Source organism: Streptomyces sp. NPDC005576 (assembly GCF_042871745.1).
Lineage (GTDB): Bacteria > Actinomycetota > Actinomycetes > Streptomycetales > Streptomycetaceae > Streptomyces.
This window is the reverse complement of sequence record NZ_JBIAJC010000006.1, coordinates 80,200-137,870: the sequence shown is the minus strand read 5'-3', so window position 1 is coordinate 137,870 and position 57,671 is coordinate 80,200. Positions and strand designations below refer to the sequence as shown.

At 71.2% G+C, this 57,671-nt stretch carries 41 protein-coding genes and 2 pseudogenes (2 of these 43 only partly in view); 23 read left to right on the top strand and 20 right to left on the bottom strand.

What is annotated here, in order from left to right:
- Window positions 1–372, bottom strand: the 5' portion of a protein-coding gene (locus ACFYPN_RS12560; protein WP_358756392.1) for a helix-turn-helix domain-containing protein. It extends 87 nt beyond the left edge of the window; 372 of the gene's 459 nt are visible here — the first part of the coding sequence; the start codon lies at window positions 370–372; the stop codon falls past the left edge of the window.
- An 83-nt stretch (window positions 373–455) separates the two neighbouring features.
- Here ACFYPN_RS12560 and ACFYPN_RS12555 point away from each other — a divergent pair, with 83 nt between their 5' ends.
- Window positions 456–1,805 (top strand): MFS transporter, encoded by a 1,350-nt coding sequence (locus tag ACFYPN_RS12555; RefSeq protein ID WP_389298009.1) that lies wholly within the window; start codon window positions 456–458, stop codon window positions 1,803–1,805.
- Between the two features lie 664 nt (window positions 1,806–2,469).
- Entirely contained in the window at window positions 2,470–4,854 is a 2,385-nt protein-coding gene (locus tag ACFYPN_RS12550) for a ricin-type beta-trefoil lectin domain protein (RefSeq protein ID WP_389298007.1), read from the top strand.
- Window positions 4,855–5,199: 345 nt separating this feature from the next.
- Here ACFYPN_RS12550 and htpG read toward each other — a convergent pair whose 3' ends face one another.
- The 3 genes and pseudogenes from htpG to ACFYPN_RS12535 all read right to left on the bottom strand — a co-directional run bounded on the left by htpG (window position 5,200) and on the right by ACFYPN_RS12535 (window position 8,579).
- On the bottom strand, window positions 5,200–7,119 hold the full coding sequence (gene htpG, locus ACFYPN_RS12545; RefSeq protein WP_358756396.1) for a molecular chaperone HtpG: 1,920 nt from the start codon (window positions 7,117–7,119) through the stop codon (window positions 5,200–5,202).
- A gap of 162 nt (window positions 7,120–7,281) precedes the next feature.
- A pseudogene (locus ACFYPN_RS12540) lies at window positions 7,282–7,885 on the bottom strand (type III effector protein); the annotation flags it as partial.
- Between the two features lie 88 nt (window positions 7,886–7,973).
- Window positions 7,974–8,579, bottom strand: coding sequence for an N-acetylmuramoyl-L-alanine amidase (locus ACFYPN_RS12535; protein WP_358756398.1), 606 nt, complete (start codon window positions 8,577–8,579; stop codon window positions 7,974–7,976).
- 278 nt (window positions 8,580–8,857) lie between these two features.
- Between ACFYPN_RS12535 and ACFYPN_RS12530 the strand changes: the two are divergent.
- Window positions 8,858–9,364 (top strand): annotated as a pseudogene (locus ACFYPN_RS12530) (isocitrate lyase/phosphoenolpyruvate mutase family protein); the annotation flags it as partial.
- 24 nt (window positions 9,365–9,388) lie between these two features.
- Here the strand turns inward: ACFYPN_RS12530 and ACFYPN_RS12525 are convergent.
- The 3 genes from ACFYPN_RS12525 to ACFYPN_RS12515 all read right to left on the bottom strand — a co-directional run bounded on the left by ACFYPN_RS12525 (window position 9,389) and on the right by ACFYPN_RS12515 (window position 11,316).
- Window positions 9,389–9,814, bottom strand: coding sequence for a hypothetical protein (locus ACFYPN_RS12525; RefSeq protein ID WP_358756400.1), 426 nt, complete (start codon window positions 9,812–9,814; stop codon window positions 9,389–9,391).
- 366 nt (window positions 9,815–10,180) lie between these two features.
- On the bottom strand, window positions 10,181–10,930 hold the full coding sequence (locus tag ACFYPN_RS12520) for a transposase (RefSeq protein ID WP_389298006.1): 750 nt from the start codon (window positions 10,928–10,930) through the stop codon (window positions 10,181–10,183).
- 44 nt (window positions 10,931–10,974) lie between these two features.
- Entirely contained in the window at window positions 10,975–11,316 is a 342-nt protein-coding gene (locus ACFYPN_RS12515) for a hypothetical protein (protein ID WP_358756404.1), read from the bottom strand.
- On the opposite strand from ACFYPN_RS12515, the gene ACFYPN_RS12510 reads away from it, so the two are divergent.
- The 5 genes from ACFYPN_RS12510 (at window position 11,315) to ACFYPN_RS12490 (ending at window position 15,528) form a co-directional block, all read left to right on the top strand.
- The gene (locus ACFYPN_RS12510; protein WP_358756406.1) at window positions 11,315–11,809 is read left to right on the top strand and encodes a hypothetical protein; all 495 of its coding nucleotides are present in this window, start codon (window positions 11,315–11,317) and stop codon (window positions 11,807–11,809) included. The genes ACFYPN_RS12515 and ACFYPN_RS12510 overlap by 2 nt on opposite strands.
- Before the next feature lie 138 nt (window positions 11,810–11,947).
- Complete coding sequence (locus ACFYPN_RS12505; protein WP_358756408.1) at window positions 11,948–13,234, top strand: alpha/beta fold hydrolase; 1,287 nt, start codon at window positions 11,948–11,950, stop codon at window positions 13,232–13,234.
- Window positions 13,235–13,247: 13 nt separating this feature from the next.
- Complete coding sequence (locus ACFYPN_RS12500; RefSeq protein ID WP_389298005.1) at window positions 13,248–13,895, top strand: MBL fold metallo-hydrolase; 648 nt, start codon at window positions 13,248–13,250, stop codon at window positions 13,893–13,895.
- A 44-nt stretch (window positions 13,896–13,939) separates the two neighbouring features.
- Complete coding sequence (locus ACFYPN_RS12495) at window positions 13,940–14,719, top strand: exodeoxyribonuclease III (protein ID WP_389298004.1); 780 nt, start codon at window positions 13,940–13,942, stop codon at window positions 14,717–14,719.
- A 59-nt stretch (window positions 14,720–14,778) separates the two neighbouring features.
- Window positions 14,779–15,528: a Clp protease N-terminal domain-containing protein gene (locus ACFYPN_RS12490; RefSeq protein ID WP_358756414.1), complete on the top strand. Its 750-nt coding sequence runs from the start codon at window positions 14,779–14,781 to the stop codon at window positions 15,526–15,528.
- 64 nt (window positions 15,529–15,592) lie between these two features.
- Here ACFYPN_RS12490 and ACFYPN_RS12485 read toward each other — a convergent pair whose 3' ends face one another.
- Window positions 15,593–16,372: an SDR family oxidoreductase gene (locus tag ACFYPN_RS12485; RefSeq protein ID WP_358756416.1), complete on the bottom strand. Its 780-nt coding sequence runs from the start codon at window positions 16,370–16,372 to the stop codon at window positions 15,593–15,595.
- A gap of 172 nt (window positions 16,373–16,544) precedes the next feature.
- Here ACFYPN_RS12485 and ACFYPN_RS12480 point away from each other — a divergent pair, with 172 nt between their 5' ends.
- From ACFYPN_RS12480 to ACFYPN_RS12460, 5 genes are all read left to right on the top strand, one after another.
- Window positions 16,545–16,985 (top strand): DUF6278 family protein, encoded by a 441-nt coding sequence (locus tag ACFYPN_RS12480; RefSeq protein ID WP_358756417.1) that lies wholly within the window; start codon window positions 16,545–16,547, stop codon window positions 16,983–16,985.
- A 193-nt stretch (window positions 16,986–17,178) separates the two neighbouring features.
- Window positions 17,179–17,922 (top strand): amino acid ABC transporter ATP-binding protein, encoded by a 744-nt coding sequence (locus ACFYPN_RS12475; protein ID WP_358756419.1) that lies wholly within the window; start codon window positions 17,179–17,181, stop codon window positions 17,920–17,922.
- Window positions 17,923–18,038: 116 nt separating this feature from the next.
- The gene (locus tag ACFYPN_RS12470) at window positions 18,039–18,923 is read left to right on the top strand and encodes a glutamate ABC transporter substrate-binding protein (RefSeq protein WP_389298218.1); all 885 of its coding nucleotides are present in this window, start codon (window positions 18,039–18,041) and stop codon (window positions 18,921–18,923) included.
- Window positions 18,924–18,936: 13 nt separating this feature from the next.
- A complete protein-coding gene (locus ACFYPN_RS12465; protein ID WP_327178886.1) occupies window positions 18,937–19,581 on the top strand; it encodes an amino acid ABC transporter permease in 645 nt (214 codons plus the stop codon).
- The gene (locus ACFYPN_RS12460; protein ID WP_389298003.1) at window positions 19,578–20,438 is read left to right on the top strand and encodes an amino acid ABC transporter permease; all 861 of its coding nucleotides are present in this window, start codon (window positions 19,578–19,580) and stop codon (window positions 20,436–20,438) included. The genes ACFYPN_RS12465 and ACFYPN_RS12460 overlap by 4 nt, the downstream gene beginning before the upstream one ends.
- 492 nt (window positions 20,439–20,930) lie before the next feature.
- Here the strand turns inward: ACFYPN_RS12460 and ACFYPN_RS12455 are convergent, their stop codons facing one another.
- Both ACFYPN_RS12455 and ACFYPN_RS12450 read right to left on the bottom strand, forming a co-directional pair.
- The gene (locus ACFYPN_RS12455; RefSeq protein WP_358756423.1) at window positions 20,931–21,437 is read right to left on the bottom strand and encodes a DUF4232 domain-containing protein; all 507 of its coding nucleotides are present in this window, start codon (window positions 21,435–21,437) and stop codon (window positions 20,931–20,933) included.
- A gap of 195 nt (window positions 21,438–21,632) precedes the next feature.
- On the bottom strand, window positions 21,633–22,379 hold the full coding sequence (locus ACFYPN_RS12450) for a hypothetical protein (RefSeq protein WP_358756425.1): 747 nt from the start codon (window positions 22,377–22,379) through the stop codon (window positions 21,633–21,635).
- Window positions 22,380–22,483: 104 nt separating this feature from the next.
- On the opposite strand from ACFYPN_RS12450, the gene ggt reads away from it, so the two are divergent.
- Window positions 22,484–24,295 (top strand): gamma-glutamyltransferase, encoded by a 1,812-nt coding sequence (gene ggt / locus ACFYPN_RS12445; RefSeq protein WP_389298002.1) that lies wholly within the window; start codon window positions 22,484–22,486, stop codon window positions 24,293–24,295.
- A 103-nt stretch (window positions 24,296–24,398) separates the two neighbouring features.
- Here ggt and map read toward each other — a convergent pair whose 3' ends face one another.
- Window positions 24,399–25,166 (bottom strand): type I methionyl aminopeptidase, encoded by a 768-nt coding sequence (gene map / locus ACFYPN_RS12440; RefSeq protein ID WP_358756428.1) that lies wholly within the window; start codon window positions 25,164–25,166, stop codon window positions 24,399–24,401.
- Between the two features lie 41 nt (window positions 25,167–25,207).
- Between map and ACFYPN_RS12435 the strand changes: the two genes are divergently transcribed.
- The 6 genes from ACFYPN_RS12435 to hydA all read left to right on the top strand — a co-directional run bounded on the left by ACFYPN_RS12435 (window position 25,208) and on the right by hydA (window position 31,379).
- Window positions 25,208–25,519 (top strand): helix-turn-helix domain-containing protein, encoded by a 312-nt coding sequence (locus ACFYPN_RS12435; RefSeq protein ID WP_389298001.1) that lies wholly within the window; start codon window positions 25,208–25,210, stop codon window positions 25,517–25,519.
- Window positions 25,520–25,562: 43 nt separating this feature from the next.
- The gene (locus ACFYPN_RS12430) at window positions 25,563–25,943 is read left to right on the top strand and encodes a PPOX class F420-dependent oxidoreductase (protein ID WP_358756432.1); all 381 of its coding nucleotides are present in this window, start codon (window positions 25,563–25,565) and stop codon (window positions 25,941–25,943) included.
- A 153-nt stretch (window positions 25,944–26,096) separates the two neighbouring features.
- Window positions 26,097–27,539 (top strand): hypothetical protein, encoded by a 1,443-nt coding sequence (locus ACFYPN_RS12425; protein ID WP_389298000.1) that lies wholly within the window; start codon window positions 26,097–26,099, stop codon window positions 27,537–27,539.
- A gap of 219 nt (window positions 27,540–27,758) precedes the next feature.
- Window positions 27,759–28,601, top strand: coding sequence for a nitrilase-related carbon-nitrogen hydrolase (locus tag ACFYPN_RS12420; RefSeq protein WP_358756436.1), 843 nt, complete (start codon window positions 27,759–27,761; stop codon window positions 28,599–28,601).
- Window positions 28,598–29,881: an aspartate aminotransferase family protein gene (locus ACFYPN_RS12415; RefSeq protein ID WP_358756438.1), complete on the top strand. Its 1,284-nt coding sequence runs from the start codon at window positions 28,598–28,600 to the stop codon at window positions 29,879–29,881. The genes ACFYPN_RS12420 and ACFYPN_RS12415 overlap by 4 nt, the downstream gene beginning before the upstream one ends.
- 100 nt (window positions 29,882–29,981) lie before the next feature.
- Window positions 29,982–31,379 (top strand): dihydropyrimidinase, encoded by a 1,398-nt coding sequence (hydA, locus tag ACFYPN_RS12410; RefSeq protein ID WP_358756440.1) that lies wholly within the window; start codon window positions 29,982–29,984, stop codon window positions 31,377–31,379.
- A gap of 36 nt (window positions 31,380–31,415) precedes the next feature.
- Here the strand turns inward: hydA and ACFYPN_RS12405 are convergent, their stop codons facing one another.
- The 4 genes from ACFYPN_RS12405 to nadE form a co-directional block, all read right to left on the bottom strand.
- On the bottom strand, window positions 31,416–33,482 hold the full coding sequence (locus tag ACFYPN_RS12405; protein WP_358756442.1) for an iron ABC transporter permease: 2,067 nt from the start codon (window positions 33,480–33,482) through the stop codon (window positions 31,416–31,418).
- Between the two features lie 6 nt (window positions 33,483–33,488).
- Window positions 33,489–34,478, bottom strand: a complete 990-nt coding sequence (locus tag ACFYPN_RS12400; RefSeq protein ID WP_358756444.1) for an iron-siderophore ABC transporter substrate-binding protein — start codon at window positions 34,476–34,478, stop codon at window positions 33,489–33,491.
- Complete coding sequence (locus ACFYPN_RS12395; RefSeq protein WP_358756445.1) at window positions 34,475–35,374, bottom strand: ABC transporter ATP-binding protein; 900 nt, start codon at window positions 35,372–35,374, stop codon at window positions 34,475–34,477. The genes ACFYPN_RS12400 and ACFYPN_RS12395 overlap by 4 nt, the downstream gene beginning before the upstream one ends.
- Before the next feature lie 390 nt (window positions 35,375–35,764).
- Window positions 35,765–36,607, bottom strand: a complete 843-nt coding sequence (nadE, locus tag ACFYPN_RS12390) for an ammonia-dependent NAD(+) synthetase (protein ID WP_358756447.1) — start codon at window positions 36,605–36,607, stop codon at window positions 35,765–35,767.
- 124 nt (window positions 36,608–36,731) lie between these two features.
- On the opposite strand from nadE, the gene ACFYPN_RS12385 reads away from it, so the two are divergent.
- The gene (locus tag ACFYPN_RS12385) at window positions 36,732–37,052 is read left to right on the top strand and encodes a hypothetical protein (RefSeq protein ID WP_358756449.1); all 321 of its coding nucleotides are present in this window, start codon (window positions 36,732–36,734) and stop codon (window positions 37,050–37,052) included.
- A 90-nt stretch (window positions 37,053–37,142) separates the two neighbouring features.
- Here the strand turns inward: ACFYPN_RS12385 and ACFYPN_RS12380 are convergent, their stop codons facing one another.
- From ACFYPN_RS12380 to ACFYPN_RS12360, 5 genes are all read right to left on the bottom strand, one after another.
- A complete protein-coding gene (locus ACFYPN_RS12380) occupies window positions 37,143–38,372 on the bottom strand; it encodes a helix-turn-helix domain-containing protein (protein ID WP_358756451.1) in 1,230 nt (409 codons plus the stop codon).
- A gap of 321 nt (window positions 38,373–38,693) precedes the next feature.
- Window positions 38,694–40,019, bottom strand: coding sequence for an MFS transporter (locus ACFYPN_RS12375; RefSeq protein WP_358756453.1), 1,326 nt, complete (start codon window positions 40,017–40,019; stop codon window positions 38,694–38,696).
- Between the two features lie 97 nt (window positions 40,020–40,116).
- Window positions 40,117–40,788, bottom strand: a complete 672-nt coding sequence (locus ACFYPN_RS12370) for an alanyl-tRNA synthetase (RefSeq protein ID WP_358756455.1) — start codon at window positions 40,786–40,788, stop codon at window positions 40,117–40,119.
- A gap of 229 nt (window positions 40,789–41,017) precedes the next feature.
- Entirely contained in the window at window positions 41,018–41,827 is an 810-nt protein-coding gene (locus ACFYPN_RS12365; RefSeq protein WP_358756457.1) for a hypothetical protein, read from the bottom strand.
- A gap of 21 nt (window positions 41,828–41,848) precedes the next feature.
- Window positions 41,849–42,058, bottom strand: coding sequence for an MbtH family protein (locus ACFYPN_RS12360; protein WP_389298217.1), 210 nt, complete (start codon window positions 42,056–42,058; stop codon window positions 41,849–41,851).
- A gap of 368 nt (window positions 42,059–42,426) precedes the next feature.
- Here ACFYPN_RS12360 and ACFYPN_RS12355 point away from each other — a divergent pair, with 368 nt between their 5' ends.
- Together ACFYPN_RS12355 and ACFYPN_RS12350 are read left to right on the top strand one after the other, a co-directional pair.
- Complete coding sequence (locus tag ACFYPN_RS12355; protein WP_389297999.1) at window positions 42,427–50,691, top strand: amino acid adenylation domain-containing protein; 8,265 nt, start codon at window positions 42,427–42,429, stop codon at window positions 50,689–50,691.
- A gap of 35 nt (window positions 50,692–50,726) precedes the next feature.
- A protein-coding gene (locus tag ACFYPN_RS12350) for an amino acid adenylation domain-containing protein (protein ID WP_358756463.1) crosses the window boundary here: on the top strand, window positions 50,727–57,671 show its 5' portion. 342 nt of this gene lie beyond the right edge of the window; only the first 6,945 of its 7,287 coding nucleotides appear in the window; the start codon lies at window positions 50,727–50,729; the stop codon falls past the right edge of the window.

The window sequence follows — 57,671 nt, the reverse complement described above, 5'->3', positions numbered from 1 at the left end:
GTGCCGGTCGACGAGGGTGGAGTGCGCTTCGCCCGGCGCGAAAGCGTGCCGTTCCCCCCACTGCCGGAGCGTGAGGACGGCGGGGAAGAGATCGCGGCCGGCGTCGGTCAGGACGTACTCCTGGCGCCGGCCCGACGCCGCGGTGGTCTGGGCGAGGAGCCCGTGCGCGACCAGCTTGCGGAGACGGTCGCTGAGGATGTTGCGCGCGATCCCGGTGCGCCGCTGGAACTCGGTGAACGAGCGCGCGCCGTCCATCGCGTCGCGGACGACCAGCAGGCTCCACTTGTCCCCGACCAGGTCGAGGGTGCGGGCGACGGGGCAGTCGGGATCGGTCCACCGGGGTTTGGGGGAGCGCGCGGTGCTGCCGGGCATGACACCTCCCGTTGAGTTGCGGATTGAAACCATCATGCCGTACCGTCGAATAGGTTTCAATTTGCTACTGATTGGACTCGGTGATGACTGTGTGGCGGCGCTGGCTGCTCGCGATGGTGTGCGGTGTCGCTGTGGCGAGCATCTACGCCGCACAGACGGTCCTGGAGCCGATGGGCCACGACCTCGGAGTGTCGCCCGGGCTCACCGGCTGGATCGTCTCCAGCGGCCAGTTCGGATACCTGGTGGGACTTGTGCTGCTGGTGCCCCTCGGGGACGTGGTGGACCGACGCCGGCTGATCGCCGTACACCTGGCCGTCACGGCGGCCGGCATGGTCCTGACGGCGTCGGCGACGGCCTCCTGGGTGGCGTTCGCCGGACTCGCCGCGGCCGGGATGTTCGCGGTGGTGGTGCAGACCACGGTGGCCTACGCCGCGTCGATGTCGTCGCCCGAAGAACGCGGACGGAACATCGGGGTGGTGACCTCGGGCGTGGTCGTGGGCATTCTGGGTGCGCGGGCCGTCACCGGCGCGCTCACCGAGCTGTGGGACTGGCGGAGCGTCTACGTCGTCCTCGCGGTGCTGTCCCTGGGACTCGCGGCCCTCGTCCTCGCCGTCCTGCCGACGGAGGAGCGGTCCGGCCGCCCCACGGGATACGTACGCGCCGTGACCTCGATCGGCGGGCTCTTCCGGCAACGTCTCTTCCTGTCCCGGGGGCTCATCGCCTTCTTCCTCTTCGCGTCCTTCGGGACGCTGTGGAGCGGGCTGTCCCTGCCGCTGTCGGACGCACCCTGGCACCTGAGCGAGGGGCAGATCGGCCTCTTCGGCTTCGTCGGCCTCGCGGGCGCCCTGGGCGCGGCACGTGCGGGGCGATGGGCGGATGCGGGGCGGGCCGTGCCGGTCACCGGTCTCGCGCTGGGCCTGCTCATCCTCTCCTGGGCGGCGATCGGGCAACTGACGTGGACCCTGTGGATCCCGCTCGTCGGGATCGTGCTGCTGGACTTCGCCGTCCAGGCCGTGCACGTGAGCAACCAGCATCTGCTCACCACCGCCCACCCCGAGCGCATCAGTGGCGTCATCGGCAGCTACATGGTCTTCTACTCGCTCGGTTCCGCTCTTGGCGCGGCCTCCACCACCGCGCTCTACGCAGCCCACGGCTGGGCGGGGTCCAGCTTCCTCGGGGCCGGCTTCGCCGCGTGCGCGCTGGTCGTCCGGGCGGTCAGCCGACGGCTCTCCGTCGACGGTGCGATGCAGTCCGGCGAGGGCACGGATGCCACCCCGTCGGCAACGGGAAAGCCGTGGAGCGGGTCGGGCACGGCGGCCGTCACCGCCACCGACTGTTCGCCTGCCACCACGACCGGGGGAACGTCCCCTTCTCCGCGAGGCTCTGCCAGAACCTCGCCCGCCGTTCCACGGGTGATCACGAACCGCTCCTAGTCAGCAGTTCGACGTGCCGGCCGAGCGGGACGGCGCAGTCGATGTGCTCAGCACTCGGCTTACGGCGCTCCGCGCACAGGTCCAGAGCTCGGGCTCGTTCTCGACGGGATGGGGCTGCCCTCGTCGGCGTCCTGCGCCCCGGCCTCGGCGCCGAACGCGTCGGCTCGGCGGCCTCCGACGCTTACCACGGAGCCGCCGTCCGCCATTCCGTGAGCGCCCATGACGGCTCGACGGACGACGCGCCTGTCAGGGCTGAGCGCCGGTTTTCGTTCCGACCCTCGCCACCGGTCACTGTGCGGACAGTTGTGCGACCGCGTGGGGGGATTGCGTGCGTCGGAGCGTCAAGACGTATACGGGAAAACGAACTCGACGCATGGCCGGTTCCGTTCGTGGCCGGGCTGCGTCGGTGTGGCGCCGCGTGCGGGGAATCACTGGGCCGATGAACCCCGGAGCGCCGGCCTGGCGGTCGTGGTTGCGCCATGGACGGCGCATGCAGCTGTGACCTGCGCGTCATCGAGATTGTTAAATGTGCGAACTTGTTTCTTTGTCGCAAGGGTTGACCTCAAAAGAAACGAGAACTCACACTGTGCCCCATCCTCCCGGCGACACACGCTGTGCTCGGTCGAGCCAGCGCTGATCGCCGCCCCACGGCGAAGGATGGGTCATGCACCGATTATTACGGCTTGCTCCACTCTGGATACTGGCCCTGGTGGCCTCGGTGCTCGGGGTCTCGGTCGGTCCGGCCCGGGCAGCGACCACGCTCATTACGGTGGACGGCACCCAGAGCGGCCGGACCTTCGACGGCATCGGGGCGATCAGTGGCGGCGGGGGCAACTCCCGCCTGCTGATTGACTATCCGGCCGCCCAGCGGTCGCAGATCCTGGACTATCTGTTCAAGCCCGGATACGGCGCGGCGGTGCAACTGCTGAAACTGGAGATCGGCGGTGACGCCAACTCCACCGACGGCAGCGAGCCGAGCATCGAACACGTCCGCGGTGACGTCAACTGCAACGTGGGCTACGAGTTCTGGTTGGGAGAGCAGGCCGTCACCCGCAACCCGAACATCAAGATCGTCGCACTCCCCTGGGCCGCGCCCGGCTGGATCGGAAGCGGCAACTTCTGGTCGCAGGACATGATCGACTACGACATCCAGTGGCTGGACTGTGCCAAGCAGCACGGCCTGCCGATCAGCTACATAGGCGGGTGGAACGAGCGCGGGCACAACAAGACCTGGTACGAGAACCTGCGCACGGCCCTCAACTCCCACGGCTACAGCGGTGTCCAGATCGTCGCGGACGACAGCTTCGGCTGGGGTGCGGCGGACGACGCGCAGAGCGACTCGGCGTTCAAGGCCGCGGTCGGCGTGGTCGGCGCCCACTACCCGTGCGGCTACCTGGGCGAGGCCACCTCCTGCTCGTCGAGTTCCAACGCGGTCGCCAGCGGCAAGCAGCTCTGGGCAAGCGAGTTCGGCTCGCAGGACTACATGACCGGCTCGGGCCCGTACATCCGCAGCATCACCCGCGGTTACCTCGACGGCCAGATGACCGGCTTCATCAACTGGCCGCTGATCGCCGCGCTCACCCCGAACCTTCCTTTCGCCACCGATGCGCTGGCCGTGGCCTCCTCGCCGTGGTCCGGCGCCTACCAGCTCGGCAAAAGCCTGTGGGCCAACGCCCAGGTCGCCCAGTTCACCCAGCCCGGCTGGCACTTCCTCGCCGGCTCCGCATCCGGCTACCTCGACGGCAACCGCAGCAACGGCAGTTACATCTCACTGAAGTCCACCAACGGCACCGACTACTCGACGATCTATGAGACCACCACCGCCTCCACGGCTCAGACGGTGAACATCAACGTGAAGGGCGGACTGAACACCGGAACCGTCCACGTGTGGTCCACTGACCTGGGCTCGTCCAGCTCGGCCAACTGGTTCGTCAAGCAGTCCGACGTCACGCCGAGTGGCGGCAGTTACTCGCTCACCCTCCAGCCCAACCGCATCTACTCGGTGACCACCACCACCGGCCAGGGCAAGGGCACGGCGGCCGGCCCCGCGGTCGCACCGCTCGCACTTCCCTACGGCGACACCTACGACGCCAACGCCTCCCGTACCGAGGCGAAGTACTTCTCCGACATGCAGGGCTCCTTCGAGGTACGGCCCTGCGCCGGAGACCGGACCGGTCAGTGCCTCCAGCAGGTCACTCCCAGCAGGCCGATCGAGTGGCAGGACGATAGCGACGCGTTCGGCCTGCTCGGTGACCCCTCCTGGAGCAACTACACGGTCAGCACCGATGTGAACTTCCAGCAGTCCGGCACCGTCACCCTGCTCGGCCGGGCCAACACCCAGCAGCGGCCGCAGTCGCACCAGGCCGCCTACCAGTTGCGGCTCAGCAACACTGGGGCCTGGTCGATCGCCAAGAACACCACCTCCGGCACGCTCACCACCCTCGCCTCGGGGATCCACGCCTCGCTGGGGCTCAACACCTGGCACACCGCCGCGCTCAGCTTCACCGGCAGCCAGATCAGCGCCACCCTCGACGGCACCGCACTCGGCTCCGTCACGGACGGCTCCTACTCCACCGGCCAGGTGGGACTGGGAGTCGTCGGCTACCAGACCGACATGTTCGACAATCTTTCGGTGACCGCGACCAGTGGCGGGAACGGCGGCAGCGTCGGCCAGATCCGGGGCGCGGACTCCGGCCGCTGCGTCGACGTCCCCAACGCGACGCAGGCCAACGGCACCGTGACCGAGCTGTGGGACTGCAACAGCGGCGCGAACCAGATCTGGACCGCCACCTCCGCCAAGCAGCTCACGGTCTACGGCACCAAGTGCCTCGACGTGTACGGCGAGGGCACCGCCGACGGCACGCCTGTCGACGTCTACGACTGCAACGGCGGCACCCATCAGCAGTGGACCCTGAACTCCGACGGCACGATCGTCGGTGTCGGTTCGGGCAAGTGTCTGGATGCCACCGGCGGCTCCACCGCCAACGGCACCCTGCTGGAGATCTGGACCTGTCATGGAGGCGCCAACCAGAAGTGGACCCGCACCTGACCCCCCACTGACGCGGTGCGGCACCCGGCATCGTCGCTCCGATCTTCCGTCCCGCACCATCGCCCTGATCCAGCTCGCCTACGAAGCCGCACCTGCGCTGTGTTGCGGACAGAGGAGGTGGTGGTCACCGCTCGCTCCGTGATCGTCGGTGACCTGGCGGCACGTGAGGCGATCTCCTCAGTCGCTCCCTGCCTTCACGTCGTGTGTCGTCGGGCAGTCCGCATGCGTCTGTCTGCTCTGGAGCCCTTCCCCGGGGCGCCAGAGCAGACAGATCGACGAGGGGTGCGTCAGGGGGAAGTCAGGTGGTAAGGGCTGGGATCTTCCGCTCTGCCGGGCTGCCCCCGGTCACAAGGTGCCGGTCAGGCGGTCGGTGAGTAGCCGCGTGAAGCGGGCCGGGTCGGGCAGTTCGCCGCCTTCTGCGAGCAACGCGCTACCGTAAATCAGCTCGGCAGTCTCCGCCAGTGCGGGGTTTTCGGCATTCGCGTCGTGCGCCGTGCGCAGGGCCGTGACGAGCGGGTGTGCGGGGTTGAGTTCCAGGATCCGCTTGAGCGGGGGGATTTGCTGGCCCATGGCCCGGTACATCTTTTCCAGAGTCGGGGTCACGTCGTGTGCGTCCCCGACGATGCAGGCCGCTGAGGTGGTCAGGCGTGAGGACAGCCGGACCTGCTTGACCTGTTCGGACAGAGTTGTGGTCAGCCAGGACAGCAAGGGGGCGAAGTCCTGCTCGCGCTGGGCCTTTTCGGCGTCGTTTTCCTTCTGGCCGTCGGCGGGGTCGTCGAGGTCGACCTGCCCCTTGGCGATGGACTGCAGACGATGCCCGCCGAAGGCGGGGACCTGGTCCACCCAGACCTCGTCGATCGGGTCAGTGAGGATCAGGACTTCGTAGCCCTTGGCGGCGAAGGCTTCCATGTGCGGGGAATTCTCCACCATCGGGCGGCTCTCACCGGTCAGGTAGTAGATGCTGTCCTGGCCGTCCTTCATGCGCTCCACGTACTCACGCAGCGTGGTGGTCTTCTCCGGGTCGTGAGTAGAGGCGGCCGACACCAGCTCCAGCAGAGCCTCGGCGTTGTCCGGGTCCTCGACCAGACCTTCCTTGAGCGCCCGGCCGAACTGCGACCAGACCTTCGTGTAGCGCTCGGCGTCCTTGGACCGCATTTCCTTGAGGGCACCGAGGACCTTCTTGACCAGGCGTCGGCGTACACCGCGGATCTGGCGGTCGTGCTGGAGGATCTCGCGGGAGACGTTCAGCGACAGGTCGTGGGCGTCCACGACGCCCTTGACGAAGCGCAGGTAGTTGGGCATGAGCGCTTCGCAGTCGTCCATGATGAACACCCGCTTGACGTACAGCTGCACGCCGCGCTTGGTCTCTCGGGAAAACAGGTCGAAAGGTGCCTGCGAGGGGATGAACAACAGCGCCTCGTACTCGAAGGTGCCCTCGGCGCGCATGTGAATCGTCTCGGCCGGAGGCAGCCAGTCGTGGCTGATCTGCTGGTAGAACTCGTTGTACTCGTCCTCGTTCACCTCGCTGCGCGGACGGGCCCACAGCGCCTTCATCGAGTTGAGCGTGCTGACTTCGCGGACGGTGTTGCCCTCGGCGTCGGTGCGCTCGGTGGCCATCCGGATCGGCCAGCGGATGAAGTCCGAGTACTGCTTGACGATTTGTCGGATCTTCGAGTCGGAAAGGTAGTCGGCAAGCCCGTCCTCGCTGTCGGCGGGCTTGAGGTGCAGGGTGACCGAGGTGCCTACGGGAAGCCCCTCGACGGCCTGGATGCCGTAGGTGCCCTCGCCGTCGGACTCCCACTGGGTGCCGGAGGCGGTGCCGGCCCGCCGGGTGCGCAGGGTGACCCTGTCGGCGACCATGAACGCAGAGTAGAAGCCCACACCGAACTGGCCGATCAGACTCTCGGCGCTAGCAGGGTCCTTGGACTCCTTGATTTTCTCCAGCAGACCAGCGGTGCCGGACTTGGCGATGGTGCCGATCAGCTCCACAAGATCGTCCCGGGTCATGCCGATCCCGTTGTCACGGACGGTCAGCGTGCGGGCGTCCTTGTCGACCTCGAGCGAGATGTGCAAGTCGGTGGCGCCGGTCTCGGCGAGGCCGGAGTCGGTCAGCGATTCCAGCCGCAGCTTGTCCAAGGCGTCGGAGGCATTCGAAATCAACTCACGCAGAAAGATGTCTTTGTTCGAGTAGATCGAGTGAATCACCAGTCGGAGCAACTGGCGGGTCTCGGCCTGAAATTCCAGCGTCTCGACACTGCTGGTCATGTAGGGGCCTTTCTGTGGGTACGTCATGAACGTATTCGGACTCGTTCCGGGGGTCGGACCGCTGTCCGCTGTCGGCGTGGGTCGGGATGGACCGGAGCGCAGCCACGTGTGTGACTCTGCGTGGTGGGCGTCAGCCATCGTCAGCGGCTGTCGTCCCCTACCGGGTTTGACGGCCTTCAGGGACGGGAGGAGGCCGGTGTGGCGGGCATCGAGGTAAGGACGCATGCCGGCCACGGGCGCAAGGGGTTCGGCCGCGTCGGTGCCGAGGGCGGCATGAAAGGCGACCTGAGCTGAGCGCGCTTCGGCGACGAAGTGGGCGAGCGCGGTGATCTGTCCGGCAGGGCGACCCTGGTCGGCGGCGTTGGCGCGGGCCCGGCAGGCGGCGGCGCATTCGGCAGCCCTGGCCTTGCGGGTGCCGGTCACGCGCTGCTCGCCGGGGGTGCCGACGACACCGGGGCGGCCGCTGCGGGCCGACGGCGTTCAGCGGCCTGGCGCTGGCGACGCTGAGGGGGCCGGCGAGGTCGGCCCAGCTGATGCCCGCGTCGTGGGCCGTCTCGATTAGCCCGATCTCCCAGCCGAGCTGCCCGCGCACCTGCCGCAGCCGCCGCAGGGAGTCCAGCGTCTGCTTGGGTCCGGAACCAGCGGCGTCGGGGGTTTCGTGCAGGGCTTGGCGCAGCGCGTCGTCCACGGCGGCTGCGGCGGCGAGGAAGGACACGGGGCTGTGGGCGTCGGCTCCCGTGGTGCGCAGATGGACCGTTACGGTCACGGATACCTCCCCGGAGTGCCCTCAGCGCGACGCCATCGAGTTGTCGTCCATTGGATGACATTCTACATCCGTGTCAGTGCATGGAGGGTCAGGCCGCGTTGACCAGCTTCATGTACTTCGTCCAGTCCCAGTTCGGACCCGGATCCGTGTGGTCCGTGCCCGGAACCTCGACGTGGCCGATGATGTGCGTACGGGTCTTCGGGATGCCGTAGCGGTCGCAGAGAGCCGCGGTGAGCTTCGCCGACTGCTGGTACATCACGTCGGTGAACCACTGCGGCTGGTCGACCCAGCCTTCGTGCTCGATGCCGAGGGAGCGCGTGTTGTAGTCCCAGTTGCCGGCGTGCCAGGCGATGTCCTTCTCCCGTACGAACTGCCCGATGTAGCCGTCGCCGGAGGCGACCATGTAGTGCGCGGACACCTGACGGGCCGGATCTTTGAAGATCCGCATCGAGTCCTGGAAGGTCTCTTGGGTGACATGGATGACCACGTAGTTCAGGGGGTAGCTGCTAGGGCGGCTGGAGACCGTGTAGTTGGAGGTGCTCGCCGGTATCCAGTGCGTCACGGGATAGGGAGCCGCGGCGGCGGTACGGGCGGCGGCCAGTGGCCCCAGCGCGGCAGCAGCGGCGGTGACGGCGGCGCCCTGCAGCAGGCGTCGACGCGAGGGTCTGGGGGCGTGAGGGCTGGGCTGATCCATGGGGGGTTCCCTCGGGGAGAGGAGTGGGGCACTTAAGCGTGAGTCGCGTCCATGACAATGGCGTGCCTCATGATGAGCCCCCTCCACACCCCTGCCAAGACCTTCTGGGACATGCCAAAGGGCCGACCAAAGGCGGTACGCACCAGGGATCTCCGAACACGAGGAAAGCCGCCTTTCGGCGCCCACCTCGTACGCCTGCCCGGCGAACTCCTCTTCGCGCTGGGCCACGATCGGAGTGGCAGGCGTCGCCCGATCGATCACCCGGTTCGCCGCCAGCCGACGTCGGCTTCCCCGCGTTGACCATCGGCAGTCATCCACTCGCCAACTCCCGGGGATGCGACGCCCACGAGGGGCAGACCTTCGAGGAAGTACTCGCCGCCGTCCGACCGATCATCGCAGCGGTCGGCATGGGCATTCCCGTCTCCGTGGACCTGGAGGCCGGGTACGGACAAGAACCCGCAAACCTCATCGCCGGACTCGTCAACGTCGGCGGCGTCGGTCTCAACGTGGAGGCCACCGTCCACGCCGAGGGTGGCCGCGTGCGCAGCAGGCGGGAGCACGTGCGTTACGTCGCCGGGCTGCGCGCGGCGGCCGACGACTCGGGGGTCCCGGTCTGGGGCAACGGGCGCACCGACCTCTTCCTGCGTGCGGAGAAGCCTGCGGACGTCCTCGGCGAGGCGGTCGAGCGCTTGCGAGCGCTGGAGCAGGCCGGTGCGGACAGCGTCTACCCCGTGCTCATTCAGGACGACGACGATCTGCTCACGGCCGTGACGGGAGCCGTAAGCAGCATTCTCGTTGATACTGGCTGACTACACTGGGAAATAGCTCGAGCACGTGTACACGGGAATCGGTGGGAAGTAGCCGTTGTACCACCATTCACAGATTTGCATCCATCTGACTTTCTCTGCCTCGACCCCGAATTGGCCCGACACAGCCAGGTTGGCGTCCACCGTCAGGGCGACTTGGCCAGTGTTGTTGTTCGGTGGTGCGTCGTAGCTGGTCCACACGTTGAGCTGCGAACTGTAGACCCGATTGGCGCCGCTGTTGTAAAGCCAGAACCAGGCGCCTCTCCCGTTGCCCACACAATTGTCCACCTGGGCCTGGCTGGCATCGACGGTGACCGTAACGGCGCATCCTTGCGCGCTGGCCTGGGCCGGCTGCGCCGTCGCGATCCCTCCCAGGCCCATCGATATAACGGCGACGAACGACGTGAGCATCTTCTTGACGACTGACAACGAATTACTCCCTCATCTGTGGGTTGCCACGTGGAGTTGTGCGGATCGTCGACCGAGTCTGTGTGAACCTCTCGCCTGAACAGGCGGCAAGATGAGAGGCCTTGACGACGGACCGGCATGTGGCGGCGGATGTGGCCCGGCGTCCCCGATCGTGCTGTGCACCGCGGAGAGCCGCCGCAGCGAGAACGTCGCCCGAACCGGCCTGGATGCCTGCGCGGCCACGCGACAACGCAACCGCGCCGTGATGATGACCGCCGACGGCACTGAGGTGGATCGTCAACACCAGGCCCTCCCGCGTCCACATACCCGGGCTCCTGTGTAGCGGGCATTGCGTGCGTCGTCAGCCCGGCGCCTCGGAGTTGGCAGCTATGCACCCCAGTACGGCTGAATCCCTGCCCAGCCCTCGCTCCATCGGTCGTCGAGGTATGGCTTGTAGTCGTCGAGGACGGAGGGGCGGTTCTGCCACTGGCCGGTGAAGAGTTCCTGCGGTGTCGCAGCGTTGGCGAGCTGCTTGACGGTGCGGTAGCTCATGGCGAGCTGGCGCTGGATCGAGCGGCGGCTGTGGCCGGCCTCCAGCAGTGCGTGGACGGCAGCGTGCCGGGCCCGGGTGCGGTCGGCGAACCGGTGTCCTCGCGGCCAGGGCGACCCGTCCGGGTCCTCGACAGGGGCAGGCTCGGGTTCAGGGACTGCGGGAACCAAGGATCGGAGGCAGCTGGGGGGCTGGGCGACGCTCCGCTCGGCGGCTTCGCTCAGGTTGTGCCCGAGGTGCCACCGGTCCGCGACCTGGATGGCCTGCGGGGCACCGACGGTGGCGCCTTCGGCGAAGAACGGCGCCCGATCCCGGCACACGACCTCGACGCCGTGCCGTTCCGTGAGCCAGGCTGCCAGGCTGGATGCCTCCCTGTCGGGCAGCAGATCCACGGGGCGGCGGGTTTCGATGTCGACAAGGACGGTGCCGTAGTGGCGGCCCTTGCGCGTGGCGTACTCGTCGACGCCGACGACACGCGGGGCGGGCACCTCGGGGTCGGGGGGGGCGTCGACCAATAGCTCCTCCAGCTGGAGCGCGACCTTCCACGGCCCCGAGCTGTCGGCCCAACCGCTCCGAGCACGGCTCATTTCCGGGCGACTTCGTGCACCACCCGGAGACGTTCACCCATTACTCAGAGTGGCCTGTCGCAGAAGTTGAGCCAGAACCATTTCTCGTGAACATCCACGAGCGCCGACTCGCTGACGAGTTCGACCAACGGCATTCGGTCAGTGAGCCTGGTCGCCCCGCAGTCGGTGGATGAGACCAGGGCGGGCAGAGCAGTGTGCCGGACTCGCCGTGCCGCATTGGTCCTCCTTCGCGTCACGAGCTGCCCGCCGCGGCCCTCGCCCGCACCCTCGGCATCGACATCACCGATGCCGTGAAATGGCAGCGAGCCGCCGCCAGAGACTGGGCCGCCTACGCAGCCGAGATCGGCCAACGCGCCAACCGCCACCTCCAAGGAGAAGACGTACATGCCCCTCAATGACCAGACCACCTGGGATCTGCTTCGCCAACTCGATGACCCGCAGCACATGGAATTTCCCCGCGGCTACGACCACAACGCCACCCGATCCCGATTTGAGCAGCTCACAGCCCGTTTGGACGCGCGGTTCCAGTGCGCCTGCACCGTCGACCGCCAGGTCCAGGACGCGAGCCACCACGGGACAGCCGTGATCCCGGCAACCGCCACTGACAGCACCGGACACATCACAGTGACCATCAGCAACTTCGGGAGCCTGGCGGTCGTGACCTTGGGCAACCCCGGGAGCTACAACGAGGAAGAGGAGCGTGAGCTCTTTCACGCCACCGACCGACTCCGCGTCGGGGAAGAACTCGAAGCCCTCGACTACACCGTCATCTCGGAGCACCTGCTCTGGAGGAGATACGACGGGGTCAGCGACCTCGTCTCCTCCTACCCGCCCGAACACCCCCCAACGTGGTGGATCCGCTTCTTCGACTACCTGTGATCCCGCCTGCGGTGTCCTCGGCAGAGGCATTCCGGGAGTTCCCATACCCGAGCCCATCATCAGTGAAGGCGAAGGGGCGCAGCCGGTAGGGGCGACCCGGTTCTGTGGGAGATCGGCGGAGATGAGAGGGTCGGCCGGGTGAGCGAGACACTGCCGAACACCCTGCAATACCGCTTTGACGGGCCGGAAGACGCCCCGGTCCTGGTGATCGGGCCCTCCTTGGGCACCACCTGGCACATGTGGGACCGCCAGATACCGGACCTCTCCCAGCACTACCGGGTGCTGCGCTACGACCTGCCGGGCCACGGTGGCGCGCCGGCCCGTCCGGCGGTCTCCGTCGCCGAACTCGGGGACCGGCTGATCGCCACCCTGGACTCCCTCGGCGTCCAGCGCTTCGGCTACGCGGGCTGCTCCATCGGCGGCGCGGTCGGCGCCGACCTCGCGCTGCGCCACCCGCACCGGGTGGCCTCGCTCGCCCTCGTGGCGGCCTCGCCCAGGTTCGGCAGCGCCGACGAGTTCCGCGGGCGCGGGGTGGTCGTCCGCACCAACGGCCTGGAGCCCATCGCCCGCAGCTCCCCCGAGCGCTGGTTCACACCCGGGTTCGCCGCCGCACAGTCCGCCATCGTCGAGTGGGCCGTACAGATGGTCCGCACCACCGACCCCGGGTGCTACATCGCCGCCTGCGAGGCGCTCGCGTCCTTCGACATCCGCGGCGAGCTGGGCCGCATCGGTGTGCCCACGCTCGTCGTGGTCGGTGCGGAGGACCGGGTCACCGGCCCCGCCGAGGCGCGCACCCTGGTCGCGGGTATCCCCGACGCCCGCCTCGCCCTGGTGCCGGGGGCCTCGCACCTCGCGCCGGTCGAACAGCCCGCCGCCGTGATGGACCTGCTGTTCACCCACTTCTCGACCACCTGGCAGGACACGCTGGGGGCCGTTCCGGTACCTGGTGCCGCGCCGCCCGCCGCCGTCCCGCCGCTCTCCGCCCCGTACGCGCCCGTCGCGGAGATCGCGCCGCCGGCCCCGCGCGCGGACGACACGGAGCGTACGGACCGGCACGCGATCGGTACGAAGGTCCGCCGGGAGGTGCTCGGCGACGCCCACGTGGACCGGGCCGGCGCCGCGACCGACGCGTTCACCGCCGACTACGAGGACCTCGTCACCCGCTACGCGTGGGGCGAGGTGTGGAACCGCGAAGGTCTCGACCGCCGTACCCGCAGCGCCGTGACGCTCACCGCGCTGATCGCGTCCGGACGGCTGGAGGGCCTGGCCGCACACCTGAGGGCGGCGCTGCGCAACGGCCTCACACCGGTCGAGATCAAGGAAGTGCTGCTCCAGAGCGCGGTGTACTGCGGCATCCCCGCGGCCGGCGCCGCGTTCGCGGTGGCCCAATCCGTGATCCAGGAAGAAACGACACCGCCCGCGTAGCAGGATGGGAACCATGAACGCATCGCCTCTCACCCTCACGAAGAAGCATCACTCCTGCGTCCGGCTGGACAAGGACGGGCAGGCGCTCGTCATCGACCCGGGGGGTTTCTCCGGGGGGGACGAGGCCGTCGGCGCCGATGTGCTCCTGGTGACCCACGAGCACCTGGACCACTTCAACGAGGACCGGCTGCGCGCGGCCATGGAGGCCAACCCGGCGGCCGAGATCTGGACGCTGCGCAGTGTCGCCGAGCAGCTGGCAGCGGCCTTCCCCGGGCGGGTGCACACCGTCGGCCACGGCGACACCTTCAGCGCCGCCGGGTTCGACGTCCAGGTGCACGGTGAACTCCACGCGGTGATCCACCCGGACATCCCGCGCATCACCAACGTCGGTTTCCTCGTCGACGGTGCGGTCTTCCACCCGGGCGACGCACTCACCGTCCCCGAGCAGCCGGTCGACACCCTGCTGCTGCCGGTGATGGCCCCCTGGAACAAGATCTCGGAGGTCATCGACTACGTGCGCGAGGTCGAGCCGCGCCGGGCCATCGACATCCACGACGCCCTCCTCACCGACCTGGCCCGGCCGATCTACGACAGTCAGATCGGGGCGCTCGGCGGCAGCGACCACGGCAGGATGGCGCCGGGGGAGCGTACCGGGCTCTGAGCGCCCCTGCCCCGGCTGTCGGTGGCACCCGTTACGTTGGTCCCATGCGCATCGCCACGTGGAACGTCAACTCGATCACCGCCCGGCTGCCGAGGCTGCTGGCCTGGCTGGAGAGCAGCGGCACCGACGTGCTGTGTGTCCAGGAGACCAAGTGCACGGCCGAGCAGTTCCCCGCCGACGAGCTGCGGGAGCTGGGCTACGCCTCCGCCGTCAACGCCACCGGCCGGTGGAACGGCGTGGCGCTGATCTCCCGGGTCGGCCTCGACGACGTGGTCACGGGCCTGCCGGGCGGCCCCGCGTACGACGGCACGGAGGAGCCCCGGGCGATCTCCGCGACCTGCGGGCCCGTCCGCCTCTGGTCCGTCTACGTCCCCAACGGCCGCGAGGTCACGCACGAGCACTACGCGTACAAGCTGCGCTGGCTGGAAGCGCTGCGCGGCGCGGTCGCCACGGACGCGGCGGCCGCTCGCCCCTTCGCGGTGCTGGGCGACTACAACGTCGCGCCCACCGACGAGGACGTCTGGGACCCGGCTCTCTTCGTGGGCGCCACCCACGTCACCGATGCCGAGCGGAACGCCCTCGCCGCCCTGCGGGAGGAGGGGCTGAGCGACGTCGTGCCCCGCCCCCTCAAGTACGACCACCCGTTCACCTTCTGGGACTACCGCGAGCTGGGCTTCCCGAAGAACCGGGGCATGCGGATCGACCTCGCCTACGGCAACGCCTCCTTCACCGCCGCAGTGAAGGACGCGTACGTCGACCGTGAGGTACGCAAGGGCAAGGGCGCCTCCGACCACGCGCCGGTCGTGGTGGACCTGGAGCTCTGACCGCTGCTACTGACAACCGAAGGTTGACACCCGTTCGGGTGTCAACTTACGGTTGACGCATGACGCAACCGGCATCCGTGAACCCTCCCGTGCGCCTCGACGACCTCATCGAGGCCATCAAGAAGTCCCACTCCGACGCCCTTGAGCAGCTCTCCGGCGCGGTCGTCGCAGCCGACCACCTCGGTGACATCGCCGACCACCTCATCGGTCACTTCGTGGACCAGGCCCGCCGCTCGGGCGCCTCCTGGACCGACATCGGCAGGAGCATGGGGGTGACCCGGCAGGCCGCCCAGAAGCGCTTCGTCCCGAAGAAGCCGGACGAGTCCGCCGACCTGCATCCCGACGAGGGCTTCGCCCGCTTCACCCCGCGCGCCCGGAACGTCGCGGTCGCCGCCCACAACGAGGCGCATCGCGCAGGCAACGCCGAGGTCCTCCCCGCCCACCTGGTGCTCGGCCTCGTCGGCGACACCGAGGGCGTCGGTGCCCGGGTGATCGCGGCCCTGGGCGTCACTCCGGAAACCGTCCGCGCCGCCGCCCTCACCGCCCTGCCGCCCGCCGTCGACGAGGTTCCCGAGCTGATCCCGTACGACGCCGGCTCCCGCAAGGTCCTCGAACTCACCTTCCGCGAGGCCCTGCGACTCGGCCACGCCTACGTGGGAACCGAGCACATCCTGCTGGCCCTGCTGGAGCACGAGGGCGGCGACGGGGTCCTCACCGGCCTCGGGATCGACAAGCGGGAAGCGTCCGCGACCACCGAGACGCTGCTCGCGACCGTCACCGGGGCGGCCCGGAACCGGCCCGGCGCCTGACCCGTCCGCGCGGGGGCGTCCGCCCGTGGCATCCGCGCGGTGGACGCCCCGGTACGCGCTGTCCTCAGTGGACGGACAGCCCGCCGTCCACGAAGAGCGACTGGCCGGTCACGTACCCCGAGCCCGGACCGGCCAGGAACACCGCCGCGGCGGCGAAGTCCTCGGCCAGGCCGTTGCGCCCCACCATCGTGCGGGCGGCGAGCGCGGCCACCTTCTCCGGGTCGGAGGAGAGCCGGGTGTTCAGGGGGGTCATCACGAACCCGGGTACCAGGGTGTTCGCGGTGACCCCGTGCGGCGACCAGGCCTCCGCCTGCGACCGGGCCAGCGACTCCAGTCCGCCCTTGGAGACCCCGTACGCCCCGCTGTTGACGAAAGCGCGGTGCGCCTGCTGCGAGGTGATGTGGATGAACCGCCCGTACCCGCGCTGCGCCATCCCGGGCCCGAACCGCTCGCCGAGCAGATAGGGGGCCTTGAGATTGACCGCCATCGTGACGTCCCAGACGTCCTCGTCCAGCTCGCCCATCGGCGGCCGCAGATTGATGCCGGCGCAGTTCACCACGATGTCCGGCTCCCCGGACCGCTCGACCACGGCGTCGGCCGCCCGCCGGACCCCCCCGGTCGTGGCGAGGTCCGCGCTCACCCAGCCGGCGCGGCAGCCGGCCCCGGTCAACTCGTCCACCGTCGCCTTCAGTTCCGACTCGCGACGGGCCACGACGGTGACCTCCGCGCCCGCACGGGCGAGTGCCTCCGTGATCGCCCGGCCGATGCCGGAACTCCCGCCGGTGACGAGGGCGGTCCTGCCCTCTAGGGAGAAGAGTCCGGAGAGGTAGTCGTGTGTGCTCATCCCCGCAGCCTACGGAGCAGCCGGTTCTCCTCCGGGAGGGGGTACCACGCCCGAGGGCTGTCCCGCCGGTCCTGAATCCTGGCGGGTGCGCCACCACGATCTCGGTACAGCCCTCACGGGGGCGGCGCGCGCCCTGTGGCGTACGGCGGGACGAAGGTGCGACTCTTGTGGGGTGAACATCCCTTTCTTGGACAACTGGCGCAAGCGTCAAGGCGGTACGCGTACGGCGACGCTGGCGGAGACCGCCGCGACCGACCCCGCAGGCCTCGCGGAAGTCCTCGCCGAGTGCGAGCTGCTGCGCGTCCGCGCGGGGAGCAGTGGACTCGAACTGGACGACACCCCGGGATCGTTGACCGCGCTCGACCAGCTGCCGCCCCGCTGGCGCGACGACCCGGAGGAGGTGCCCTGGCTCGGGAACGACGCGGGCCTCTACCTCGGCACCGTACTGGTGCGGACCGTGCCGGGCGCCCGGTGGGACATCTGGCCGAGCGGGCAGCCCGTCGTGCTGCTGGCCTCCGGGCGGGAGATCGACGTCGTCGGAGCGGGCCTCGACTGGGCGCTCTACGGCAGCCCGGAGCTGTCCCAGGTGTACGCGGAGGCGGCCGAGGAATGACGCCGCGGGCCACCGGCCCCCACCCGTGGGTCCGCCGGCCCTCCGCCTGCTGACCGCCCGTCGCTGAGGCACCCGGTGACCCCATCTAGATAAACAGCCTTTTGCCCTGTTTGCGTGTCGGGCGCGAAGTGCCTTACCCATGCGGATAGTTTCCGCTGAGCCGACACACAGCGACACATGGGCAGGGCAGCGTATGGCCGTCGATCCGTTGATCGATCTGCGGGACGTCAACAAGCACTTCGGAGACTTGCACGTTCTGCGGGACATCAATCTCACCGTTGGACGCGGGGAGGTGGTGGTGGTCATCGGCCCCTCCGGCTCCGGCAAGTCGACCCTCTGCCGTGCGATCAACCGGCTGGAGACGATCGAGTCGGGCCGGATCACGATCGATGGTGAGCCGCTCCCCGAAGAGGGCAAGGGACTGGCCCGACTGAGAGCCGAAGTCGGCATGGTCTTCCAGTCGTTCAACCTGTTCGCGCACAAGACCGTGCTGGCCAACGTCTCCCTCGCCCCGATGAAGGTGCGCAAGCGGAAGAGGCCGGAGGCCGACGCCCGCTCCCGCGAACTGCTGGAGCGTGTGGGGCTCGCCGCGCACGCCGACAAGTTTCCCGCGCAGCTCTCCGGGGGCCAGCAGCAGCGCGTGGCCATCGCCCGCGCTCTGGCCATGGACCCCAAGGCGCTCCTCTTCGACGAGCCCACCTCGGCGCTCGACCCGGAGATGATCAACGAGGTGCTGGAGGTCATGCAGCAGCTGGCGCGCGACGGAATGACCATGGTCGTCGTCACCCACGAGATGGGCTTCGCCCGGTCCGCCGCGAACCGCGTGGTCTTCATGGCGGACGGCCTCATCGTCGAGGACCGCACTCCGGAGGAGTTCTTCACCGCCCCCGAGAGCGACCGCGCCAAGGACTTCCTGTCCAAGATCCTCAAGCACTGACGGGAGGCTCCGCGTTGCGCACGAAGAAGAACGCCGCGAAGAAGATCACCGCGAAGACGCGCGCGCCGAAGAAGGTCACCGCGAAGACGGTCGCGCCCAAGAAGGTCACCGCGCTGCTGGTCGGCCTGGTGCTGACGGCGCTCGCCGCCGGATGCGGCAAGGAGGGGAGCCCGCCGGTCAAGGGGCCCAAGGCCGGCGAGCTGCCCCACTACACCGTGAACACCGGCTTCCGGCTCCCCGCGTCGAAGACCTGGACGGCGGCCGAGAGACGGGGCCGTCTCGTGATCGGTGCCAAGGAGGACCAGCCCTATCTCGGCGAGAAGGACCCGGCCACCGGGATCTACTCCGGATTCGACATCGAGATCGCCACGATGGTGGCGGCCTACCTCGGGTTTGGTCCCAAGGAGGTCCGGTTCAAGACCATCGCCTCGGCCAACCGTGAAACCGCCCTGCAGAACGGTCAGATCGACTACTACGTCGGCACCTACACCATCAACGACATGCGCAAGAAGCTCGTCGGATTCGCCGGCCCGTACTTCATGGCCGGACAGGGTCTCCTGGTGCGCACCGACGAGAACGACATCCACGGCCCGCAGGATCTGGCGGGCAAGACGGTCTGCTCGGCCGCCGGGTCCACCCCCTACCAGCGCATCGCCGCCGACCACCCCGAAGCGGACCTGGTCGCCTACGACACGTACTCCATCTGCGTCGACAACCTGCTGACCTACCAGGTCGACGTCGTCACCACGGACGACGCGATCCTGCTGGGCTTCGCGGCGAAGGCGCCGGACGAGATGAAGGTCGTCGGCAAGCCCTTCTCCGAGGAGCCGTACGGCATCGGCGTGCCGCGCAGCGACAACGCCCTGCGGGCCGCGATCAACGACGCACTGGAGGAGAACGAGAAGAACGGCAACTGGAAGAAGGCGTTCGAAGCGACGCTGGGGCTGTCCGGCGTACCCGCGCCGAAGCCGCCGCCCATCGACCGCTACCCGGCGAACTGAGGGACCGGCCACCATGGACGTACTGACAGAGAACTTCTCGCTCTACGGCAAAGGGTTCCTCGGGACCCTCGAACTCACCGTCTTCGCTTCGCTCCTGGCCCTCGTACTCGGCTTCGTCATGGCCTCGTTCCGGGTCGCCCCGGTCGGTTCGCTCAGGCTCGTCGGCACCGTCTGGGTGACGGTGCTGCGCAACACCCCGCTCACCCTGCTGTTCTTCGCCGTCCTCCTCGGTCTGCCGCGCTTCGGCCTCGTACTGCCGTTCAACGTCTTCGCCGTCCTCGCGCTCGGCTGCTACACCTCGGCGTTCATCTGCGAGGTGCTGCGCTCCGGCATCAACACGGTGCCCACCGGCCAGGGAGAGGCTGCCCGCAGCCTCGGAATGTCCTTCGGGCAGACCCTGAACACGGTCGTACTGCCCCAGGCGTTCCGCTCGGTGATCCCGCCGGTCGGCTCGACGCTCATCGCGCTCGCCAAGAACTCGGCGATCGCCGGGGCGTTCAGCGTCACCGAGCTGCTGGGCACCTACAAGACCCTCAACGAACTCGGCTACAGCATCATCTGGACCTTCGTCTGGATCGCCGTGGGATACCTGATCATCACGCTGGCCATCAGCGCGCTCTTCACGGTGCTGGAAAAGCGCTGGGGGGTGGCCCGATGACCACCCACGCCGCACCCGCCACCGCGCTCTACGACATCCCGGGCCCCGAAGCCCGCAAGCGGCACTTCCTCTACGGGATCGCCGCCACGATTCTGGTCGCCGCCCTCCTGGGCTGGATCGTCTACCTCCTGATCCACACCGGCCAGTTCGCCGCCGCCAAGTGGAATCCCTTCACCTACAAGGGCATTCAGGAGCTGCTGCTGCGCGGGCTCGGCAACACCCTGAAGGCGTTCGCGTACGCGGCGGTGCTCTCGCTGGCGCTCGGCGCGGTCCTGGCCGTCGGCCGGCTCTCCGTACACCGCCCGGTGCGCTGGATCGCCACCCTGCTGGTCGAGTTCTTCCGGGCCATGCCCGTACTGGTGATGATCTTCTTCATCTTCGTGGCACTGAAGGTCCAGCCGCTGCCCGCCCTGGTCGCCGGGCTGACCCTCTACAACGGCTCGGTGCTGGCCGAGGTGTTCCGTACCGGCATCAACTCCGTCGAGCGCGGACAGCGGGAGGCCGCGTACGCGCTGGGGATGCGTAAGACGCAGGTCACGGTCTCCGTCCTCGCGCCCCAGGCCGTACGCGCGATGATGCCGACGATCATCAGCCAGCTCGTGGTGGCCCTGAAGGACACCTCGCTCGGTTATCTGATCACCTACGAGGAGTTCCTCCACGCCGGGAAGCTCATCGCCTCGAACCTCGACTACGACCTTCCGTTCATCCCGGTCGTGATGGTGATTTCCCCCATCTACATCGGGATGTGCATGCTCCTCTCGTGGTTCGCCACCTGGATGGCCAGGCGCCAGCGCCGCAACCCGAAGACGGAGGCCGTGGAAGTGTCCCCGGCCGGACCAGGACCCCTGTTGCCCTGAAGGTTGTCCGGGGACCCCAGGTGGGTGTCCGGACACCCCGACCGGCCAGCAGCCGGAGATCACCTCCCACGCGCCGGGAACCCGGACGTTTTCCCGGGCCCCGGCCCGCGCGGGGAGAAGGTCAGCTGTATGCCGGTGCACCCGCCGGAAGGCAGAGGGGGCGTTGCCCAGCCGAAGTACCGGAAGGTGTTGTTGACGGAGAACGGGCCGTCGTCGTGGGGATGCACGACGAAGGCCCGTTCCTGTCTGCTGTCCGGGGCCGGTCGGTCGGCCCATGGCACGGGACAGGGGGAGGGGGAGGCGCCGTCGACCGACGTCGTGGAGCCGCCGGCGCAGGCTGCCTGCACGGCGGGGCGGCGCTGCCCGCGTGCGCGCCGCTGTGCGGTGTCGTGCAAGTACACGGCGGCCCCTGTGGACGTACGGGCTGGGGCTGCTGGAGGGCGCGATCCTCCTCGGCATCCTCACCTACATCGTCCCCGCGCTGGACTGGGATCAGGCGCCCTGCTGGACCGGGCCCACGAGGGTGCCGGTGGCAACCTTGAGCGTGCCCTCGGCGAACGACGTGCCGGGGATCTCCCCGCCTGGAGCCCGGAGCGTGAACGACGCTTCGTCGGCCGGGACTGCGCGGCTGTCGTTCGGAACCTGGATGTCGAAGTGCGCCGGGTGGCCGGGGCCGAAGGCGACCACGGTCTGCCGGCTGCCGTAGCGGCCGGCGGTGATCCCACGGTCCGAGCCGTGGTCCAGGAACCGCAGGTCGGTGGGTGAACCCGCCAGCTCACAGGACGCGTACCCGCGCGGCGCGGTCAGGGTGACGCGGTAGTGGCGGTGCCCCGCGGTGCTGTCCGCCACGGTGATCTCCGCCGTGTGGTTGGCGGGGCGGCAGGCCGAGGGAGCGCTGCCGCCGCCCGGCGCGGGTGACGCCTGCACGGCTCCCGTGACGGCGCCACCGGCCAGTACGGTGGCGGCGAGGGTGACGGTGATCCTCCGGTGGGTGCGCATGAACGCTCCTTGCCTTGTTCGATGGCCGCCGGCAGTTCTCCGCCAGGACCACGGTCGAGGCCATTCATGCCCCCTTTGTCACCGGATCGCCCCCGGACGATGTCCCAGGATCGTCACAGCGGAATCTTCCCCACGGGCTGCCGCCGTGGGGACGCACGACGGGCGACCGCTCAGTGGTGTTCCCGGGACGGCCGGTCAGCCGGCGGCACGGTCGGCGGCCGGGACCGCCGCCGGGACAGGAGCCTGCGCGGCACGGGTCACGTCCGCGACCAGTTCCACCACATCAGGGCCGTACGCATCGGAATTGACGACTTTCAGAAGCAGGCAGAAGGTCGAGTCGCGATAGGTGCGCGCCAACTTCTCGTGATGGCGGGTGAGATAGCGGGCGGCGGCCTGGTTGGTGATCGCGCGCTGGCCGCAGAGGAGGAACACCGGGCGCCTTTCCCCGCCGATGCTCAGCCGGGCCAGCAGCACGTGTTCCAGCACACCCTTGACCACCGGGTAGTGCTCCGTCCCGATACGGAACGAGGCCCGGTCCGGGCCCGGTTCGCGGTCCGTGTTCACCCGGAGGCCGGGCAGTAGGGCTTGGAGGTGGGCGGCCGTACGTCGGTTCGACCCCGGACCGCCGACGCAGTATTCCGTGCGTTCGCCGAAACCCTGCCGGGCCGCGTCGTGGGAGAGGATCTGCGCATGCGCGTCGCAGTCCTTGATCATCGCTGCCAACTCCAGCAGTGCGAAGACGTCCTGACGGTGCACCGCACCGTCCGTCCCCGGGTCGCGGTTGACGACGAGCAGGCATTCGGAGTTGGCCGGAAGTCCGAAGAAGGCTTGCTTGCGGCGGAGTTTGCGGCGCCAGAGGTAGGTGCGTGAGATCCAGCCGAGAGCGGCGCTCATCCCCGCGGCGATGACGCCCAGCACGATGTTGCGTACGTCGTCGGTCATGGCCGGGGATAGTAGCGGGCATCCGGGTGTCCGTTCGAGGCGGTCCTGACGATCCGGCCGGGCCGGGGTTACCCTGCGCGGACGATCGTCAACTGGAGGTACGCATGCGTCGACCTGTCGGACGGAACGTATCGGTTCTGGCGGTGCTCGCGGTGGTGGCGTCCGTCGGGGCGGCAGCCCCCGCCGGCTCGTCGCCGCGACCCGCTTCACCGGCCAAGACGCCGGTGGCCGCCGGCTACGGGGGAGCGGTGGCCAGCGTGGACGCGGACGCCACAGCCGCCGGTATCGAGGTGCTGCGCAAGGGCGGCAACGCCGTGGACGCGGCCGTGGCGACGGCCGCAGCACTCGGAGTCACCGAACCGTACTCGGCCGGGATCGGCGGCGGCGGGTACTTCGTCTACTACGACGCCAAGTCCCGTACCGTGCAGACCATCGACGGCCGGGAGACGGCGCCCCGCAGCGCGGACTCCTCACTCTTCCTGGAGGGCGGCAAGCCGCTCGCCTTCAACGACGCCGTCACCAGCGGTCTCAGCATCGGCACTCCCGGCACCCCCGCCACCTGGGACAAGGCGCTCGACACCTGGGGCACCGCGTCGCTCGGCACCCTGCTGAAACCCGCCGAGCGCCTGGCCCGTGACGGGTTCGTCGTCGACGGCACCTTCCGCAGCCAGACCGAGGGGAACCAGGAGCGGTTCGCCGACTTCCCGGCCACCGCGAAGCTCTTCCTGCCCGGTGGCGAACTACCCTTGGTGGGCTCGGTGTTCAAGAACCCGGACCTGGCCCGTACGTACGAGAAGCTCGGCCGCGAAGGGGTCGACGAGCTCTACCGGGGTGACCTGGCCGACGACATCGTGCGCACCGTGCGCAAACCTCCCGTCGACCCCGCGTCCGGTCGCGTAGCCCGGGCCGGCGACCTGACGACCAAAGATCTGAAGGCGTACCGCGCGCTGCGGCAGGCGCCGACCAAGGTGGGCTACCGCGGACTCGACGTCTACGGCATCGCGCCTTCCTCGTCCGGCGGTACCAGCGTCGGGGAGGCCCTCAACATCCTGGAGTCCACCGACATCGCCAGGGCGAGCCAGGCGCAGTACCTGCACCGGTTCATCGAGGCGAGCCGGATCGCCTTCGCGGACCGGGGGCGCTGGGTCGGCGACCCGGCGTTCGAGGACGTCCCCACGGCCGGACTGCTCAGCCAGCGGTTCGCCGACTCGCGTGCCTGCCTCATCCGGGACGACGCCGTACTGACCAGTCCGCTGGCGCCCGGCGACCCGAGCTCCCCGGCTCCCTGCGCGAAGGGTGGAATTGCCGCCCCGACGACCTTCGAGGGGGAGAACACCACCCATCTGACGGCCGCCGACAAGTGGGGCAACGTCGTCGCCTACACCCTCACCATCGAGTCGACCGGCGGCAGCGGAATCACCGTGCCGGGACGCGGATTCCTGCTCAACAACGAGCTGACGGACTTCTCCTTCGCTCCCGCCAACCCGGCCGTGCACGACCCGAACCTGCCCGGCCCCGGCAAGCGCCCGCGCTCCTCGATCTCGCCGACGATCGTGCTCGACCACGGGAAGCCGGTGCTGGCGCTCGGATCGCCCGGCGGGGCGACCATCATCACCACCGTGCTCCAGACCCTGACCAGCCGGCTCGACCGGGGGCTGCCGCTCGTCGACGCCATCGCCGCGCCGCGCGCCAGCCAGCGCAACGCGGCGGCCACCGAGATCGAGCCCGCCCTGTGGGACAGCCCGCTGCGGTCCCAACTGGAGTCGCTGGGCCACGTGTTCAAGCTGAACCCGGAGATCGGCGCGGCCACCGGCGTCGAGCGGCTGCCCGACGGACGCTGGCTGGCGGCGGCCGAGACGGTACGCCGGGGTGGCGGCTCGGCCATGGTGGTGACACCGAGCAACGGCAGGCGCTGAGTCCGGGACCGGGACCGGGACCGGGGTCTGCGGTCCGGGATCGGGGTCTGCGATCCCGGACCGGTCTGCGGCCCAGGGGCCCCGCGTGTCACGGGCCGTGTTCTCACAGTGCCGTCAGGATGCGGGGGCCGTCGTCGGTGATGGCCACCGTGTGCTCGGCGTGGGCGGCGCGGCTGCCGTCCGTGGTCCGCAGCGTCCAGCCGTCCGGGTCCGGCCGGAAGTAGTCTCCGCCGCCGGCGATCAGCATCGGCTCGATCGCCAGTACCATGCCGTGGCGGAGGGGGAGCCCCCGCCCCGGGGGCCCCTCGTTCGGTACGGACGGGTCCTCGTGCATGGCCCGGCCGATGCCGTGGCCGCCGAACCCCTCGGGGATGCCGTACCCCGCCGCGCGGCAGACGGTGCCGATCGCGTGGGCGATGTCGCCGATGCGGTTGCCCACAGTGGCTGCCGCGATGCCCGCGTCCAGCGCCGCGTAAGCGGTGTCGATCAGCAGGGTGTCGGCGGGCCGGGCGCGGCCCACGGTGAAGCTGATCGCGGAGTCGCCGGCCCAGCCGTCCAGGGTGGCACCCGCGTCGATGCTGACCAGGTCGCCGTCGCGCAGCCGGTAGCCGCCCGGGATGCCGTGCACGATCGCGTCGTTCACCGACGCGCAGATCACGGCGGGGAAGGGTACGGGCGCGAAGTGCGGGTGGTAGTGGAGGAAGGGCGACCCGGCGCCCGCACCGCGCAGCACCTCGTGCGCCACGGCGTCGAGTTCGCGCAGGCTGACACCGATCTTCGCCGCCTCGCGCACGGCGTTCAGCATCTGCGCCACGACTCGGCCGGCCTCGCGCATCGCGGCCAGGGAGGTTTCTGTCTTGAGTTGCACCATGCCAATTACTATACCGGTCGATGCGGTATTAGAATGACGGCATGGTACGAACGCCACTGACCCCCGAAGAGCGCCTGCGCGGCGAGCGGCTCGGAGCCCTGCTCCGTGAGGCGCGCGGCGCACGCAGCATGGTCGCCGTCGCGGCGAGCGCCGGTCTCTCCGCCGAAACCCTCCGCAAGATCGAGACCGGCCGCGCCCCGACGCCCGCCTTTTTCACGGTGGCGGCCCTCGCGGCAGCCCTCGGACTCTCCCTGGACCAGATCCTCGCGGGCTGTGCCCGGGAGCCCGACACGGTGCCGGAAGCCGGACAGGACTCCGCCCCGGTCGGTTACCTGCTGCCGCTGGGTGCCTGAGGGGTGTCGCCGCGCCCGCGCCGGGACCCTCTACGCTCGGTCCGTGACTCTCCAGGACTTCGCCCGCAGCGAGTACGTCAGCCTGACCACCTACCGCAAGGACGGCACCCCCGTCGCCACGCCCGTATGGGCTGCGGCCGACGGCGGGACGCTCTACGTCTGGACCCGCTCCGACTCCTGGAAGGTGAAGCGGCTTCGCCACACCGCGAGGGTTCGCGTCACGGTCTGCGACGTCAAGGGCCGGATCGCGGAGGGCGCGGCCAGTGCGGAGGGGACCGCCCGGCTCGTCGAAGGGGCGGACATGGGGGTCGTACGCAAGGCGCTGGCCCGCAAGTACTCATGGAAGTTCTGGCTGGTGGACTGGCCGGCCATGGTCGTACGGCTCGGAAAGCGGCCGCACACCGGGATCGCGGTGACCTTCTGAGGGGGCGCGGCCCCGGGCGCGCACTCCTACGCCTGGGCCGTCCGTGCTTCGGGTGCCTCGGACTCGAAAACTGGTCGTAGCCGTGGCGTAACACGGCTGCGGTCGAATGCGAGCTGACTGGAGGGTTCCAGCCGAGGGCCGACGAGGGCGGCGATGACGGTGCATCAGCAAGCGCTAGAAATAGATGAGTTCGCGCGTTTCCTGGGGGAGTTGGCCGCCCGTCTGGACCCCGGGAGCGGGTGGTACGGAGTCTTCACCCGACGTGACCCCGCCGGGATGCGGGCCTGTTTCGACGGAGTCGAAATCCCGCCCTGGGACGTGGTCGAGTCGCTCCTGCAGGATCTGGCCGCTTCCTGCGGTACGCGGTTCGCCGAACAGGAGTCCGTGCGGGCGGCCTCCCTCTACTCGGCCTCGGCGGCAGCCCACGACAGGCGTCCGGGAGGGCGCCAGGAGCTCTACCACCGCTTGGAGTTGATGATCCGCGAACAGGAGGGGGCGGCCCGCCGGCTCCGCGCCGCAGGGATGCGCGGAGCACCGACCGCCGACCGGCAGGCGCTCGCCTGGGCCCAGGACGACCACCGTCGCGCCTCCGCCCGCTGCGCCGAACTCCGCAGCCGCCTGTCGGCGATCACGGCCCCCCGGGACTGGTTCCGGGCGGAGGGTGGCGAGTACGGCGGGTACGAAGACGCTCCCGGGGCGGCCGGCCCCCACGAGGCATCCGGAGCCGCCGGTCAGGACCAGGCTGTTCCGAACACCCGTACAGGGCATGCCGGTTCGCCACCTGCTGTGCCGACGTCCGCCGGGTCCGCGCCCGCCGTGCCTTCCGTGCCCGCGCCCCGGAGCCCCGCAGGCCCCGCGCCGAAGCCGGTGCGGGCGAAGTTGCGAGGTGCCCGGTTCGCCGGCCTCGACGCCGACGACGGGGCCGGCCCCGCACCTTCGGTGCTCCCCCTGCTGCCCTCCGCCGCGCCGTCCGCGCCGCAGCCCCGGGGTGCCCGCTTCGGCGGTGCCACCCGGGAGGAGGCTGCGAACCCCGACGTGCCGGTCCCGGTGCGGGAATCCGACCCGGAGGTGGTGCGGGCCGCCGCCGACGTGGTCACGCTGCTCCTGGCGATGCGCGCGGAGGGGCGTACGGGCGAGGCGTACGCGGTGCTCTGCGAGGCGGCGGCCTGGCCCGCCGGGCGGTTGCCGGTGCTCGCGGTGGCGCTGGGGCTCGCCGGTCTCGGGGCCGACTGGGCCACCCTGCTGTGGGAGGTGTCCTCGCTGCCGCCCGCCGGGCTGGCCGCGGCGGTCGGAGCCCTCGCCGAGGCCGGACGCGGCGAGGACTGCGCGCAGCTCCTGCGGCAGGGCGCCTCCCGGCCGGCCGAGGAGATCGCCGACGCGGCGGTCGCACTGGACCTGGCGGGCCGCCAGGCCGAGGCGGAGGAACTGCTGGGCGCCTTCGTCCGGGTCAGATCCCCGCAGGACGCCGCCCGCATCGCCGGGGCGGGTCCGCCCCGTCTCGTACCGCAACTCCTCGCGGCGGCACGCACGGTGTCGGCGGCCCGGGAGTGGGACCTCGTGCACGCCCTGCGGGTCGCCGGCATCGCAGGCGTCTGACGGACCGTCATGAGCCCGTCCGAGGGCCCGTCCGGGCTGCTTCCGGCGTGTCCCGGCGGGAGGACGGACCGCTCGGGTGCGAAATGTGATCGACTCGGCCGGTTCACGGCGACGGTCTTGCCCCGCCGTGGGGAGGGGCTTACGTTCTCCTCCTACCTTCCGTGTCCACCCGCGTAGAAAACGCGTAGAGGCTCTGACGTCGCGTCGAAGGAGCAGCTCATGTCCCACGTCGTTCGCGCCGCACTCGTCCAGGCGACCTGGACCGGCGACACCGAATCCATGATCGCCAAGCATGAGGAGCACGCGCGCGAGGCCGCCCGGCAGGGGGCGAAGATCATCGGTTTCCAGGAGGTGTTCAACGCCCCCTACTTCTGTCAGGTTCAGGAGCCGGAGCACTACCGCTGGGCCGAACCCGTGCCGGACGGCCCCACGGTCTCCCGGATGCAGGACCTGGCCCGCGAGACCGGCATGGTCGTCGTGGTGCCGGTCTTCGAGATCGAGCAGTCGGGCTTCTACTACAACACCGCCGCGGTGATCGACGCCGACGGTTCGTACCTCGGCAAGTACCGCAAGCACCACATCCCGCAGGTCAAGGGGTTCTGGGAGAAGTACTACTTCAAACCCGGGAACGCCGGCTGGCCCGTCTTCGACACGGCGGTCGGCAAGGTGGGCGTCTACATCTGCTACGACCGGCACTTCCCCGAGGGGTGGCGGCAACTCGGTCTCAACGGGGCGCAACTGGTGTACAACCCGTCGGCGACCTCGCGCGGACTCTCCAGCCACCTCTGGCAGCTGGAGCAGCCCGCCTCCGCCGTCGCCAACGAGTACTTCATCGCCGCGATCAACCGGGTCGGCCGGGAGGAGTACGGCGACAACGACTTCTACGGCACGAGCTACTTCGTCGACCCGCGCGGCCGGTTCGTCGGTGACGTCGCCAGCGACAAGGAGGAGGAACTCGTCGTCAGGGACCTGGACTTCGATCTGATCGAGGACGTCCGCAACCAGTGGGCCTTCTACCGCGACCGCCGTCCGGACGCGTACGACGGGCTGGTGGAGCCGTGACCGGCCTCTTCGCGCGCCACCGCGCCGTCAGCCCCGACTGGCTCAGCCTCTACTACGAGCGCCCGCTGGAGATCACCCATGGCGAGGGGCGCCATGTCTGGGACGCGGACGGAAACCGCTACCTGGACTTCTTCGGCGGCATCCTCACCACGATGACCGCGCACGCGCTGCCCGAGGTGACGAAGGCCATCAGCGAGCAGGCCGGGCGGATCGTCCACTCCTCCACCCTCTACCTCAACCGCCCGCTGGTGGAGCTCGCCGAACGTGTCGCCACCCTCTCCGGCATCCCGGACGCGAGGGTCTTCTTCACCACCTCCGGCACCGAGGCCAACGACACGGCCCTGCTGCTCGCCACCACCTACCGGGGGTCCAACCAGATCCTCGCGATGCGCAACAGCTACCACGGCAGGTCGTTCTCGACCGTCTCGGTGACCGGCAACCGGGGCTGGTCGCCCACCGGTCTCTCCCCGCTCCAGACCCTGTACGTGCACGGCGGGGTCCGGACCAGGGGGCCGTACGCGGAGCTGACCGACGCCGAGTTCATCGCGGCCTGCGTACGCGACCTGGAGGACCTGCTCGGACACACCCGGGGGCCCGCCGCGCTCATCGCGGAGCCGATCCAGGGGGTCGGCGGCTTCACCTCGCCGCCGGACGGCCTGTACGCCGCCTTCCGCGAGGTGCTCGACCGGCACGGCGTGCTGTGGATCTCCGACGAGGTGCAGACCGGCTGGGGACGGACCGGTGACCACTTCTGGGGCTGGCAGGCGCACGCCGAGAACGGTCCGCCGGACATCCTCACCTTCGCCAAGGGCATCGGCAACGGCATGTCCATCGGCGGAGTGGTGGCCCGCGCCGAGGTGATGAACTGCCTGGATGCCAACTCCATCTCCACGTTCGGCGGTTCACCCGTCACCATGGCGGCCGGCCTCGCCAACCTGACGTACCTCCTCGACCACGACCTCCAGGGCAACTCCCGCCGGGTCGGCGGACTCCTCATCGAACGCCTGCGGGCCCTCGCCGCCCCCGTGCCCTCGGTGCGCGAGGTCCGGGGGCGCGGCCTCATGATCGGAATCGAACTGGTGGAACCCGGCACCGACCGGGCGAACCCGGAGGCCGCCGCCGCCGTCCTGGAAGCGGCGCGCGAGGGCGGACTGCTCATCGGCAAGGGCGGCGGACACAGCACCAGCGTGCTGCGCGTCGCCCCGCCGCTCTCCCTCTCCGTCGCCGAGGCGGAGGAGGGCGCGTCGATCCTGGGCGAGGCCCTGCGCGCGGCCCGATGACCCGGAGGCGGCGTCCGCCCGCCGCCTCCACCGCCCCCGATCACCACGCACCGGGGCCCATCCCCCGTGGGTCCCTTCCCGGCACAGCGAGGAGAGGCACATGAGCCGTACCGTGATCCACGGCGGTCTCGTCGTCACCGCGTCCGACGAGATCCACGCCGATGTGCTGATCGAGGGGGGCCGCGTCATCGCGCTCGCCGCCCACGGCAGCGACGTGGCCGACGGGTGGACCGGGCGCAGGATCGACGCTACCGGCAGGTACGTGATCCCGGGCGGGGTGGACGCCCACACCCACATGGAGATGCCCTTCGGCGGCACGTACGCCTCCGACACCTTCGAGACCGGAACCCTGGCCGCCGCCTGGGGCGGCACGACGACCATCGTGGACTTCGCCATCCAGTCCAAGGGCGGGTCGCTCGCAGCGGGGCTCGACGCCTGGCACGAGAAGGCGGAGGGCAGATGTGCGATCGACTACGGCTTCCACATGATCATGTCGGACGTGAACGCCTCCTCGCTCCGGGAGATGGACCAGCTCGTCTCGGCCGGTGTCACCTCGTTCAAGCTCTTCACCGCCTACCCGGGGGTGTTCCTCTCCGACGACGGCCAGATCCTGAGGGCCATGCAGCGAGCGGCGTCCAACGGCGGACTGGTGATGACCCACGCCGAGAACGGCCTCGCCATCGACGTCCTGGTCGAGCAGGCGCTCGCGCGCGGCGAACGCGACCCCCGCCACCACGGCGAGGTCCGCAAGGCGCTGCTCGAAGCGGAGGCCACGCACCGGGTGATCAAGCTCAGCCAGGTGGCCGGGGCGCCCCTCTACGTCGTGCACGTGTCGGCGCAGGAGGCCGTCGCCGAGATCGCGCGCGCCCGCGACGAGGGCCACCCGGTATTCGGTGAGACCTGCCCGCAGTACCTCTTCCTGTCGACCGACAACCTCGCCGAACCCGGCTTCGAAGGCGCCAAGTACGTCTGCTCGACCCCCCTGCGACCGAAGGAGCACCAGGCGGCGCTCTGGCGCGGGCTGCGGACGAACGACCTCCAGGTGGTCTCCACCGACCACTGTCCGTTCTGCTTCAAGGGGCAGAAGGAGATGGGCCGCGGGGACTTCTCGAAGATCCCCAACGGCATGCCCGGCGTCGAGAACCGGATGGACCTGCTCCACCAGGCCGTCGTGGACGGACACATCGGGCTGCGCCGCTGGATCGAGATCGCCTGCGCGACGCCGGCCCGGATGTTCGGGCTCTACCCGAAGAAGGGCACCATCGCCCCCGGCTCCGACGCCGACATCGTCCTCTACGACCCGCACACCGAACAGACCGTGTCGGCCGCGACCCACCACATGAACGTCGACTACTCGGCGTATGAGGGCAAGCGCCTGACGGGCCGGGTGGAGACCGTGATCTCGCGCGGCGTCACGGTGATCGACAAGCGCAGTTACGTCGGACACGCCGGGCACGGCACCTATCTGCCGCGCGGGATCTGCCAGTTCGCCCACTGAGCGCGGCCCGGACGCACCTGCGGGCTGTCCCGCGGCTCAGCGGCGGGTGCGGACCAGCAGGTAGAGGAAGTACGGGGCACCGATGACGGCGGTCATCAGGCCCGCGCCGAGCTGCGCGGGGGCGATCACCGTACGGCCGGCCAGGTCCGCGAGGCAGACCAGGATCGCTCCCAGCAGCACCGCCACCGGGACGACCCGCGCGTGCCGCCGGCCGACCAGCGCCCGCGCGGCGTGCGGGGCGACCAGACCGACGAAGCCGATGAGGCCCGCCGCCGCGACGGCACTCGCCGCGAGCAGCACCGCCGTCACGAGGAAGCCGAGGCGCGCCCGGGTGAGGTGCAGGCCGAGGAGCCTCGGGGTGTTCTCGTCGAGCGCGACGAGATCCAGCTCCCGGCGGCGTACCACCGACCACACGAGGCCCCCCGCGAGCACCACCGCGACGGGCAGCACATCGGGCAGGTTCCGGCCGTAGGTGGAGCCGGACAGCCAGGTCAGCGCCCGCGTCGTGTCGAACGGGTCGCTGACCACGATGACCAGGCTGATCAGCGCCGTGGTGGTGGCGAACACCCCCATCCCGAGCAGGACCAGCCGGTTCTGCCCGAAGCCGGTCCGCGCGGCCAGTCCGAAGACGAGCCCGGAGGCGACGGCCGCCCCGGCGAACGCGGCACCGGCGATCATCCAGGAACTCGCCGCCGTCACGGTGGTGACGACGAGTACGGCTCCGAGACCGGCGCCGCCGGTGACACCGAGGATGCCCGGCTCGGCGAGCGGGTTACGGGTCACGGCCTGCACCTGGGTGCCGGAGAGGGCCAGCGCGGCGCCCGCGAGGAGTGCCGCCAGCACCCGGGGGACCCGGGTGTCCAGGACGTAGGTGACGACCCGTCCGGACCGCCCCTGCGCCCAGTTCACGACGTCGCCGAGCAACAGCTTCGCGTCTCCGACGAGCACCGCCGCGACGATCACGCCGAACAGGGCGACGACGAGCACGGCCACGGTGACCAGGTACGCCGTCCGGCCGGGAATCCGCAGCCGGTCCGGCGCCTCGGCCGAGGCGGTGTCCCTGGTGCGGAGCGCCATCGCGACCAGAAAGGCGCCGCCGACCACGGTCGTGACGACGCCCGTGGGCACCTCGACGGCGAGGTCGGCAGGGACCAGCGCCCGCAGAGCCACGTCCGCGCCGAGGATCAGCGCGGCGCCCATCAGCCCGGCGACGGGCATCCCCACGCGGAACCGTACGAGCCCGCGGAACCGACGGGCCAGGGGGCGTACGAGCGCGGGCGCGCAGAGGCCGACGAAGCCGATCGGGCCGGCGAGCGTGACGGCCGCCGCGGAGAGCAGCGTGGCGAGCACGACGGTGGTGATCCGGGTGCCACGGACGGGCACCCCCAGTCCGCGGGCCGCGTCGTCGCCCAGGCCGAGCGCGTCGACCCGGCGGGCGACGAGCAGCAGCCCGACCAGACCCACCACGACGAACGGGACCATCTGCTGGACCCCGTCGAACCCGTTCTGCCCGATGCCGCCCTGTCCCCAGCGGTAGAGACCCTCGGTCCTCTGGGGGAAGAGCAGCAGCAGCGCCTCGGTCACCGCGTTGAGTCCCAGCATCAGCGCGCTGCCGGCGAGCACCAGACGCACCGTCCCCTTCCCGAGCCCGGAAAGTCCGAGCACGACGGCCGCGGCGGCGAGCCCGCCGACGAACGCGGCGCCGGAGGAGGCGAGGAACGGCAGCGTGGTGCCGGTGACGGCGACCACGCCGAGCGCCAGGTACGAGCCGGCGTTCACCGCGAGGGTGTCCGGCGCGGCGAGGACGTTGCGGCTGACGGCCTGGAGGGCGGTACCGGCCGCGCCGAGCGCCAGCCCGACGAGGATGCCCGCGACCATGCGCGGCAGCCGGGATGCGATCACCACGGAGGAGTCGCTGGTGTCGGCCCGGCCGAGGAGCGCGTCCCAAACCTGTGAGGCGCCGACGTCGGCGGTGCCCTGGGTGATGTCGACGACGGCGAGGAACAGGACGAGGAGCACGAGCCCGGCCGTCACCGCGACCGCGCCCGTCGTGGCCGCGGCGGTGCGGTCACGGCCGACCGCGGTGTTGTCGATGACGGCCACGGCGCGCTACTTCTTCGTCAGGGCGTCGACGAGGGAGTCGGCGTACGCCTCCATCGAGCGGGGACCGCCGAACATCCAGACGCCGTCGGGCAGCCGGTGCACGTTGCCGTCCTCGACGAACGGGAGCGACTTCCAGACGGCGTTCTTCGCGAGGTTGTCGGCGAACGCGTCGCCGTCCACGTCGTTGGCGACGTAGGTGAAGTGGACGTCACCGAGCTTGGTGAGACCCTCGACATCGGTGGTGGCGAGGCCGTATGCCTTGTCGCCCTCGACGGTCCAGGCGTTCTTCAGGCCGAGCCGCTCGTTCATCGCGCCCAGCAGGGACGTGCCGGTGAAGGCGCGTACGGAGACCTGGTTGGCATCGACGTAACCGTCGGCGGAGGCGATGGAGGCACCACCGAGACCGGCGTCCTCCAGGGCCTTCTTGTTCTCGGCGATGTTCGCCTCGAACTCCTTCTTCACCGTTCCCGCCTCGGCGGTCCTGCCGGTGGCCTGCGCGATGAGGTCGAGTCCCTCGGTCATCGTGCCGATCTGGTCGGCGCCGTCGGCGGAGGTGACCTGGATGACCGGGGCGACCTTGCGCAGCTGCGCCACGACGTCGGGGGAGAGGTCGTCGGTGGCGACCACGAGGTCAGGGGCGAGGGCCGCGACCGTGTCCATGCTCGGCTCGCCACGGGTGCCGATGTCCTTCGGGCTGCCGGTGAGCGGGGCCGCGGTGTTCCACGCGGCGTAACCCTTCACGTCCGCCACGCCCACGGGGGCGACGCCCAGGGTGACCAGGTCCTCGATCACGTTCCACTCGGTGGCGACGACCTTGGTCGCGGGTCCGTCGAGGGTCACCTTGGTGCCGGTGGCGTCCGTGACGGTGATCTTCTGCGAGGCGGGCTTGACGGAGGAGGCGGCGGAATCGTCCGTGGAAGGCTCCGAAGTACCACAAGCGGTCAGCGAGAGGGCGGCGACGGCGACGGTGGCCGCGGCGAGGAGGTGACGCTTCATGAGGAGGTACTGGGCCTTTCGGATCTGGAGTGGTGGCGGCCGATCGCGCGGGTGCGCAACCGGCCCGTGGACGGATCGGTGTCGACCTCGATACGGATTCCGTAGACGTCGGACAACGACTGGGGGGTGAACACGTCCTCGGGCGCGCCGTCGGCGACGACGCGTCCCGCGTGGAGCAGGACGACCCGGTCGGCGACGGCCGCCGCCTGGTCGAGGTCGTGGAGGACGACACCCACGGCGATGCCGTGGAGGTCGGCGAGATCGCGGATCAGGTCGAGGAGTTCGACCTGGTAGCGGAGGTCGAGGTAGGTGGTCGGCTCGTCAAGGAGCAGGACGCCCGTCTCCTGTGCCAGGCAGCTCGCCAGCCACACGCGCTGGAGCTGCCCGCCGGAGAGCTGTTCGACGCCCCGCCCGGCGAGGTCCTCGACGCCGGTGAGGGCGAGGGCGCGGTCCACCGCGGCGGAGCCGTCGGGGTCGGGACGGCCCCAGCGGCCCCGGTGCGGGTAGCGGCCGAACTCGACCACGTCCCGGACGCTGAGGCCGCCCGGCGTGGACCGGGACTGCGTCAGCAGCGCGACGCGCCGGGCGAATTCGCGGGCGCCGAGTGCGAAGCCGTCGGTGGCCTCCTCGGTGCCGGCGTCCACCGTGAGCGAGCCGCTGCGTGCGTGCTGGAGCCGGGCGAGCGTGCGCAACAGCGTCGACTTCCCGCTGCCGTTGGGGCCCACCAGAGCGGTCACCTCGGCGGGCCGCAGGGCGAGGCTCGCCGCGTGCACGACGTCCGTCCGGCCGTAGGCGACGGTCACCGTGTCGGCGGACAGCCCGTGACCGCGCGCAGGTGGCGCGCCGACAGCCACAGGGGTGTACGCCGCGCCGGAAATGCTCTCACCAGCTCTCATGGGCTTAGGTTAGCCTGCCCTTAGGTAGCTGTGAACATCACCCCTGGTCACAAGACGGCGACGATGGGGCGGGGGGACTTTCCGGGGCGCCCGCTCGGGAGAGCGAGCGGGGCGGGAGCGGGAGAGGTGCGAGACCCGCGGGGGCCGCCAGGAACCGTGAACCGGGCGCTGGGCGGCCCGGATTCGATTCACCCACGCGCGGGAGGGGCCGGACCGCGCCGGCCCCGGGCAGCGCGAAGCCCGGCGGCCGACGCTGCTGCGGTCGGCGGCCGGGCTCGGCTCGGCGGCACGGGTCGTTCAGGGGGCGGGTTCGGCGGTCCGGGGGGCGGCGACCCGGGCCGTCCGTCCGGCCGGGCTGCTCGGCGGCCCCGGCCGTCGGGTGGCCCTCGGTCAGTTCTTCCACCAGTCGTCGAGCGGGGTCGCCGGGACGGTGCGCTTGTGCCTGGTCGCCAGGTAGAGCGACTCCAGCCTCGCCGCCACCTCGGGGGTGACCTCCGCGCCCTCCAGGTAGTCGTCGATCTCGGAGTACTTCACGCCGAGCGCCACCTCGTCCGGCAGTGCGGGCCGGCCGTCCTCCAGGTCCGCCGTCGGCACCTTCTCCCAGGTGCTTTCGGGGGCGTCCAACTCCCTCAGCAGCGCCGCACCCTGACGCTTGGTCAGGCCGGTCAGCGGGGTGAGGTCCACCCCTCCGTCGCCGTACTTGGTGAAGAAGCCGGTCACCGCCTCGGCCGCGTGGTCGGTGCCCACCACGAGCAGCCCCAGCTGTCCGGCGAGTCCGTACTGGATCACCATGCGCTCGCGGGCCTTGACGTTGCCGCGCACGAAGTCACGGAGCTCCGGCTCCTCTTCCGGCAGCTGGGCCAGCCCGCGGGCGACCTCTGCGGACACGGTGTCCGCGCCCGGCTTGACGTTCACCACGACGGACCGGTCCGGGCGGATGAACTCCAGCGCGATCTGCGCGTCGTGCTCGTCGGCCTGCACGCCGTACGGCAGCCGCACCGCGAGGAAGGTGGCCCCGTGCCCCTCGGCCCGCAGCTCCTCGGCCGCGAGCTGGCACAACTTGCCGGTCAGCGTGCTGTCCTGCCCGCCGCTGATCCCGAGCACGTAGCCCTTGGCCGGGGTCGACCGCAGGTAGTCCTTGAGGAAGTCGACCCGCTGCCGGATCTCCACCTTCGGTTCCACTGCCGTCCTGACGCCGAGATCGGCGATAATCTGCTGCCTGAGGGTCACCATTCTCGTACTGTACTGGCCGCTCCGTTACGAGGAGAAGTCGGCGCGGTCGCGCCGCACCGGCAGCACGCTCCGGTTCTTCCGCAGGTCACAGGGGTGGTTCCGCGGCCCGGAACGAAGAGGGGACATGATGGAGCAGTGGCCCGGGGCCGACCCGGCGGCGGCGCGACGGCGGTACGACACCGACCTGCGGGCGGCGCGCCGGGCCGGGCGGGACGTGCTCCGGTCCGACCTGCCCGCGGCCCACGGCGGTGCGGTCGTCGTGCTCCTGGCCGCCGTGATCGTGGGCATCCTGGTGGGTCTCACCACCGGACTGCTCGTCGTGGCAGCCTTCGCGGCCCTGTTCCTGACGGCGTACGCGGTGATGTGTCTGCCGGGCGTCGGAAACGAGTCGCCCGCCTGGCGCCGGGCGTACCTTCTCGCCTTCGGGTGGGCGAACTGGTTGTGACCCCGCCCGGACGGGCGAGCCGCACCCCCGGAGGGCGGTCCGGTGCGCCGTACGCACAGGGGCGTCCGGCGTACGGCGTCCTCGGGGCCGTCAGGCGGCGTTGACCAGGGCGTCGGCCAAAGCCTTCCACGCCTCCGCCGAGAGGTCGAGGTTCCCGCCGCTCTGCAGCCGCTCCGCGACCTCACGGAGGGCCGAGACCGACTTGTTGGTGCGGCCGAGCGCGATCTGCACCTGGTGGAGCAGGATCTCGGTCCGCATGCGGTCCTGGTGGGCGAGCGTCTCGGGCTCGGCGAGCACCTTGCGCGCGAGGGTGGCGGCCCTCTCCAGGTCTCCCTGGACGAAGGCCATCCGAGCCTCGATGGCCTGCAGTTCGGTCCGGTGCACCTGATCACCGATCAGGCCCACCACGGTCTCGGCCTCCCGGAACCACTGGGACACCTGCTCCGTGACCTCTTCCTGCAGACGCAGCCGCAGGGAGATCGCCGCCATCCGCAGCCGGCCCCAGGTGAGCAGGTCGTTCTTGCGGTCGGCCGCCTCCAGGGCCCGTTCGAGCAGTTCCAGACCGCGCTCCCGGGAGCCCTGGCGGACCGCCACGGTGGCCGAGGTCCACAACACCCGGACCCACAGGGGACCCAGCTCGTCGGAGGGGATGTGCTGCGCCTGCTCGGAGTGGCGGGCGGCGTCCGCCATCCGGCCGGCCTCGGACTCCGCGGCTACCAGCGCGAGCAGAGTGCGGGCGACGTCGGCCTGGGTGATGTCGGAGTGCTGCTCGGCGAGGGCGAGGGAGTGCGACGCATGGGCGATCGCCTCCTCCACGTCCCCGGCGACGCGGGCGCACGTGGACAACTCGATCAGCGACTTGACCTGGAGGACCGGGGAATCGAGGGTGTTCCCCACCTCCAGGGCTTCGGCGAGCGTGCGGCGCGTCTCGACGCGGTCGCCGAGCTGCTGGTGGGCGCGGGCCAGATTCCACAGGACCTGCCACAGCAGCTCGGGGGCGGCATCCTTCGCCTCCGCGGCGGCCGTTCCGAGGATGTCCACGGCCGCCTTCAGCCGGGAGTCCTCCAGCGCCGCGACGCCCTGGGCGTGCAGCGCGGCCACGATCTGGGGGGACCTGGCCTGGAAAGCGTCTTCCGGGACGCCGAGCCGTGCGGCGATGTGCCGGACCGCCTGGGGGGTGGGGGCGCGGTGACCGGACTCCAGCCGCGAGACGTAGCTCGAGGAAACGCCCTCGCCGGACAGATCGGCCTGGGACATGCCCCGCTCGCGGCGCAGGCTGTTGACCGTCTTTCCGAAGGCCGGCTGCTCCAGGTATTGCATGCGAACCACTTTCCTTGCGACTCGAATGTCCGGCGGCCTGCTCGAGGGCCGTGCGTCCTCGGCGGGGAACCGGCGCGGGTGACAGCCTGGTGGGGGGTGACTGACTTGTTGGCCGCTTCGTGTCATCATACGTGACTCCTGCGCAAAGGACATGACCGATTCTGCCAAAATCCGCTCTGGGCTGGCGTGGAAGGGGCCTATGAGCAGGGACGTAGGCGTGAGCCGGCAGGCGGACGTGCGGGTTCCGTGGAGGGCTCGAGGATTACCCAGTCACGGTGCATGCCAAGCGGGGCAGGAGGGGAGGGCTTGGTTCCGCACACATCATCGGGGCCAGTCCGCCTTCGCTACCTCGCGGTCGCGGATGCCGTACAGCGTCGCAGCGCCCTGGAGGACGGCGAGCGCGAGGACGGCCCAGCCGACGCTGGCGAACTCCATCAGGACCCCGGAGGCGAGCGTGCCGAGCGGCGGGCCGACGCTGAGGACGGTCATGGTCGCCACGATGGTGCGGCCCCGCCGGTCCTCCGGTACCTGACGCAGAATCATGATGTCGATCAGGATGCGCAGCGCCGGCACCGTCAGGTGGGCCACGAGCAGGACGCCGAAGACCCACCAGGGCCCGTAGGGCAGTGCCAGCAGCGCCACGGAGAGGGTGGCCGTGGCGGATACGCAGACCAGCAGGCGGCCGGGCTTCATCAGGCGGTGCAGCGGCTTGACGAGCAGGGCCCCGGCCAGCATGCCGATGGCGCCGCCGGTGAGGGCCAGGCCGACCGTGCCGGCCGACCGGTGCTGGTCCTCGGTCAGGCTGACGACCACGATCAGGGTGGCGGCGGTGGCCACCATGTAGAAGGTGCCGATCAGCAGCAGTCCGCCGCGCAGGGCCGGTTGCCGCCACAGCTCCAGGACGCCGGCGAGCATGCCGCCCGACGCCTTGCCCCGTTCCCCCTGCTCGGTGCCGTCGTTCTTCTCCGGGGCCGGGTCGGCGTCCGGCGACCGCGGAGGCAGCCGGACGACCAGAGCGCACAGGAGCGAGAAGACGAAGGCCGCCGCGCCGAAGACGAAGGGCAGCGTACGGGTGACGCCGTAGAGCGCGCCCCCCAGGGCCGGACCGGCCAGCGCGGCCGTGCCCTCGCGGACCTCCTCCTGGGTGAGCGCCTGCGTCAGCTGCTTCTCCGGTACGACCGAGCGGAGCAACAGCATCCGCACCGGCCCGCCGACCGCCGCCCCGACTCCCAGCACCGCCGCGACGACCAGCAGATGGACCATCGTGACGCCGCCCGTGGCCAGCGCCACCGCGACCGAGCCCGTGGCGACGGCCCGCAGACCCTCGGCGACCAGCAGCATGGCCCGGTGGTTGAGCCGGTCCACGAGGTGGCCGATGGGCAGGCCCAGCAGGACGTTCGCGGCGGCCTGCACGAAGGCGAACACCCCGGCGAGGCCGGGAGATCCGCTGATCGCCAGCACCAGCAGCGGATAGGCGACGTCGACCGCCTCCACGCCGAGGGTCACCCCGGTGGAGCCGATCCAGAGCATCTGGAAGTTCCAGTTGCGCCGCAGGGGCCGTGGGGGCGGTCCTGCCGCCGGTTCGACCGGCTCCGGTATCGGTATCGCGGGCTGTTCGGTGTCTTCGACGTGTGTGGAGTCGGCCATGGCGGGGGACCTCCGGTCCGGGGATGGCGGCGGTGCGGTGCGGGGCGGGGGCGCCGTGCGGGGCGGTACGGGCGGAACGGGGGCGCAGTCGTACCGGTCAGATGTGGGCGGCGTCGTAGCCGACGCGCAGGCGGCCCGACTTGACCTTGATCGAGCGGATGCGGACCTCGCGGAGCTTCGAGAGGTCGGTGACATGGGTTCCACCGCAGGGCTCGCTGTTCAGGCCCTCGATGCTGACGTGGCGGACACCGTCGCGGTATCCGGCAGTCACCGGGAGCGCCGCGTTCACCGAGTCCGTGAAGTGCTTGGCCAGCTCCTCGGTCAGCCGTTCGCGGTCGACGGCCGCGGAGCCGTCCACCAGGTAGTCCACCCTGGCCTGCCCCGGGAAGTGGCTGTTGCCGGCGTGCTGGAGGCCGAGCTTGCGCACATGCGCGTCGATCAGGTGTCCCGCCGTGTGCAACGCCGCGTGCAGCTTGCGGAGTTCGGCGTCGACGCTGGAGTCGACCCGGGCGCCCTCCTCGGGCAGGACCGCCTCGCCGGCGGCCGGGTCGGTCAGGTCGACGACCACCCAGCCGTCGTCCAGACGGCGGGCCCGTCCCGGGTGCCCGTCGACCGTGCCGAGGTCGCTCGGCTGACCGCCGCCCTGCGGGTGGAAGATGTTGTCGGTGAGGGCGATCCACGGGGTGCCGTCGTCCTCACGGCCCGTCCGGGCGACGGTGGTGCTGCGGTCCGTCAGATACGTCTCGGTGAAGTAGAGATGGTGTTGCACGGTGGTGTCCTTCGTCGGTGATCAGCGAGTGCGCGGGTGGTGGGAGCCGGACGGCCGGGTCGCCGGGGGAGGGGGGTGCGGGCCTGCTCGCCGGCACCCCCGGCTCCGGCCCGTCCACGCGTAATGCCGTGCGTGGACGGGCCGGATGCGTCGCCGGGGCGCCGGGATGTGCCGTGTGCGCCGGACAGTGCACCCCGTGTCGAGCGGGTGCCTGAGCGGGGCGGGTGGGTCAGGACCACACCAGCAGGGGGCCCCGGGCCGTGACGCCGATGAAGAACGAGAGGGTCACCCGGCGGCCACCCCCCAGGACCGGCCGCACCTGATGGTAGTTGCGCGGATCAAAGAAGACGGCGTCTCCCAGATCGGCACGGACCGAGGCCGCGGGTTCGCCGGCGACGAGGGCCGGGTCGTAGCCGTAGCCGTCACGGTGGTTCTCGTCGGACGGGGCCCAGCGGCGCCGGTGGGCGACCGCCTCGCCACCCTCCAGTCCGGTGGACAGGTGGCAGTTGAAGGCGATCTGGCCGATCGGCTGCTGGTCCAGCACGCCCTTGAACTCCCGTATGACCTCGTCGAAGTGCATCCGCGCGCCGTTGTTGATCTCGCGGATCATCCCGGCGAACATCGGCCGGCCGTCGGAGGTGGCCGGTTGGACCCGGTCGCCCCAAGCGTCCTCGATCAGTCCGAGGGCGGTGTGCAAGGGGTCGTTGCCGAACAGGAGTGTGGAGCGTGAGGCGGTGGACTGCGCGGCGTGTTCCCAGTATTCGGGAAGCAGGCCGCCGTCGCCGTAGAAGTCGTAGGCGGCGGGGCCGAGTTTGGCGATCCTGGGCTGGACCAGCTGCTCGTCGTAACTGCCCATCTCGCACGACTCCAGCGCGCGCATGATCTCCATGCACTCCTCGACACCGAAGAAGTCGGGGATGCGGACGGAGCCGACCGCGCCGGCCGCGAGACGCGTGATGTGGTCCGCGGTGAGACGCGGAGCCGTCTCGCTGTCGAAGAGCGTCGGCATGGTGGGTGAGACGACTGCGGTTGTGCTCACGGTGGGTGCGCTCCTTTCGGGTCAGGCGGTAGCGGCGACGAGGCTGAGCGGTCGCATGTCGGTCCAGTGCTCCTCGATGTACGCGAGGCTCTCCTGCCGCGAGGCATCGGCCAGGACCACGGTCCAGCCGGCAGGCACGGTGGCGAAGGCGGGCCACAGCGAGTGCTGACCCTCGTGGTTCACCAGGACCTGGTGACGGGCGGAGTCGTCCTCGAACGGATTGGCCACGATCGTCCTCCGGGTGTGTGCGCCCCGCGTCAGATGGGGGCCGACGGATGCGGGGAGGTCCGCCGGCCGTCGTCAAGCTAGTGCGCCATGACAACTCTTGTCCAGTGGCATGTCATGAGTGTGAGGTCCGTTGAGGCAGGTGATGCGAATTTCGGCGTGCATGGCTCCCAGGTCGGGCCCTGCCAAAAAGGCGTCCCACCTGCACGGTTAGCCCTGCCTTCCCCCTGCTCGTGACTACTTTGTCATCGACCGTGCAAATTCATGACTCCATCTTGTGGACCCTGATGCCTTCTGGGGTCTACGGTGATGCCAACCGCGAGGGCGCTGGATCGGTGCTTATCGGCAGTCCACCTCCAATGGAGTGACAGAGCATGTCCAATCTTTCGGACCTCCCTTCGACCCGATGGAACGAGACCGGCACGGTCCTGCCCGACGAGGACCTGGCGGAGCTCTTCGTGGCCCGCGTGGCGGCGCACCCGGATGCGCCCGCACTGATGGGCGACGAGGAACTGACCTACGCACAGCTGAACGAACGGGCCAACCGCTTCGCGCACCGGCTGATCGCCGCCGGCGTCGGGGCCGAGACGCCGGTGGCGCTGCTGCTGGAGCGTTCCTCGGACGTGGTGGTCGCGGAGCTGGCGGTGCTCAAGGCCGGTGGGACGTACGTCCCGCTGCCGCACAACTTCCCGGCCGAACGGATGACCCGGGTCATGGACGAGACGGGCGCACGCGTCCTGGTCGTCGACCCGGCGCACGCCGGCCACCCGGTGACCGGGTCCGGCGGCCGCGAGGTGATCGTGCTCGACCAGGGACGTGGCCTGGAGGACAGGTCCACCGCGGACCCCGATGTGCGGTCCCACCCGGAGCAGCTCGCGTACATCATGTTCACCTCGGGCTCCACGGGTGCCCCGAAGGGGGTCGCGACCACCCGGCGGTGCGTCACCTCCTTCGTCGCGGACCGGCACTGGCGGAGCGAGGCACGAGCCAGGACCCTCATGCACTGCGCGTACGCCTTCGACGCCGCCACCCTGGAGGTGTGGGTCCCGCTCCTGAACGGCGACACCGTGGTGGTCGCCCCGGCCGGAGTGCTCGGCACGGAGGACTACACCCGGATCTTCGAGGAGTACGACGTGACGCGGGCCGTGCTGACCACGGCCCTGTTCAATCTGATGGCCGACGAGACGCCGGGCACCGTCGCCCGGCTCAAGGAGGTCCTGACGGGAGGGGAAGCCGCCTCGGCCCGCGCCATGCGGACCATGCGGGCCGCCGCGGGACCGGGCCTCCGTATCCACAACGTCTACGGACCCACCGAGACCACCTCCATCGTCACCCGCTCCCTGGTGGGCGACCTGGAGCCCGGCCGCACCTCCGTGCCCATCGGCGGACCGATGGACAACACGCGGGCCTACGTCCTGGACGAAGAGCTGCGGCAGGTCCCGGTCGGGGCCCCCGGTGAGCTGTACCTCGGCGGGGAAGGGCTGGCCCGGGGGTACGTCGGCCGGCCGGGTCTGACGGCCGAGCGCTTCGTCGCCGACCCGTACGCCACGGCCCCCGGGGCGCGGATGTACCGGACCGGAGACGTGGTGCGGTGGACGGAGGACGGCGAGATCGAGTTCGTCGGACGGGCCGACGGGCAGGTCAAGATACGCGGGTTCCGCATCGAACCCGGCGAGATCGAGAGCGCGTTGACCACCGACCCCTCGGTCGCCCAGGCCGCGGTCCTGGTCCGCGAGGACCGGCCCGGAGAGAAGCGACTGGTCGGCTACGCGGTACCGGCCGCCGGACTCGCCCTCGACGCGGAGGCCGTCCTGGCGCGGCTGGCCGACTCGCTGCCCGACTACATGGTGCCGCACGCCCTCGTCGTCCTCGACGCCCTGCCCTTCAACATCAACGGCAAGGTCGACCGCAAGGCGCTGCCCGCCCCGCACCACGCGGCCGCCACCGGACGAGCCCCGCGCACCGAGCAGGAACGTATCCTCTGCGCGCTCGTCGCCGAAGTCCTCGACGTACCCGAGGTGTTCGCCGACAGCGACTTCTTCGACCTCGGCGGCCACTCGCTGCTCGCCACCCGGCTGGCCAACCGCATCCGCGGACGCCTCGGAGCCGACCTCACCGTCCGCGACGTCTTCGCGGAGCGCACCGCCGCCCGGCTCGCCGCCCGCCTCCCGCTGAGCGGGACCGCGCGCCCGGCCCCCGTCCGCGCGGCCGGCCGCGGCGCCGACAGCCCGCTCTCCTCCGCCCAGCGCCGCGTCTGGTTCATGGAGCGGCTGGAGGGACCGTCCGCGACCTGGAACATCCCGCTGCGCCTCACCGTCGAGGGTGTCCTGGACACCGGGGCGCTCGCCGCCGCGCTGGCCGACGTCACCGACCGGCACGAGGTGCTGCGCACCGTCTACGGCGTGGGGGAGGACGGCGAACCGGTCCAGCGCGTGCGCCCGGCCGGCACCGGCCGGCCACCGCTGGAGGTCGTCGCCACCACCCCGGACGAGATGCCCGGCCTGCTGGCGGAGGCCTCGTGCCGGCCCTTCGACCTGGAGGTTGAACTCCCGCTCCGCGCCTGGCTGTTCACCACCGGGGAGAGCGGGTCGACGCTTCTGCTGGTGTTGCACCACATCGCCGGTGACGGCTGGTCGATGGTCCCGCTCGGTACCGACCTCGGTACCGCCTACACCGCCCGGAGCACGGGCACCGCCCCCGAGTGGGACGAACTCCCCGTCCAGTACGCCGACTACGCCGACTGGCAGCAAGAACTCCTCGGCGACCCGGCCGACCCCGACGCGCCGGCGAGCCGCCAGACGGCCTACTGGACCGAACGCCTCGCGGGCCTCCCCGACGAGATCGCGATACCCCGCGACCGCCCCCGGCCCGCCACGCCCACCTTCCGCGCCGGGGTCGCACAGATCCCGGTCGGCCCCGAACTGCACCGGCGACTCGACACCCTCGCCCGCGAACGGGGCGCCACCCTCTTCATGGTGCTCCAGGCGGGTTTGTCGGCGCTGTTGTCCCGGTTGGGCGCCGGCTCCGACATTCCGCTGGGGACGGTGGTCGCGGGGCGTACGGACGAGGCGCTGGACGATCTGGTGGGGTTCTTCGTCAATACGCTGGTGCTGCGGACCGACACCTCGGGCGATCCGGCGTTCGCCGAACTGATCGACCGGGTGAGGGAGTCGGACCTCGCGGCCTACGCCCACCAGGACCTGCCCTTCGACCGGGTCGTCGAGGCCGTCAACCCGGCCCGCGACCGCGCCCGCCACCCCCTCTTCCAGGCCGCGCTGATCCTCCAGAACAACGCCGCCGCGCACTTCGGCCTCGGCGACCGGGCCCGCGTCACCTCCGCCGAGGCGCCGGTCACCGCAGCCCAGTTCGACCTCTGCGTCACCGTGCAGGAGTACCGGTCCGAGGACGGCGAGGCCGCCGGACTCCGCCTCCAACTGGAGTACGCGGCCGACCTCTTCGACCACGACACCGTGGAGCGCCTGGGTGTGAGGCTGCGCCTGCTGCTGGAACGCTGCGCCGCCGCCCCGGACCGGCCGATCGAGGCCGTGGACCTGCTCGACGCCGAAGAACGCACCCTGATCCTCGACGGCTGGAACGACACCCGGGCCGCTCCGGGCGACGGCCCGCGGTCCGTTCCCGGGCTGATAGCCGAACAGGCGGCCCGCACGCCCGGCGCCCCCGCCGTCCAGTGCGGCGACGACCTCCTCGACTACGCCGGACTGGAGCGCCGCGCCGGCGAGACCGCCGCCCTGCTGCGCCGCGCGGGAGTGACCGCGGGAGACACCGTACTGCTGGCCGTCGAACCCTCCGTCCACCTGGTCGTGGGGGTGCTGGCCGCGATGAAGGCCGGTGCCGGATTCCTGCCGGTCGACCCCGCACTCCCCGCCGACCGGCTGCTGATGATCGTCCAGGACGCCGCGCCCACCGCCGTACTGACCCTCGCGAAGCTGCGTGGCGCGCTGGGGCCGGTGCTCGCCGACGCCGCTCCCGTCCCGGTGCTGGAACTGGACGCCCCGCAGCAGGCGCAGGACCCGCTGCCCCCGGTCGAGCCCAGCCCCGACGCCCTCGCCTGCGTCTTCTACACCTCCGGGTCCACCGGCCGCCCCAAGGGCGTGATGTTCACCCACGGGCCGCTGCTCAACTACACCCTCGCCATGATCGACGCCTTCGCGCTCACCCCGGCCGACCGCATCCTCCAGGTCGCCTCCCTCGGATTCGACGTCCTGATCGAGGAGTTGCTGCCCACCCTGGGCGCCGGAGCCACCGTCGTCGTCCCCGCCACCCCCGTGCTCACCAGCGGCGCCGACCTGGCCGACCACGTCACCGAGCACCGCATCACCGGACTCGAACTGACCACCGCCTACTGGCACGAGTGGGCCCACGAACTCCAGACCGCCGGCCGGGTGCTGCCCGACACCCTCCGCTTCGTGGCCATCGGCGGCGAGCGCATCCTGCCCGAGCGGATGGCCGCCTGGCAGCGCCAGCCCACCGCCCTCCTCCACGTGTACGGCCTCACCGAGGTCACCTGCACCTCCACCACCGCACTGCTCGGCCCCGCGGCCGGCCGCGCCGACGCCTTCGCCGCACCGATCGGGCGCCCGCTGCGCAACACCCGCGCCTACGTCCTGGACGACCGGCTGCGACCGGTCCCGGCGGGCGTGGCCGGTGAGCTCTACCTCGGCGGGGAAGGGCTGGCCCGGGGGTACGTCGGACGGCCGGGCCTGACGGGCGAACGCTTCGTCGCCGACCCGTACGCCCCCGAGCCCGGGGCGCGGATGTACCGGACCGGGGACGTCGTGCGCTGGACCGCCGACGGCGAGATCGAGTTCGTCGGACGCACCGACGAACAGGTCAAGATACGCGGGTTCCGCATCGAGCTCGGCGAGATCGAGGCCGCCCTCGCGCGGGTGCCCGGCGTGGCCCAGGTCAAGGCGATGGTCCGGGAGGACCGTCCCGGCGACAAGCGGCTGGCCGGCTACCTGGTGCCCGAACAGGGAGCCGTCCTCGATCCCGAGTCCGTCCGCCGCGCCATCGCAGGGGCCCTGCCCCCGTACATGGTCCCCGAAGCCCTGGTCGTCCTCGACGCCTTCCCGCTCAGCCCGAACGGCAAGGTCGACCGCAAGGCCCTTCCCGTACCCGGTCACGACGCCGCCCCCACCGGGCGGGCCCCGCGCACCGCCGAGGAGGAGATCCTCTGCGGGCTCTTCGCCGACGTCCTCGGCCTGCCGCGAGTCGGTGTGGACGACGACTTCTTCCGGCTCGGCGGACACTCCCTGCTCGCCACCCGGCTGGTCAACCGGATCCGCGCCACGCTCGGCACCGACCTGGCGCTCCCCGCGCTCTTCGAGGCGCCCACCCCGGCCCGCCTCGCCGCCCGCACCGCCACCACCGGGGAGCGGCCCGCGCTCGCCCCGGCCCTGCGGCCGGACCCCCTGCCGCTGGCGTACGCCCAGCGGCGGCTGTGGCTGCTGACCCGCATGGAGAACACCGGCGGCACCTACACCATCCCGCTGGTCCTGAAGATCGACGGCCCGCTCGACGCGGAGGTGCTCGCCACGGCCCTGGCCGACGTGGCCGACCGCCACGAGAGCCTGCGCACCCTGTTCCGCGAGGTCGACGGGGAGCCGGTGCAGACCGTCCTGCCCGCCGGACACGTACGCCCGCCGCTGACCACCGCCTCGCTCGCCCCCGCCGAACTGCCCGGAGCGCTGATCCGCGCCGCCCACCAGCCCTTCGATCTGGAGCGTGAAGTTCCCCTCAGGGCATGGCTGTTCACGACCGGCGAGGGTGAGTCGACGCTCCTGCTGGTGTTGCACCACATCGCCGGTGACGGCTGGTCGATGGGTCCGCTCGGCAGCGACCTGGGCACCGCCTACACCGCCCGGAGCACGGGCACCGCGCCCCGGTGGGACGAACTCCCCGTCCAGTACGCCGACTACGCGCTCTGGGAGCGCCGTGTGCTGGGCGACGCGTCCGACCCGGAGAGCCGCCTCTCCCGCGGGCTGGACTTCTGGCGCGAACGGCTGGCCGGCCTCCCCGAGGAGATCGCGATCCCGAGGGACCGCCCCCGCCCGGCCGTGCCCACGTACCGGGGCGGCACCGTGCGCACCCTCCTCGACGCCGGACTGCACGAGCGGCTGTCCGGGCTGGCACGGGAGCGCCGGGCCACCCTCTTCATGGTGCTCCAGGCGGGCCTGTCGGCGCTGTTGTCCCGGTTGGGCGCCGGCTCCGACATTCCGCTGGGGACGGTGGTCGCGGGGCGTACGGACGAGGCGCTGGACGATCTGGTGGGGTTCTTCGTCAATACGCTGGTGCTGCGGACCGACACCTCGGGCGATCCGGCGTTCGCCGACCTGATCGACCGGGTGAGGGAGTCGGACCTCGCGGCCTACGCCCACCAGGACGTCCCCTTCGACCGGGTCGTCGAGGCCGTCAACCCGGCCCGCGACCGTGCCCGCCACCCCCTCTTCCAGATCGCCCTGTCCTACGAGGACACCGCCGATGTGGCCGTCGACATCGAGGGGCTCACCGTCGAGGCGCGGCGCACCGACTACCGGGCCGCCAAGTTCGATCTCACCTTCTTCGTGCGCGAACACCGCTCCTCCGAGGGAGACCCGCTCGGCATCGAGCTCAGCGTCGAGTTCGCCGAGGACCTCTACGAGGAGTCGACCGCACGGGAGATCGCCGAACGGCTGGCCCGCTTCCTGGAGGCCGCCGCGCACTCTCCGGAACTCCCCTTCACCGAGATCGAGTCGCTGGGGGAGGAGGAGCGGACACGCCTGCTGGAGGAGTGGAACGCCACCGCACACCCCTTCGAACGGCTGCCCCTGGCGGAGCTGTTCGCCCGCCAGGCAGCCGCCACGCCGGACCGGTCCGCGATCGAGTCCGCACAGGTCTCGCTGACCTACGCGGAGCTGGACCGGCGGGCGAACCGACTGGCCCACCGGCTGATCGCCGCGGGTGTCGGCCCCGAGTCCTCGGTCGGCATGCTGATGGGGCGCTCCCCGGACGTGGTGGTCGCGACGCTCGCGGTGATCAAGGCCGGCGGCGTGTACGTACCGCTGCCGCAGGGCTTCCCCGCGGAGCGGATGCGGCTGGTGATGTCCGGTACCCACGCGGACGTCCTGCTCGTCGACCCGGCCCACACGGGACATCCCCTCGCGGCACCGGCCGAAGGACACCAGGTGATCGTCGTCGACGGCGGAGCCGGCCCGACGGACGGACCCGACACCGATCCAGGAGTGCCCTCGCACCCCGACCGGCTGGCCTACATCATGCACACCTCGGGTTCCACCGGCGTCCCCAAGGGGGTCGCCGTCGGCCAGCGGGCCGTCACCGCGCTCGCCAGGGACCGCCGCTACGACGGGGTGGGGGACGCACGGGTGCTGCTGCACTCCGCGCACGCCTTCGACGCCTCCACCTTCGAGACCTGGGTTCCCCTGCTCGCCGGGGGCACGATCGTGGTGGCCCCGGCCGGGGCCCCGGATTCCTCGGACTACGCCCGCCTCATCGACGAACTCGCTCCGGACACCGCCTTCTTCACCACCTCGCTCTTCAACGTGCTCGCCGACGAGATCCCGGGCTCCCTCGCCCGGCTCGACCGGCTCTGGGTGGGCGGCGAGGCCGCCTCGGCCGGTGCCATGCGCACCCTGCTGGCCGCCGCGGGCCCCGGCCTCCGGCTCGTCAACGGCTACGGCCCCACCGAGACCACCGTCTTCGCCGTGTCGAACCACGTGCGTGCCCTCGCCCCGGACGCCACCTCGGTGCCCATCGGCAGGCCCCTGGACAACACCCGGGCGTACATCCTGGACGACCGGCTGCGACCCGTGCCGCCGGGTGTGCCCGGCGAGCTCTACATCGGCGGAGAGGGGCTGGCCCGCGGCTACACGGGCCGCCCCGGCCTGACGGCCGAGCGGTTCGTCGCCGACCCGTACACGTCCGCGGCCGGCGCCCGGATGTACCGCACCGGCGATGTCGTCCGGTGGACCACCGACGGCGAGATCGACTACGTCGGCCGCGCGGACGGTCAGGTCAAGGTCCGGGGATTCCGCATCGAGACCGGCGAGATCGAAGGGGCGCTGACCGCCGATCCGTCGGTCGGCCGCGCCGTCGTCCTCGTCCGGGAGGACCAGCCGGGCGACAGACGGCTGGCCGGCTACGTCGTCGCCCGCCCCGGCGCGACGATCGACCCGGCGGCGCTGCGCGAGCGGCTCGCCGCCCGGCTCCCCGACTACATGGTGCCCCGCACCCTCACCGTCCTCGACGCCCTGCCGCTCAACAGCAACGGCAAGACCGACCGCGCGGCGCTCCCGGCGCCCGACCACGCCGCCGAAGCCGCCCACCGGGCGCCGCGCGACGACCGCGAGACCCTGCTCTGCGCACTCTTCTCGGACGTCCTCGGCGTCCCGTCCGTCGGCATCGACGACGACTTCTTCCAACTGGGCGGGCACTCCCTGCTCGCCACCCGGCTCGCCAACCGGATCAGGAACCGGTTCGGCACCGACCTCGCCGTCAGTGCCCTCTTCGAGACACCCACCGTGGCCCAACTGGCCCAGCAACTCGCCACCGCGCCGCCCCGGCGTCCCGCCGGCCGTCCGGCGCCCGCCCGCCCCGCCCTCCGCCCCCGCGCCCGGGCCTGACACGGGACACCCCAGACACCAGGAGACCGATCCCGATGACGCTCCCGCTCTCGCACGCCCAGCAGCGGCTGTGGTTCCTGCACCGCCTGGAGGGGCCGAGCCCCACCTACAACCTCCCCCTCGCCCTCCGGCTCACCGGACGGCTCGACGAGGCGGCCCTGCGCGCCGCGCTCGCCGACGTCACCGAACGCCACGAGATCCTGCGCACCGTCTACCGCGCGGTCGAGGGGGAGGCCGAGCAGATCATCCTCCCCCTCGCCCGGCCCGCCCTCGACGTGCGGACCGCCGGGACGGAGGAGGAGCTGGACCGTGCCCTGGCCGAGGCTGCGGAGTACGCCTTCGACCTGGCCGAGGAGATACCCGTGCGGGCCACCCTCTTCCGGCGCGCACCCGAGGACCACGTCCTGCTCCTCCTCGTCCACCACATCGCGGCCGACGGCTGGTCGCTCGGCCCGCTCGGCGCCGACCTGCGCACCGCCTACACCGCCCGCCTCGAAAACCGCGCCCCCGACTTCGCCGAACTCCCCGTCCAGTACGCCGACTACGCCCTGTGGCAGCGCGAAGTGCTCGGCGACCCGGCGGACCCTTCGAGCGTCGCCGCCGGTCAACTCGCCCACTGGAAGCGCGAACTGGCCGGCCTGCCCGAGGAGCTGGAGCTCGACACCGACCGCCCGCGCCCCGCCGTCCCCACCCACCGGGGCGGGACCGTCCCGCTCACTGTGGACGCCACCACCCACACCCGGCTGCTCGCCCTCGCCCGCGAACGGGGTGCCACCCTGACCATGGCCGTCCAGGCCGCCGTCGCCGCACTGCTCTCCCGGCTGGGCGCCGGCACCGACATCCCGCTCGGCTCCGCGGCGGCGGGACGGGGCGACGAGGCGCTGGACGATCTGGTGGGCTTCTTCGTCAACACCCAGGTGCTGCGCGCCGACCTCTCCGGGAACCCGTCCTTCGCGGAGCTGCTGACCCGTGTCAGGAACACCGCACTCGCCGGATACGACCACCAGGACCTGCCCTTCGACGCCCTGGTGGAAGCCCTCAACCCGGCCCGCTCGCCCGCCCGGCACCCCCTCTTCCAGACCATGGTCGCCCTCCAGACCACCGGGGACGGCGACTTCGCCCTCCCCGGCCTGGAGGTGCGGGCGCTCGACGTCCGCCCCGCCATCGCCCAGTTCGACCTGTCCGTCACCCTGCGCGAGCGGTACACGGAGAGCGGCGAGCCCCTCGGGCTGGCCGGCTGGATCGAGTACAGCGCGGATCTCTTCGACGCCGAGCGGGCCCAGTCCCTCGCCGACCGGCTCGCCCTGCTGTGCCGGGCCGTGGCCGCAAATCCCGGTCTCCCTCTGGACGAGGTGGAGATCCTGTCGCCCCAGGAGCGCCGCCGGGTGCTCCACGACTGGCAGGGGCCGTCCGTCGAGGAGCCCTCGGGAAGCGTGCCCGAGCTCTTCCGGGCCCAGGCCGCCGCCAACCCCTCACGAGTCGCCGTCAATTGTGCGGGAGAGTCGCTCACCTACGGTGAACTCGACGCCGCCACCGACCGGCTGGCGGGACACCTCCTCACCCTCGGCGTCACCCGGGAGAGCCGGGTCGCGATCCTCCAGGACCGCTCGGTCGACCTGGTCGTCTCGCTGCTGGCCGTCCTCAAGGCGGGCGCCGTCTACGCCCCGCTCGACCACCGCGCCCCGACGGCGCGGATGTCCGCGATGCTCACGGACACCGGGGCGCACGTCCTGCTGACCGACCGGGCCAGTGCCGGACAGCCGATCCTGGAACAACTCCCGTCCGGTATACGGAAGGTGATCGTCGTGGACGATCTCCCCGTCTCCGACGGAGAGCGCGGCGACGCACCACTGACCGCGGTCCACCCCGACCAGCTCGCGTACGTGATGTACACCTCCGGGTCGACCGGCGTCCCCAAGGGCATCGGCATCACCCACCGCTCCGTCCTCGCCTTCGCCCGGGACACCCGGTGGCGCGAGCGCCCGGCCCCCGAGCGTGTCCTGCTCCACTCGACCGTCGCCTTCGACGCCTCCACCTACGAGCTGTGGGTGCCGCTGCTGAACGGCGGAACGGTCGTCGTCGCCCCGCCCGGTGACCTCGACGCGGCCGCCTACGCCCGGCTGATCCGCGAGGAGCGGCTGACCAGCGTCCTGCTGACGGCCGGCCTGTTCCGAGTGCTGGCCGAGGAGGACCCGGCCGCCTTCGCCCCGCTGCGCGAAGTGCTCACCGGGGGTGACGTCATCTCCGCCCACGCCGTCCAACGCGTGCTGGACGCCTGCCCGGACACCGTCGTACGACCCACCTACGGGCCCACCGAGACCACCCTCTTCGCCACCGAGCACGCCCTGCGGGCCCCGCACCGGACGGGCACCGCGGTACCCATGGGCCTCCCGATGGACAACACCCGCGCCTACGTCCTCGACGCCCGGCTGCGGCCGGTGCCGCCCGGTGTCACGGGCGACCTCTACCTCGGGGGTGCGGGCCAGGCCCGGGGCTACACCGGCCGGGCGGGACTCACCGCCGAGCGGTTCGTGGCGGACCCGTTCGCCACCGAGTCCGGCGCCCGGATGTACCGCACCGGCGACCTGGTGCGGTGGACCCACGACGGTCTGCTCGACTTCGTCAGCCGGGCCGACGGACAGGTGAAGATCCGGGGCTTCCGGATCGAGACGGCCGAGGTCGAGGCCGTTCTCGGCCGGCTCTCCGGCGTGGCCCAGGCCGCGGTGCTGGCGCGGGAGGACCGCCCCGGCGACAAGCGCCTGGTCGGCTACGTCGTCCCGGCCGCCGGCGCCGCCCCGCTGGACCGGGACGCCCTCGCGGGTGAGCTGCGGGCCGCCGCCAAGGCCGCCCTGCCCGAGTACATGGTGCCCAGCGCGTTCGTCCTCCTCGACACCCTGCCGCTGACCCCCAACGGCAAACTCGACCGCAAGGCCCTGCCGGCACCCGACGTCTCCTCCCGGCCGGCCGGGAGGACGCCCCGGACCGAACGGGAACGCACGCTCGCCACCCTCTTCGCCGACGTCCTCGGCGTCCCCGATGTCTCGCTCGACGACGACTTCTTCGGCCTCGGCGGCCACTCGCTGCTCGCCACCCGGATCGTCGGCCGGGTCCGCTCGGTGCTCGGCGCGGAACTCGGCATCAGGGAGTTCTTCGACCACCCGACCGTCGCGGGACTCGCCGCCCTGCTCGACGGCGCCCCGCAGGAGGCGAACCCCCGCACCGGCTCCGGGGCGTCCGCCGCCCCCGGAACCCTGCCGCGCCCCGAGCGGCTGCCGCTCTCCTTCGCGCAGCAGCGGCTCTGGTTCATGCACCGCATGGAGGGGCCCAGCCCCGTCTACAACCTGCCGATGGCGCTCCGCCTGGAGGGTCCGCTCGACCGGGCGGCGCTGGACGCGGCGATCGGCGACCTCGTCGGCCGCCACGAGGTGCTCCGTACCGCGTTGGTGGAGGGCGACGCCGCACCGGCCTACCAGGTGGTCCTGCCGGGTGCCCGGCCCGAACTCGCCCTCCGTGCATGCACCCTCGCGTCGCTGCCGGGCGAACTGGCCTCCGCCGCGGCCCATCCGTTCGACCTCGCTCACGAACTCCCGCTCCGTACCACCTTGTTCGCTCTCGCGCCGGAGCTGCACGTGCTGCTGGTGGTGGTCCACCACATCGCCGCGGACGGCTGGTCCATGGGCCCGCTCGCCACCGACCTGGCCGCCGCCTACGCGGCGCGCCGCGAGCACGCCGCCGCCCCCCGATGGGACGGACTGCCCGCGCAGTACGCCGACTACGCCCTCTGGCAGCGGGCCCTCCTCGGCACCCACGACGAGCCGACCCCGCTCGCCGAGGCCGAGTCCGCGTACTGGCGCGAGAGACTCGCAGGGCTCCCCGACGAGCTGGAACTCCCCTACGACCGGCCCCGGCCGGCGGTCCCCAGCCATCGGGGCGACGCGGTGGAGTTCGGCTGGGACGCCGAGTTGCACGGACGGCTCCTGGGCCTCGCACGGGACCGGGGGGCCACCCTCTTCATGGTCCTCCAGGCCGGGCTCTCGGCCCTGCTGAGCCGACTCGGCGCGGGCGGCGACATCCCGCTCGGTACCGTCGTGGCGGGCCGGACCGACCAGCGGCTCGACGACCTGGTGGGCTTCTTCGTCAACACCCTCGTGCTGCGTACCGACACCTCCGGCGATCCCGCCTTCGCGGAGATCGTCGACCGGGTGCGGGAGACGGACCTGGGCGCCTTCGCCCACCAGGAACTCCCCTTCGACCGGATCGTCGAGATCCTCAACCCGGCCCGCAGCAGGGCCCGCCACCCCCTCTTCCAGACCACCCTGGTGCTCCAGAACAACGCCGCCGCCGACTTCCGGATGTCCGGTCTGGACGTCTCCGTCGAGGAGACCGACGTCGATGTCGCCCAGTTCGACCTGCAGTTCAACCTCACCGAACGCCACAACGCCGACGGATCGCCGGACGGGGTCGGCGGCGCGGTGGTCTTCGCCACCGACCTCTTCGACCGCCCCACGGTCGCCGCCCTGGCGGGCCGGCTGGTCCGGCTGCTGGCCGACGCGGCCGCCCGCCCCCACGCACCGCTCTCCACGCTCAACCTGCTCTCCGAGGACGAGCACGAGCGCGTCACCCGCACCTTCGGCGGCCCCGCCCGCCCCGTGGCCGACCGGGGACTCGCCGAGATCTTCGAGACCCACGCGGCCCGGACCCCCGACGCGGTCGCCGTCGCCGCCGCTACCGGAGACCTGACGTACGCCCAGCTGAACACGCGGGCCAACCGCCTCGCGCACCGGCTCATCGAGCTGGGAACCGGCCCCGACCGGGCCGTCGCCACCCTGCTCGGCCGCTCCGCCGACGTCGTCGCCACCACCCTCGGCATCGTCAAGGCGGGCGGGACGTACGTCCCCCTCCCCTCCGGCTACCCGGTCGAACGCATGGCCTTCGTCCTCGAAGGCACCCGCGCCGGCGTCCTGGTGGTGGACCCCACCCTCCGCGACCACGAACTGGTTGCCAGGGAACGGGAACGTGGCACCCGGATCGTCATGACCGACGACCCGGACCTTCAGACGGAATCCCCGGAGAACCCGGCCACCGCCTGCCACCCCGACCACCTCGCGTACGTCATCTACACCTCGGGCTCCACGGGCACCCCGAAGGGAGTCGCGGTCACCCACCGCAACATCGCCGACCTCGCGGCCGACGCCTGCTGGGACCCCGGCGCCCAGCGGCGCGTCCTGATGCACGCCCCGCACGCCTTCGACGCCTCCACCTACGAGCTGTGGATCCCGCTGCTCACCGGCGGTACCGTCGTCGTCGCCCCGCCCGGGGACCTGGACACCCGCGCCTACGCCCGGGTCATCACCGAACAGGGCGTCACCTCGGCCCTCTTCACCCCCGTGCTCTTCAACCTCATGGCGCAGGAGGAGCCCGGCGCGCTCGGCCGGCTGCGCCAGGTGTGGACCGGGGGCGACAACGTACCGGTCACCGCGATCCAGCGGGCCCTGGACCACTGCCCCGACACGGAGGTGGTGGCCACCTACGGCCCGACCGAGACCTCGGTGATCTGCAGCTGGCACCCCATGCGCTTCCCGCACCGGGTGGGCCGCTCGGTCCCCATCGGCCGGGCCATGGACAACACCCGGCTGTACGTCCTGGACGAGCACCTCGCACCGGTACCCGTGGGGGTCGCGGGCGAACTCCACATCGGCGGCCCTTCGCTGGCACGCGGCTACCTCGGGCAGCCGGGGCTCACCGCGACCCGGTTCGTCGCCGACCCGTTCACGGACGAGCCCGGCGCGCGCATGTACCGCAGCGGGGACATGGTCCGCTGGCTCGCCGACGGCACCCTGGAGTTCGTCGGCCGGGCGGACGGACAGGTGAAGGTACGCGGCTTCCGCGTCGAACTCGGCGAGATCGAGCAGGCGCTCAAGGACCCGGGCCTTCTCCAGGTGGCCGCGGTGGTGCGCGAGGACCGCCCCGGCGACCGCCGGCTGGTGGCCTACCTGGTCCCCGTGCCCGGCCGGACCGCCGACACCGCCGCCACCCGCGAGCGCCTGTCGGCCCGGCTGCCGGACTACATGGTGCCGTCCGCCTTCGTGGTGCTCGACGCGCTGCCGCAGACCCCCAACGGCAAGCTGGACCGCCGGGCCCTGCCCGCGCCGCCGACCGCCACGACGGACGGACGGCCGCCCCGCACCGACCTGGAACGCGCGCTCTGCGCGCTCTTCGCCCAGGTGCTCGGCGTACCCGAGGTCTCGGTGGACGACGACTTCTTCCGGCTCGGGGGGCACTCCCTGCTCGCCACCCAGCTGGCCGGCCGGATCCGCCGGACCGTGCACGACGGCATGGGCGTCGGCACCCTCTTCGCCGCACCGACCGTCGCCGCGCTCGCCCAGGTGCTCACCGGCACGGCAAGCGGCAGCACGGCGGGCGGCGGTGCGGCGGCCGGTGACGACGAGGCCGACAGCACCTTCGAGACGGTTCTCGCCCTGCGCCCGGAGGGGGACGCGACCCCGCTGTTCTGTGTCCACCCCGGCGGAGGCATGGGGTGGTGCTACGCCGGGCTGGCCCGGTACATCGGCTCCGACACCCCCCTCTACGCCTTCCAGTCGCGCGGACTGGCCCGCCCGGAGCGGCTGCCCGACAGCGTGGAGGAGATCGCGGAGGATTACCTCCGGGAGATCCGCCGCGTCCAGCCGCACGGCCCCTACCAGCTGGCCGGCTGGTCCTTCGGCGGGGCGGTGGCTCACGCGATCGCGTCGCTGCTGCACAGCGCGGGGGAGAGGGTGACCCTGCTCGCCCTGCTCGACTCCTACCCCGGCGGCTCCAACGGCGAGCACGAGGTGATGGACGAGCGGTCCGTCCTCACCCTCGCCTTCGACGGCGTCGACGTGCTGGAAGGCGCGGCCGACGACGGTCTGCCCGTCCGCCCCGCCCGGGTGCTGGAACTCCTCCGCGACAGGGGCAGCATGTTCGCCGCTCTGGACGAG

What these genes read in the sequence shown, in the direction of transcription:
- ACFYPN_RS12555 (WP_389298009.1), top strand. Translation starts at nt 456, where the DNA reads ATGACTGTGTGGCGGCGCTGGCTGCTCGCGATGGTGTGCGGTGTCGCT.
- ACFYPN_RS12550 (WP_389298007.1), top strand. Translation starts at nt 2,470, where the DNA reads ATGCACCGATTATTACGGCTTGCTCCACTCTGGATACTGGCCCTGGTG.
- htpG (WP_358756396.1), bottom strand. Translation starts at nt 7,119, where the DNA reads ATGACCAGCAGTGTCGAGACGCTGGAATTTCAGGCCGAGACCCGCCAG.
- ACFYPN_RS12535 (WP_358756398.1), bottom strand. Translation starts at nt 8,579, where the DNA reads ATGGATCAGCCCAGCCCTCACGCCCCCAGACCCTCGCGTCGACGCCTG.
- ACFYPN_RS12520 (WP_389298006.1), bottom strand. Translation starts at nt 10,930, where the DNA reads ATGAGCCGTGCTCGGAGCGGTTGGGCCGACAGCTCGGGGCCGTGGAAG.
- ACFYPN_RS12510 (WP_358756406.1), top strand. Translation starts at nt 11,315, where the DNA reads ATGCCCCTCAATGACCAGACCACCTGGGATCTGCTTCGCCAACTCGAT.
- ACFYPN_RS12515 (WP_358756404.1), bottom strand. Translation starts at nt 11,316, where the DNA reads ATGTACGTCTTCTCCTTGGAGGTGGCGGTTGGCGCGTTGGCCGATCTC.
- ACFYPN_RS12500 (WP_389298005.1), top strand. Translation starts at nt 13,248, where the DNA reads ATGAACGCATCGCCTCTCACCCTCACGAAGAAGCATCACTCCTGCGTC.
- ACFYPN_RS12495 (WP_389298004.1), top strand. Translation starts at nt 13,940, where the DNA reads ATGCGCATCGCCACGTGGAACGTCAACTCGATCACCGCCCGGCTGCCG.
- ACFYPN_RS12490 (WP_358756414.1), top strand. Translation starts at nt 14,779, where the DNA reads ATGACGCAACCGGCATCCGTGAACCCTCCCGTGCGCCTCGACGACCTC.
- ACFYPN_RS12485 (WP_358756416.1), bottom strand. Translation starts at nt 16,372, where the DNA reads ATGAGCACACACGACTACCTCTCCGGACTCTTCTCCCTAGAGGGCAGG.
- ACFYPN_RS12475 (WP_358756419.1), top strand. Translation starts at nt 17,179, where the DNA reads ATGGCCGTCGATCCGTTGATCGATCTGCGGGACGTCAACAAGCACTTC.
- ACFYPN_RS12465 (WP_327178886.1), top strand. Translation starts at nt 18,937, where the DNA reads ATGGACGTACTGACAGAGAACTTCTCGCTCTACGGCAAAGGGTTCCTC.
- ACFYPN_RS12460 (WP_389298003.1), top strand. Translation starts at nt 19,578, where the DNA reads ATGACCACCCACGCCGCACCCGCCACCGCGCTCTACGACATCCCGGGC.
- ACFYPN_RS12455 (WP_358756423.1), bottom strand. Translation starts at nt 21,437, where the DNA reads ATGCGCACCCACCGGAGGATCACCGTCACCCTCGCCGCCACCGTACTG.
- ACFYPN_RS12450 (WP_358756425.1), bottom strand. Translation starts at nt 22,379, where the DNA reads ATGACCGACGACGTACGCAACATCGTGCTGGGCGTCATCGCCGCGGGG.
- ggt (WP_389298002.1), top strand. Translation starts at nt 22,484, where the DNA reads ATGCGTCGACCTGTCGGACGGAACGTATCGGTTCTGGCGGTGCTCGCG.
- map (WP_358756428.1), bottom strand. Translation starts at nt 25,166, where the DNA reads ATGGTGCAACTCAAGACAGAAACCTCCCTGGCCGCGATGCGCGAGGCC.
- ACFYPN_RS12435 (WP_389298001.1), top strand. Translation starts at nt 25,208, where the DNA reads ATGGTACGAACGCCACTGACCCCCGAAGAGCGCCTGCGCGGCGAGCGG.
- ACFYPN_RS12425 (WP_389298000.1), top strand. Translation starts at nt 26,097, where the DNA reads ATGACGGTGCATCAGCAAGCGCTAGAAATAGATGAGTTCGCGCGTTTC.
- ACFYPN_RS12420 (WP_358756436.1), top strand. Translation starts at nt 27,759, where the DNA reads ATGTCCCACGTCGTTCGCGCCGCACTCGTCCAGGCGACCTGGACCGGC.
- hydA (WP_358756440.1), top strand. Translation starts at nt 29,982, where the DNA reads ATGAGCCGTACCGTGATCCACGGCGGTCTCGTCGTCACCGCGTCCGAC.
- ACFYPN_RS12400 (WP_358756444.1), bottom strand. Translation starts at nt 34,478, where the DNA reads ATGAAGCGTCACCTCCTCGCCGCGGCCACCGTCGCCGTCGCCGCCCTC.
- ACFYPN_RS12395 (WP_358756445.1), bottom strand. Translation starts at nt 35,374, where the DNA reads ATGAGAGCTGGTGAGAGCATTTCCGGCGCGGCGTACACCCCTGTGGCT.
- nadE (WP_358756447.1), bottom strand. Translation starts at nt 36,607, where the DNA reads ATGGTGACCCTCAGGCAGCAGATTATCGCCGATCTCGGCGTCAGGACG.
- ACFYPN_RS12385 (WP_358756449.1), top strand. Translation starts at nt 36,732, where the DNA reads ATGATGGAGCAGTGGCCCGGGGCCGACCCGGCGGCGGCGCGACGGCGG.
- ACFYPN_RS12380 (WP_358756451.1), bottom strand. Translation starts at nt 38,372, where the DNA reads ATGCAATACCTGGAGCAGCCGGCCTTCGGAAAGACGGTCAACAGCCTG.
- ACFYPN_RS12375 (WP_358756453.1), bottom strand. Translation starts at nt 40,019, where the DNA reads ATGGCCGACTCCACACACGTCGAAGACACCGAACAGCCCGCGATACCG.
- ACFYPN_RS12355 (WP_389297999.1), top strand. Translation starts at nt 42,427, where the DNA reads ATGTCCAATCTTTCGGACCTCCCTTCGACCCGATGGAACGAGACCGGC.